Here is a 47,206-nt window from a genome sequence, read left to right as displayed (position 1 = left end):
AATACTAATATCTGTAACATCTGTATTTTACAAAATATATCTAACAATTTGGGATATTAATTCAACAGTCTTTTTAATCTTGAGAGTGAAATAGGATATTTTCTAAAAGATAAATTATTAGCTATTAAATATAATTTTAAACATACGGAAGAAGATATCTTACCAGTTTTACTATATCAACTTAAATACTCTAAAGGTGATGCTTCTTATGGGATTGAAGAAATACGAGAGTATAAGAATGGATCAATAAAATATTTAATAGGATCTTATTTTTATAAAAAGAAAGATAAAGATTCTAATAATAATACTGTTTATAAAAAATATCAGAAAAATTTTATATTATTATACAATCTTAATAGTCTACCTAATTTTAATTTTGAACTAAAAGCTAAGTATTCAATATTTAGGATTTTTGGTAATAAATCTAGCCAAATAACGGCTTCTCCAGAGTTTAATAAAAATTATAAAGTTTTATATAAAGATAATGATAGTATTTTGGCAAATAACTATTTTGATGCCGCGAGGATTGTTAGCCTTATAGATTTTTATAAGAAAAGTTTATTTGATTTTAGATTAAAGATTATAACAAATAAAAATAATATAAGATTCGTTTGTATAGATAATCATAATATAAATATAGAAAGATTTTTAAATAATGAGTTATCAAAGGAATTCCCTGATGATTTTAGAGAGCTTAAATTACGCGAGTATGATAGCTTTCTAGAATTACTCGAATTGTTGAATATTAACTAGTATATAAGGATAGAGTTTTATGCTGATAGTATTATTTGGATTGGTTATATTAGGCTTTGTATTGTTTTGGTATTTTCTTATCTATTTATTAAATAAAAAGTTTATACAAGATTTATCAGAAAAAAAATCAACAAATAAACTTCTTCTAATGGTAGCAGTTATAGCGACTGTATATATTTTTGTTTATCTTTTATTTGCTTGTTTAGGTAGTGAAAACTTAGCCGTATCTTTTAGGTTACGGAGTGTTAATGCTATGTCATTACTTGCGATGTTTCCACTTATTTTGATGCCATCAATATGGCGAAAGTATACAAATAATATAACTGTTCGGTTATTTTATTGGTTTGGGATTTTATATATTGTATTTTCGGGTTTATCTTCTGTATTTTATTCGGGTTCTAACCATGATCTAACATATATAATTGTTAGTTTACTAGCTGGTTTGCTATCATTTATATTGTTTGTATTAATCATTATGATGCTTTTATCAGATCCTAATATAGAAATAACTAATAAAATATTACAACCTAATATGCTATTAAGAATCTTATCAGCTATTGCACTTTTAGTTTTACTTGCGGGATATACAGTTAGCTTTTTCGCTAATAAATCATATAACACTAATGGTATTGATTTTGATACATATCTTATTATGACTAATTTTGCGAGTGCGTCTATTTTTGTAGCATTTACTCTAGTGTTTAGTAGTATATTAACGTGTATGGCAACAAGCTATGATAGCCTCAAGCATATATTGTATGCAATTGTTGGACTTTTAATTATAGGAGCTTACTTTTTACTAGCTTGGACATATACAATGGGTCTACAAAAAGAAACTCTCGAAAATGCATATTCAGTGCTAAATATGACTACTAATATTATTAGCTTTATCGTATGTTCATATTTACTTGTTTCTATACTAAATAAATTAAACTTAAAGATAAGTTTTATCATCATATTATTCGCTGTCTTTATAATTTTACCTTTTACTACAAAATTTATGATTGCTACATATAGTCAGGTGTACGTAATTGCATTAGCAATGTTGATTATTAGAAATGGTAGTAAATATTTTAATATAAATGCTGGTTCTATAGATTCTAATCAAGACATATCTAAAAAAGACAGTTAAGGTTTTATCGATGAAAAAAATACAAGTTATTATTAGCTCTCTGATTATTTTATTTATTTTTGCCTTAATGATTGGTACATTAATGTATTTCAAAAGCCTTGGTGACAAAACTAATAATCATAAAGAAGCCAAGAAACAAGAGAATTTACTAGCTTCAGATTCAAAAAAAAGCGCTGAAGAATCATCTGATATAAAAGCTAGTTTATTAACGGATAAAATTTCTATAGACATAAAAGAAGATGATTTAGTTGAAGGTAAAATCTTTTTAGCAACAAAATATTTTAAAATAGCTGATCCAGAAAATTTTTCTGATATTGACAAGAAAAGGGCTATAGTAGTGAACTCTATATCTACTAACTTTCAGATTATACAAGGACATCAGTGTGATCTTAATAGTATGGCTGCAGAGTGTTTAGTAATTGCCAAAAACAAGAAAACTAATAAGCTATTATATATAACACTAGGTTATCACTTTAATGATTACTATTCTGAAGTAGCGATAGATGCTATTGTGAATAATATTCCACCATTTGAATACTCTAAGAGTAATCCTAAGGTTGGTGCTATGATGAGTGATGGTAAATTGTTATATACAGATGATAGAAGTTTAATTAAAAATATAAAAATATCTGAAGATAATATATCCAATAAAAAAATAGAAAATGTTTTCTATAATGACAAAAATAAAAGTATTGTAATAAGTTACATAGACTCATCAGTTATAACTGTGATTTTTGCTGATGGTAATTATAAAAATTTTATATTACCTATAACTTATAATGGTTATTCTACTTACTCAATTAAGCCTATAAATAATGGTAATGGGTATATTATTGATTATATAAAACCTAGTTTTAATAATAGACCATCTTTACTTGGTTTATTACTACCTAATAAAAATACCTATAAGCTTATCTACAAGAAAGAATTTTACACTTTGCCCAATTTAAAACAAAGTAAAGATGGTAATTTAATATATTTCTTAGCAGATGGAAGAAATATGGACTACAACAAAGCTTATGTTTGGAGTAAATCAAATGGTCTTAAAGAAATAAAATATACAAGTTTTCGTTTTGCTGGAGAAGCTAATAGTGAAGTTTTTCTGTCAGTCAAAAATCCTGATGAAAAGCCCAATAAGCTTTATAAATCATCATTTGGTATTTTGATAAAAGCAGATGGTAGTATACAAGAATATCGAAACCTTTCTTCTATCAGTGATATAAAAGCGACAAAAACTGGTGATTTTATTGTTAAGAATCAAAATGATACTTATTTTATATCTAAAGATGGGCAAATATCAAAAGTAGCTAATTCATCAGATATTTATAGTATCGATGAGTTCGCAAAAAATAATATATTTTATATAAAAGGAAGTAAGCTTTTCATAACTTATAATGATTTATATAAGGTTATTGATAATCCAATTATAAATATTGAGAATAGTAATAATGAGTATGTAATAAAAGATACTAAAGGAAATATATATTTTATAGTTACTGATAAAAAAGATAATATCTTTGTATATAAGTTAGTAGATAACTTTTCTTTTTCTCAAGTTGCGAAGTTTCACGAAGAGGGTTTATCTGATATAAATGTATACCCACTAAATAATGGACTAGCTATATGGAGTGATAGTAATAATCCTAAAAATATATATATTTATAATAATGGTGAAGCTAGTAATTACTCTGTAGATAACGATGTTAAAGGATTAAGAAAGTTAGCATCTTTAAAAGATGCATATATTATATATCCATATAATCAAAGCTATTTTCTAAAACTTAATAAAGATACTTCTAAAGTATCTAAGATAGATCTTTCTAAAACTATTTATGATCCATTTAAAGCCGCGGGGAATAAAGCAATACCAGATTTTAGATCTGTCATAGTGAATTCCACTGAAAAGAGTTTTGGTATGTTATTTAAGGATCCAAGTAGTGGTGAAGACTATAAGTTTATTTTTTGGATGGATGAAAGTGGTGAAATAGCACCTTATCTTCTTCCTGATGATGCAGATAACTTTGATACTGAGAACTCGCCGTTAAAATCAGATACTGGTCAGTTATTTTATGTTAATACAACAGATCCTTCTCGAGGTTATAACAGAAGTGAAAATCATTTTGTATTAACTGTAATAGGTAATGATGGTAATGCAAATAAATATACAGCGACAGATGGTTCTATATATACTAATTATGAATGGCTAAGTACGTATTTCTATACTGGGAAAAACAAATCTGGAGTAATAGTATTTGTTTTTCATTCTAATGCTCAGCCTTATGAATATAACTCATCATTTTGGATTTCAAATACTGATAGTTATGATCTAACTCAATTAAAAGCGCCAGATATTTTTGGCACAGAACCTAGTACAGTATTACAAGTTGGCGGAGATTATAGTAATCATCAAGCTAATTTGTTTATATATAAAGATACAGATTTTTATGTGAATATACATAAAGATGGTAGCTATTTGTATGTTGAAAATAGAGCGATGAAACGTAGCTAAATTTTCTAAATTATTCTTGATCTTATTTTTTATATAAAAAGTCTAAAATTTTATTTGTAATTAGTGTTTTGCTGTACTACCATGTTAGTACATTGATACATTATTAATTTGACTAAAATAAATGTCTGAAATAAAAAATAATGAGGATAATCTCCAAGATCTATATAAGGTTTTTACAAATTTTGAGTCTGTAGATGAAGCAAAGCTTTTCTTAGAAGATTTATGCACACCAGTAGATTTAATGGCAATGGCTGCTCGTTGGAGAGTAGTTAAAGAATTAAAAAAAGATAAATCATATCGCCAGATCCATGCTGAAACAGGAGTTAGCCTTACAACTGTTAGTAGAGTTGCAAGATGTCTTACTTATGGAACAAATGGTTACAACACTATCTATAATAAAATAAAAAATGAGAGTTAAGATGAGAAAAAGATTAAGAGTTGCTATACAAAAGAAAGGCAGACTATATGATAATTCAATGGAATTATTTAGTAAAATAGGTGTCAAAGTAGAGTTCTCAAGTAAAAGTAATTTGTTATGTCATTCAATAAATGCTCCAATTGATTTTCTTTTTGTAAGAGATGATGATATTCCAACTTTAGTAAATGGCAATGTTTGTGATTTTGGTATAGTAGGTGAGAATGTTTTAGAAGAGTATTTACTAAGCATAAAAGATACTAATAAAAAGAACGATATTATCAAAACGAAAAAACTAGGGTTTGGTAAATGTAGGCTATCTATAGCTGTACCAAATAATGCTAGTGAAAACTTAAATGATCTTAAAAATACCCGGATAGCAACTTCCTATCCTTACTTAGTACAAGAGTTTTCAGATAAGAATGATTTAGGTCTTGATCCATTATCTATTTCTGGGTCAGTTGAGATCGCACCGAATTTACAAATGGCAAGCTCAATATGTGACTTGGTTTCTACTGGTAGAACATTAGAAGAGAATAATCTTAAAGAAATTCATACAATAATGAAAAGCCAAGCTATTTTAATTCGCTCAAATGAAAATTTTGGAGATGAATTAGAAGAATATTATCAATTATTACTTAGACGAATTGAGGGTGTAAAGCATGCTCAAGAACGTAAATATATTATGTTTCATATTGATAAAGATTCAATAGATACGATTGCTCATATTTTACCTGGACATGAAGGTCAAACTATAATGCCTTTATATGGGGATACTAAAGTTGCGATACATTTGGTTACCAAAGAGGGAGTTTTCTGGGGAACTTTAGAGAAGTTAAAAGAAGCAGGTGCTAGCTCTATATTAGTTTTACCAATTGAGAAGATGTTGGAGTAAGTAGCGACAATGATTGAAATATATAATTGGCAAGAGCTTAGCACCACTAAGCAAGTAGAGCTTCTGTCTCGCCCAGTTTCTGCTAATAAAGCTAACTTAGTTGCAGGTGTTAGAAATATTTTAAATGAAGTTAAGCAGAACGGTGATAAAGCACTTTTTGAATTTACTTCTAAATTTGATAGTGTTGATTTAGATAATATTGAAGTCTCAGTAGATGAGATTAAAGAAGCTTACTTACTAGCCTCGCCAGATGATATTAATTTAATCAAAAATTCGATAGCGCGTATATCTAACTATCATGAAGTAATGAAGCCAAAAACTACTGTTTGTGATACCAATGATGGTGTGGTTTGTAAAAAAGTTTATAGGCCTATTGAAAAAGTTGGTTTATATGTGCCTGGTGGTTCAGCTCCATTAGTTTCTACGCTAATAATGCTAGCAGCTCCAGCACAAATTGCAGGTTGTAAAGAAACCTATGTGGCTACACCTTGTGATAAAAATGGTAATGTTCATCCATTAATTTTAATAGCAGCTGATATTTGTAAGGTTTCAAAGATTTATAAACTAGGAGGAGCTCAAGCTATAGCTGCTCTAGCTTATGGTACAGAAACTGTATCTAAAGTTAATAAAATTTATGGTCCAGGAAATTCTTGGGTTACAGAGGCAAAACAGCAAGTTTCTAATGATAGCCAAGGTGCTGCTATTGATCTGCCAGCTGGACCTTCAGAAGTTTTAGTAGTTGCTGATGAGAGTGCAGATTCTAGATTTGTTGCTGCAGATTTGTTAGCTCAAGCTGAGCATGGCACAGACTCACAAGCTTTATTAATCACAACTAGTCAAATTTTAGCAGATAAGGTTAGAGATGAAGTTTCTAAGCAAACTAGTACAGCCCAAAGAAAAGCTATTATTGAGAAATCTTTAGAAAATAGTGCAATTATTGTTGTAGATACATTTAGCCAAGCAATTAATATAGCTAATGAGTATGCTTCTGAGCACCTTATTTTAAATATTGAAAATGCAGATAATTATATTGATAGTATTCAAAATTCAGGTGCTGTATTCGTAGGTCCTTGGGCGGCTGAAGCATTAGGCGACTATATTACTGGGTCAAATCATGTACTACCTACTTATGGATATGCAAAAGCCTATAGCGGTTTAGCAACTATAGATTTTATGAAAGCTATAAGTATTCAAAATGTATCTAAGCAAGGTATAAAAAATATAGGACAAACAGCGATGAGATTAGCTGATATAGAAGGTCTCAAAGCTCATGAAAATGCAATAGCTATTCGCTTGGAGAGTTTATAACATTATGCAAAATATTGTGCAAAATCAAACTACAGAAAGTCTTATTCGTAAAGATTTACAAAAATTTAGTGCATACTCATCTGCGCGCTCTTTAAAAGTGGATGGAGATATTTGGTTAAATGCTAATGAATCACCATATAATAATGAGTATTTGTATAATCGCTATCCTGAACCACAACCAAAGAAATTAGTGGAGAAGCTAGCAAAGATATATAATGTTGATGCAAGCAATCTATTAGTTACTAGAGGTAGTGATGAGGGGATTGATCTGTTATTTAGATTATATTGTGAGTATCAAAAAGATTCTGCTTTTGCAGTTGAGCCTACTTTTGGGATGTATAAAATAGCTGCTCAACTACAAGGTGTTGATTATAAAACTCTTAAGCTAAAAGAAGAAAATAACTTTGAAATTAATGTTACAGAGCTTTTAGTGAGTATTCCTGATAACTGTAAATTACTATTTTTATGTACTCCTAATAATCCTACTGGTAAATCTATACCATTAGCTGATATTGAACAAATTTTAAGTGAATTAGCTGGCAAGTGTGTAGTTGTAGTTGATGAGGCGTATATTGAATTTAGTAATGAAAGGTCTGTTTCTAGCATTATCAATAAATATGAAAATTTAGTTGTGCTAAGAACCTTGTCAAAATCTTTTGGTATGGCAGGTCTTAGGCTAGGGACGGTAATTACTAATTCAGATAGAATAGTTTGGTTGAGAAAAATATTAGCACCGTATCCAATCCCAAAAACTACAGAAAATACTATATTAGCAATGCTTGATGATGAGAGTTTAGCAAATATAGCTAGTCAAATTACTGAAGTAAAAGAGCAAAGAGAACATCTATATCAAGCATTATCACAAATGAAGATTGTTGATAAATTGTGGTCATCAGATGCTAATTTTATATTAGTTAGATTTAGAGAGAGTATCTTTAATAAACTAATCGATAATAAAATAGTAGTCCGTTCTATGGCTCATTTTTTCAATGATGAAAAAGTTCTAAGAATTAGCATAGGGACAGTATCTGAAAATAAAAAATTAATCGAAGTATTACAAAAATTAAGTAGCGAATATGAAACAAAATAAATATTTATTCATTGATAGAGATGGTACTTTAATAGTTGAACCACCTATAGATAAGCAGGTCGATAGTATTGAGAAACTAGAGTTTTTTGATGGTGTTTTTGAAGCTCTTAAAAAATTACAAAAAGCAGGCTTTAAACTTGTTATGGTATCAAACCAAGATGGTTTAGGTACTGAGTCTTTTCCTCAAGAAGATTTTGATGCACCGCATAACTTGATGATGAAGGTATTTAAGTCTCAAGGGATAGAGTTTGAGGATGTCTTAATATGTCCACATTTCGCTCATGAGAATTGTAACTGTCGTAAACCTAAAGTTGGTTTATTGATGGACTATTTAGTAGAGCAAAAGATCTCTCTAAAAGATAGCTATGTGATAGGTGATAGAGAAACTGATGTTCAATTAGCACATAATATAAAAGTCAATCCTATTCAATTTGGTGTTGGAAGTTATCAATCTTGGGATGATATTACTACAGCAATATTAAATAAGCCTAGAGTAGCTGAAATCAAGCGTGTAACTAATGAGACTGATATTATTGTAAAAGTTAATCTAGATGCTCCTGGAACTCGAGAAATAGATACGGGTCTTGGGTTTTTTGATCATATGCTTGATCAGATTGTAAAACATGCTGGTATAAGTGCCGTAATTCAGGCAAAAGGTGATCTTCATATCGATGATCATCATTGTGTTGAGGATGTTGCAATTACTCTCTCTCAAGCAATTGCTCAAGCTTTAGGCGATAAATATGGTATTAATCGTTATGGTTTCTTATTACCTATGGATGAGGCTTTAGTTGAGATTGCTCTAGATTTAAGTGGCAGAAATTACTGCTCTTTTGAGGCAAATTTTGATCGAGAAATGGTTGGGGATTTATCAGTAGAGTTGGTGAAGCATTTCTTTGTATCTTTTGCTGAAGGTCTAAAAGCAACACTACATATCAAAGTAACAGGTGAGAATACTCATCATATGATAGAAGCGTGTTTTAAAGGCTTAGGGAAAGTGCTTAAACAAGCGATTGCTAAAAATGGTATAGATGAGATTCCTAGTTCAAAGGGAGTATTATGATAGCGATAATAGATTGTTGTGGGAGTAATTTTGCTTCGATAAAATATGCCTTTGAGAAATTAGGGCAACAAATAGTCCTAACACATGATGCTGAAGTAATCAAAAAATCAGCTTGCGTAATTTTACCTGGTGTGGGACATGCTAAATCAGCCATGGATAGTTTAAGAAAAAATAATTTAGATAAGCTTATCCCTGAGCTGACACAACCAGTATTAGGAATCTGCTTAGGAATGCAAATTATGTATAGTTTTTCTGAAGAAGGAAGTACAGCTTGTTTGGGTATTTTTCCTGAAAAAGTAAAAGCTTTTAAGAAAACTCAAGGCTTTAGTATTCCACACATGGGTTGGAATAGTTTACAAAATGTAAATAAAGATCATTTTTTGTTTAAAGATATTGCAGGAGATGATTATGTATATTTTGTGCATAGTTTTTATGCTGAGCTTAATCAATTTAGTATAACTACTAATGACTATATAAATGATTTCACTGCGATGGTAAATAAAGATAATTTTTATGGCATTCAATTTCATCCTGAGAAATCTGGTAGGGTTGGCATGAAGATTTTAGAGAATTTTATACAAGGAGCTTTGTAAATGAATATATTTCCAGCAATAGATCTAATAAATGGCAAATGTGTTCGTTTAGAAAAAGGTGATTTTAATAAAACTACTACTTATGAGTTTGAGCCAAAAGATGTTGCAAAAGCATATCAACAAGCAGGTGCTGAGTTTATCCATGTCGTAGATTTAGATGGCGCTAAAAAAGGTCAAACTTGTCAGTTTGAAACTATTCAGCAGATTAGAGAGAACTGTAATATGACGCTACAAGTTGGTGGTGGTGTCAAAGATTTTGAGACTATCGAAAAGCTTCTGGAAATCGGAGTTGATAGAGTAGTTGTCGGTAGTTTAGCTGTCAAAGATATAGCATTAACAAAGAAGTTTTTTGAGAAATATGGTGCTGAGAAGATAGTTTTAGCTTTAGATGTATTTATCAAAGAAGAAGTTCCTTATATAGCAACACATGGTTGGCAAGAGTCTAGCACAACAACTTTAGATGAAATACTACAGACTTATCTTGGTGATGGTCTTGAGTATGTCTTATGTACTGATATATCTAGAGATGGTATGCTGCAAGGTCCAAATTTTGAGCTATATAGAATCTATTCATCTATATATCCAGATATTCAGTTTATGGCTTCTGGTGGAGTTGGTAGCTTAGAAGATTTAGAAATTCTAAAAGAGCAGAATACTTATGGTGTTATCATTGGTAAAGCTCTATATGAAAATAAATTTACACTACAAGAGGCTTTAGAATGTTAACAAAAAGAATAATTCCATGTCTTGATGTCAAAGATGGTGTAGTTGTCAAAGGTGTAAAATTTAGAAATCATAGAATCATTGGCGATATTATTGAACTAGCACAGAAATACTCAGATGCAGGCGCTGATGAGCTAGTATTTTATGATATTGGCGCTAGTCCAGATAATAAGCTACTTTCTATCAAGTGGATACAAGAGATAGCTAAAAAAATAAATATTCCATTTTGTGTAGCTGGAGGTATAAAGTCTGTAGAGAATGCTCGAGCTATACTAAATGAAGGGGCTGATAAAATATCTGTCAACTCTGCAGCACTTGCTAGACCTGATTTGATAGATGAGCTAGTCTATGAGTTTGGTACTCAATGTGTAGTAGTTGGCGTAGATAGTAAATTTATTGATGGTGAATTTAAAGTTTGCCAATATACAGGTAGTGATGATAAAACTGTACAGACATTATTAGATCCAGTTAGTTGGGCAAAAGAGGTAGAGTCTCGTGGTGCTGGTGAGATAGTTCTTAATTGTATGAATCATGATGGTGTCAAAGGTGGTTATGATCTAGAGCATCTTAGAGAAGTTCAATCAAATGTCTCAATCCCTGTTATTGCCTCTGGAGGAGCTGGTCAGATTCAGCATTTTATTGATGTATTTAAGCATACGGATATTGATGGTGCTTTGGCTGCTAGTGTATTTCATGATGATATTATTGCGATACCTGAATTAAAACAAGAACTTTTTAAAAACAATATACCTACAAGAATAGTAAAATAGGATACAAAATGGATAACAAAATTATAGAGTCTATAGCTTGGCAAAAAATGGATAATTTAGTTCCAGCTATTATTCAATCAGCAATTGATAATAGTGTCTTAATGCTAGGTTATATGAGTAAGGAATCTTTAGAAAAGACTTTAGAAATCGGCAAAGTTACTTTCTATAGCCGTAGTAAAAAACGCTTATGGACTAAGGGTGAAGAAAGTGGAAACTTTCTTGAGCTAAAAGATATAGCTATTGACTGTGATAATGATTCTATACTTATAAAAGCTATACCATACGGCCCAACTTGTCATACTGGTAGTAAATCATGTTTTACTCAAGATGAAGAAAATAGCTCTTTGTATATAATAGACAAATTAGAAAAGTTAATAGCTGAAAGAAAAGATTATTTACCTGAGAATAGTTATTTAACTAGTTTATTTAAAGAAGGCTTACCAAGAATAGCTCAAAAGGTTGGCGAAGAAGGTGTCGAAGTTGTAATTGCTGCAATGAAGCAAGACTCAGAAGACGAGCTAATTTCTGAGACGGCGGACTTATTATTTCATTTACTAGTTTTACTTAAAGAGAAAGGTATTTCATTAGAACAAATTTGTCAAAAGTTAGTTTCTAGGAATACTTCCAGTAGTATACTTAAAAACTTTTGATTAAAGTTTTCATCTTAATAGAGTAATTATGGTGTATACTGCTTATTTTTATATGAATAAAATTGTAGGAGTTTTGAAGTTGTGAGGGGTATAAATAAAACGTTAGCTATTTACATGCTTTTTTATATTATAATTTGGGCAGTGTTACCATTGTTTTTTTATAATAGTTTTACATTAGATGTAGATACTATAGATATTTTTCACCATGTTCAGAATCTTGATATTAAATCACTTTTTGTTGATAAACATCCAGGATTAACGTTAATTATATTTAAGATTTTATTACTTTTATCCCCTAGTCCTTTTTTTGCTAATCTTTTGGGTAGTAGCATTTTCTTATCGCTAGCTTTAGTTTATATATATAAATTATTAAGACTTGATTATAGTAAAGATGAAGCAACTTTATTAACGATTTTGTCATCTTGTAGTATTTTTTATATATTAAGATATTTTATAGAGTTTAATCATAATTTAGTATTATTACCAATTTGGATAGCTTCAGTATATTATTTTATTTCTGCTATTAGAGGTAATAATACAAAAACATGGATTATATTAGCTTTTGTTTGTGCTCTTGGTATGTATGCCAAATTTCAGATGGCACTTATTATAATTGTTGAGTTTTGCTATTTGATATTTAAATATGATAAAAAATATTTAAAGAATCTAGTTATATCTTTTTTAATCTTTATATTATTAATGACTCCAGAAATAATTGGGGTAATGATATATAGCAGAAATCTTCAATATATGTTTTTACAAATAGATGATGATAATTATGGTTTTTTTCTAGTGGCTAATAACGCTAATATTTTATTACGTATATTGGCAATGCAATTATTTAATGTAATAAATTTATTTTTTATTGCTGTACCTGTATTAATAACTCTTCTATTAGTTACTTTTAAAAAAGTAAAATTTAATGCTATTTCTTTTACTAATCCATTAGTTATATGTGGTTTTTTACCTCTAGTAGTGTTTTTTATAATTCAAACAGTAAAAGGGCAACTACCTGCGGGCTGGCTCATTGTTACAATGTCTCTTACCTTCCCTGCGTTTTGTAGTTTATTTGGACTTAAAATAATAAATAAAATAAATTTCAATAAATTAGTTGTAATACTTTTATCATTACATTTTATTGCCTTTGTTGGTTATAACATATCAACGTTTTCTAGTAAAACTATTCTCACTACAAACTATGGTGATAAAGTAGCAGTAGCAGCAAAAACTTTTTGGAAAAAGCATGCAGATAAAGAAAGTAGAGAAAGAAAAGAGATTTATGTAATAGATAATACAGGTTGGATTGATGGCGCAATGCCTGATCTTTATGCATATTCAAATAATATAAATTATAAAAAAGAAATACTGGTTGCATATAATGGATGTAATTTATCATCTCAAGCAAATGTTTTAAAGACTAATGGTTTTAATGTAATAACTAAAGAATGTATAGCTGTTCAATATGCAAATAAGTTTAAAAAGCTATCGCATAATGTTTCATTTTTTATAGTTAAAAAAGGATAGGTCTGCTGTTTAAGTAAGAAAATGACTTTAAGAGTGCAAATCTCTATCCATCAAATGACTTGGTAATACATTTGATAGAGAGTTTAGAATATTACTTGGTACTTTTGGATTCTCATGAGCTAAATCTTGGATAAGTTTTTTAACTTTTTTTCTTTTAAGGTTTTCTTGTGAGCCACATAGGTTACATGGAATTATTGGAAACTCTTGTTCTTTAGCAAATTCTATTAAATCACGCTCTTGAACTAATACCATTGGACGGATTACAGTGTTTTCACCATCTTGAGTGATAAACTTAGGTGGCATAGATTTAATTTGCCCTTGATACAGGATAGACATTAACAAAGATTCAATTAAATCATCACGGTGATGACCTAGAATAATCTTATCCATTTTATGCTCTTTTGCATATCTATAGATATTACCACGGCGAAGTCTTGAGCATAAAGAACAATAAGTTTTACCTTCCGGTACTTTATCTATAACCACACCATAGGTATTTTTTGTTTCAATCTCATAAGATACGCCTAAATCATCAAGGTATTTTCTAAGCTTGCTATCATCCCAACCAGGCTGAGACTGATCTAATGTATATACATGAAGATCTATATCATAAGTTCCATCTTTAATAAGACCATGTAGAACTTTTAGAAGTCCAAAAGAATCCTTACCTCCAGATAGGCAAAGCATAACTTTTTCGCCTTTATTAATAAGCTTATAATCTACGATAGCTTTAGTGATATAATGACGAAGTTTCTTCTCAGTCTTACTAATTTTGATCTCTGTCATTTATCTATGTGCCTTTTTAAAGATTCTATCTTTCTCACGTGCCCAGTCTTTATCTTTTTCAGCTTGGCGCTTATCATGTGTTTTCTTACCTTGAGCTAGAGCTATCTCAACTTTTACTCGAGAGCCTTTCCAATACATGGCAAGTGGCACACAAGTTAGGCCTTTTTGCTCAACTCTACCCATGATTTTGTCAATTTCGCGGCGATTAAGTAGCAATTTACGATTTGCTGAAGCATCTGCTACAACATGTGTTGATGCAGATAGTAGCGGGGTTATTAGACAGTTAAATAGCCAAGCTTCACCTTTTCTAATGTGTATATGACTATCTATCATCTGAACTTTACCGGCTCTTACACTTTTTACTTCCCATCCTTGTAATACTATTCCAGCTTCAAATTTCTCTAAAATAGTATAATCATGGAAGGCTCTTTTATTTCTAGCAATGGTTGCTGGAGAAACCTTATGTTTACTCATAACTTTATTATTTTTTGTAAAAGATATACAATGTAGGGCTATATATTATCAGCAAAACACAAAAGATTAAATAAATGAATAAAGTTAATAAATCTGCAATTGTAAATTATAGCGCTGCACAGATGTATAATCTTGTAAATGATATCAAAAGTTACCCTGAATTTTTACCAATGTGCTATGACATTGAGATTTTTGAGCATACAGAAACAGAAGCAAAAGCATCTCTAAAAATTAAGTCTGGATTTGTTAAGCTAGATTTTGCTACGCATAATACTATGGTAAAAAATAAACATATCCATTTAAATCTTATGAATGGACCTTTTAAAAGCTTAATTGGTGATTGGAGCTTTGAACCTCAAGATGAAAACTCATGTAAAGTATCACTAGATATGGAGTTTACTTTTGAGAATAAATTTGTAGAAATGGCTCTTGGCCCAGTATTTCGTGGTTTAGCAGATAAGATGTTAGGAGCTTTTTGTAAACGTGCAGAAGAGGTTTATAAATAGTGAAAGTAGAAGTTATTTATGCATTACCAAATGAGCAAAAATCTTTTTTTGTTGAGTCTGAAAGGACTCTTACAGTTAGACAAGCTATCCAGCAATCCAAAATAATTCATAAATATCCCGAGTTAGAAAATCTAGAAGAGTTAAAAATTGGTATTTATAGTGAAGTAGTTGATTTGGATCATTCTGTGAAAGATAAAGATAGGGTAGAAATATATAGGAATCTAACTATCGATCCTAAACAAGCGCGTATGTTAAGAGCTGAACAAAAGCGTAAAAAAGAAGGCATAAGAGGCTTTGGAGCATAAAAGAGCTTTTCAACGTAAAAATCATCGTCTAGAGAATTTTGATTATTCACAAAATGGCTATTACTATGTGACTATTTGTACCAAAGGTAGAATTAGTTATTTTGGTGAAATATTATCAGATGGGCAGATAATATTGAATGATTGTGGAAAGATAGTTTATGATCAATGGATGTGGTTAAGTTATCAATACGAATATGTCTTTCTAGATGAATTTGTTGTAATGCCAAATCATTTTCATGGAATATTAATTATTAATAATCCAAATGTGTGCGTAGAGGCTGGTCGTGACCAGCCAAATAAAAGGACAAGTCACGACATGTCCCTACAAAAAAATAGAAAAATTAAATCTTTATCTCAATTAATTGGTGCATTTAAGACAACATCATCTAAACAAATCAGAAATAATCTTGGATTATCAGACTTTGAATGGCAGAGATCTTTTTATGATCATATAATAAGAAATGAGCAATCCTTATTAAAGATCAGAGAATATATAAATAATAATCCAGCTAAATGGTATTTAGACAAATATAACTGTGAGAATCAAAATGAGTACTAAAAAAGTAGCTATCATTGGAGCTGGCCTAGCAGGATGTTCGTTGGCTTATGAGTTAAGTAGATCAAATAATTTTGATATAATTATATTTGATAAAAATTCTGAAATTGCAAATGAAGCATCAGGTAATTTTGCTGGAATATTAGAACCCTATTTAACTTCTGATAATAACTTTTCAGATCAATTTCATACATTAGGTTATAGTTTGTTGCTTGATTTTATAAATCAATATGTTGATGAAGTAGAGATTTGTAATAAAGGGGTATTGCAAATACTAAGTGATGAAAAAGATCTAAAAAGGTACGAAAAGATATTTCATAAGAGAGATATTGATCCAAATTTAGCTCAGATACTTTCTAATCAACAACTTTCTAGATTTCTTAATAAAGACCTTTCAAAAAAAGCTATATATTATTCAAATGCTCTATCAGTAGTACCTAAAAGTATTTGCCATCTGTGGCTTAAGTTGTCAGGTGCTAAGTTAAAGATAGATGCTGAGCTATTAGATATTAAAAATATAGGTGAAGTTTGGCAGTTAGAGTTTGCTGAATTTAGTGAAGATTTTGATATTGTAATTTTTGCTGGTGGGTATCATTTATTTAAAAATATTTCTTACTTACAAAGAATTCCAGTATATCCTTCATATGGACAACTTACTGTTATTGATAATTATTTTGATATAGACAGAACCATAGTTGATAAGGGTTATATTATTCCTGGATATCAAGGAGACTTGCAAGTAATAGGTGCTACATTTAGAGATAATTCAGATATTAGTGGAGAACTTCGAGACACTGATGATGAGTTTAATATTTCCCAAATAAAACAAATATCATTAAATAACCATGATAAAGAATTAGATGTAGTTAATTCGAGAGTTGCTATGAGATGCGTAACTTCTGATCATCTTCCTCTTATTGGAGAGTTAGTTGATTATATTAAGTTTGAAGAAACTTTTTATAAACCTTTATCAAAAGGATATCCTAAATCTAAAATGCCAAAAGTTGAATATGAAACTGGACTATATGTATCATCTGGGTTTGGCTCTAAAGGTATGTGCTCATCTTTAATTGCTGCAAAAATTATTGCTTCAAAGATATTAGATCAACAAAATATAGTCTCTAAAAATTTATTGGAAGCTTTATCACCGCAGAGGTTTTGGATTAGAAACTTTAAGAAAAGTTTAAGATTCTAATTTAGACTTTATATTTTGTAATAATACTCTATAATTCTTACTTCAAGTTCTTATAATAAATAAAGTTAATTTTAAGATGAAAATAAAAATAAATTTAATATTGCTTTGGGCTATTTTATCTATGACTCTTGCTGGATGTTCATTTAAGTGGGAAGTACCTATAAATAAAAGGGACCCTTATGAAAAGTATAACAAAAAAATATATAATTTTAATAATGATGTTTATGAGTTTTTAACACCTGTAGCAAATGCTTATGCTTTTGTTATGCCTAATGTTGTCCAAAATGGTATCTTTAATGTTTTTCAAAATCTTTTCGAGCCTAGTAGAGTAGCCAATGATATATTCCAATGGCAATGGGGATATGCCGGTGATGATACTTTAAGGTTTGTATCGAATACTACGCTCGGTGTAGCTGGAATATTTGATGTTGCAAATAGCTGGTTTGATTTACCTATACGTTATCATCAAGATTTTGCAACTACATTACATAAATGGGGAGTGTATAAAAAAGGGTATGCTTCGCCATATATCGTATGGCCATTTTTTGGACCAGGGACTGTTGAAAGTTTGTCTAATGGTGTTGATGCTGCATTTAACCCTCTTTCATATTTATTCTTAGCGCCAGGTGTTGGTACATTTACAGCATATGCTATAAACTATACTGTTTATGGATTGTACTATACAAACCAAGGGGTTTCATATTTACCAGCATATTCAAGTTTACAACAAACATCTCTAGATCCATATGTAGCTTTAAGAAATGCATATATACAAAATTATGACTATAGTATGGCGCAAATACTTAAGCAAAAGCTTCCTCAATCAGAATCATCTCAGCAAAATGATCAAGCTGTATTAAATATATTAGGTGTTAGCGATAAAAATGCTAGTTCAGAAGTTGCTTCAAGTGGAGAAAGCTTTATAACAAACTCACAGAATGTACCTGTGCTTAAGAGTAGTCTATCAACTGTAAATGATGCTGCAAAAGTTTAGATAATTTAAAACAATAAATATTCTTATAAAGGTTTCTTTCATTAGTAATTTTTTGCTATATTAAATATACTTGTCGTTCAATTATATAATTTTTAATGAAAAAAATATTCGTAGTATTTATGTCTTTGGTAATGTTATTACCAAGTGTGTCTATTATTGCAGCACCTATACCAAGTGGGTATGATTTTATTCCTATTCAGGAAGAAATGCAGATAGCTCAGCCTGTCGTACAAAAACATGGTATGGTTTCTTCACAAGAAGCTTTAGCGAGTGAAGTTGGTTTACAGATACTCAAAGAAGGTGGTAATGCAGTAGATGCTGCTGTTGCTGTTGGTTTTGCCTTAGCTGTTACTTTACCTAGAGCTGGTAATCTTGGCGGTGGTGGCTTTATGCTGATATATCTAAAAGATAAAAATAAAACAATCGCAATCAATTATCGTGAGAAAGCACCAGAGAAAGCTTCTAAAGATATGTTCCTTAATAAAAATGGAGATGTTGACTATAGTAAAGTATCTGGCTCATATAGTGCTTCAGGCGTTCCTGGGACTGTTGCAGGTTTAATTGATGCGCAACAAAAATATGGTAAGCTAAAACTCCAGCAAGTAATAGCTCCAGCTATTAAGCTAGCAGAGGATGGTATTCCAGTAAGTTATGATCTTCATCAATCATTAATAACTGCAAAACCATGGCTAGAAAAGTCTCCAGATGCTATGAGGATTTTTTATAAAAAAGATGGTTCTGCTTATAAAGTTGGTGAAATCTTAAAACAGCCAGAACTTGCTAATAGTCTAAAACTAATTGCAGAACAAGGTAAAAAGGCTTTTTACCAAGGTGAAATAGCTCATAAGATAGCTGAAAGTATGGCACAAAATGATGGTTTGATTACTTTAGAAGATCTAAAAAACTATAATATCGAAGAGATAAAACCAATTAAAGGTACGTATAGAGGCTATACAATATACTCTATGCCACCTCCAAGTTCTGGTGGGGTAGTTTTAATTGAACTTCTAAATATATTAGAGAATTTCCCATTAGCCGATTATGGTAATAACAGCGCTAAGACTATTAATCTTATGAGTAATGCTATGAGCTATGCTTATAATGATCGTAATACAGATCTTGGTGATCCTGATTTTGTAAAAATGGATTTAACTAAGTTTTTATCTAAGGAATATGCTAAACAAATAGCTAAAAAGATAGATACTGATAAACATATACCGAGTAAAGATATTAGTACCGTTGATCCTGATGATCATGAAAAATTACAGACTACACAATTTAGTGTAGTTGATAAAGGTGGTAATATGGTATCAAATACCTATACGCTAAATTATTCTTATGGTAATGGTATTATTGTGCCAGGTACTGGAATATTCTTAAATAATGAAATGGATGATTTTGCTGCTAAAGTTGGTGTAGCTAATGTGTTTGGATTGGTACAAGGTGAAGCTAATACTGTAGCACCAAATAAGCGACCTCTAAGCTCAATGACACCGACTATAGTATTAGATAAGAATGGTAATCCTTTCCTTGCTACAGGATCTCCGGGTGGTAGCCGTATTATTACAACAACTTTACAGGTGATTTTAAATCTAATTGATTACAATATGAATTTACAGTCAGCTGTTAATAACCCTCGTGTGCATAGTCAATTGTGGCCAGAAGAGTTAGGAGTAGAACAAGGTATCTCTGTAGATACAATCAATCTGCTTAAGAAAATGGGTAATAATGTTGTACCTTATGCAGCTATGGGAGCAGCTGAATCTGTAGGTTCAGATGGACAGTATGTATATGGTGCTGCAGATCCACGTAGAGCAGGTGCTTTGGCAGTAGGGTACTAATTTATATAATTATTTTTCTTTTCTAGGAGAAGCTGAGCTACCAGCGAGGATTCCTCCATCAACATTTAATTCAATACCAGTAACATACTTTGACTCATCTGAAGCTAAATATAATGTTGCATAAGCTACATCTCTTGCTTCGCCCATTCTTTTTAGAGGAATATCTTGAGAAATCATTTTTATCGCAACTTCTTTTTGAACTTCATCTTTCGGTAACATCTCATCCCACATTGGTGTCAATATAGCTCCTAGATGGATAGAGTTACAACGAATATTATATTGTATATCAGCACAGTATAAAGCAACTGATTTTGTATGGTTTCTTACAGATGCTTTACTAGAAGCGTAAGCTACAGCCTGAGGGATTCCAACAATACCAGAACGTGAAGAGATATTTAACTATACTTCCACCATTTTCTTTCATAAGCTTGATAGCATATTTGCATCCTAATGCCACACCAGTAGAGTTTATAGAATGAACCTTATGCCAAGAATTCATATCTAAATCTTCAGGGTTATGAGGTCCAGCACTTTCTATAAAACCTGTAATACCAGCATTATTAACTAAAATGTCTAATTTACCAAACTTGGATTTAATATATTTACTAACTTCTATCCAATTGCTTTCATTACTAACATCTAAATGCTTATATTCAGCATTAGCTGATTTAATGTTTTTAAGTGTTTGGTTACCTAAAGTATCATTTATGTCAGAAACAATAACAGTTGCTCCCTCACTAGCAAATAATTCTGCTATAGCTTTACCTATTCCTCTAGCAGAGCCGGTCACTAAAGTTACTTTATTTTCTAATCTTTTCATATGAGAAAGCCTTTATATTAATTAAAAGTCAGTTTTTATTTTTGAGAGTTTTAAAATTGAGAGCAACAAAAGAAGTAAGATGAATCTATGAAATTAAAGAGCTCCACGAGCCGCTTTTTTACGATCTGATTCTGTTAGATGTTTTTTTCTTAATCTAATTGACTTTGGAGTAATTTCTACTAACTCATCATCTTCGATAAATTCTAAAGCATACTCAAGAGTAAGTTTAATTGGAGTAACTAATGTAAGAGCATCATCTTTACCAGATGCACGAACGTTAGTTAACTGCTTACCTTTACAAGGGTTTACTGCTAAATCATTATCTCTACTATGAATACCAATAATCATACCTTCATAAACATCTGTACCATGAGAAATAAACATTTTACCCCTCTCTTGAAGATTCCAAAGAGCAAAAGCTACTGCTTTACCTGATACCATAGAAACTAGAGTACCATTCTGGCGAGTCTCAAGAGTTTGTTTTTTCATTGGTCCATAATGATCAAATATTTTATTTAAAATACCTGAGCCAGATGTAATAGTTAAAAATTCTGTATAAAAACCAATCAAACCACGAGAAGGAATTATAAACTCAAGTTTTACACGACCTTTTCCATCTGGTTCCATATTTTTAAGCTCACCTTGACGTAAGCCCATTCTCTCCATTACAGTACCTTGATGTTCTTCTTCGATATCTATAATTGCTTGCTCATATGGTTCATGTTTTTCACCATCTACATCTTTGAAAATTACATGTGGACGAGAAACTGCAATTTCATAACCTTCACGACGCATATTTTCAAGTAAGATTGAAAGATGAAGTTCACCACGACCAGAGACTTTAAACTTATCAGCATCATCTAATTGTTCAACTCTTAAAGCTACGTTTGTAAGTAGTTCTTTATCTAAACGATCTTTGATCTGACGAGAAGTTACAAACTTACCTTCTTTACCAGCAAATGGAGAGTTGTTGACTTGGAAAGTCATGCTGATAGTTGGCTCATCTACTGAAAGCTCAGGTAATGCTTCTACTTTATCAGGGCTACATAAAGTGTCTGATATATTCAAACCTTCCATACCTGTTACACAAACGATATCACCAGCTTGTGCTTCTGGTACTTCAACTCTTTCAAGTCCCATATAACCTAATATTTGTAATATTCTACCATTACGAGTTTTACCATCTTTACCAACAATAGTTACAGGAGTATTTGTTTTAACCTTACCTCTTTGGATACGACCAATACCAATAGTTCCTGTGAAATTAGAGTAATCTAGTGAAGATATCTGCATTTGGAATGGGCCATTTTCATCAACATTTGGATGCTCAACATTTTCAACAATAGCTTTGAAAAGATCTGTCATATCTTCTTTTTTCTCACCAAGCTCATTTGTTGCCCAGCCATTGATAGCAGAAGCATAGATAATAGGGAAATCTAACTGCTCATCTGTAGCACCTAATCTATCAAATAGATCAAATACTTGATCAACAACCCAATCAGGTCTTGCACCATCTCTATCAATTTTGTTGATAACTACGATAGGCTTTAGACCTTTTGCAAAAGCTTTTTCTGTTACGAATCTTGTCTGAGGCATAGGGCCATCAACAGCATCAACTAATAGTAATACTGAATCAACCATTGATAATACACGTTCAACTTCACCACCAAAATCAGCATGCCCTGGAGTATCTACGATATTGATTCTATAGTTATTCCACTTTAACGCAGTGTTCTTAGCAAGGATTGTAATTCCTCTTTCTTTTTCAATGTCATTTGAGTCCATGACTCTTTCAACTTCTGGACCACGAGTATTCAATGTACCAGACTGTTGTAATAATTTATCAACCAACGTAGTTTTACCATGATCAACGTGGGCGATAATTGCAATATTTCTTAAATTTTCAATCATTCAGTTTACCTATTTTTATAAAATCACCAACAATTATAGACTAATAAAGAGCAAAAGTACCTAAAAACTTAGGGCTTACTTTGAAAGAGCTTCATTATTTTTGTTATAACCATAAACAAAAATAATGAAACAGAAAATATTAAATGCTGTTGTCACTATTACATAAAATATTGAGGGGAAAAAACCAAAGCTAATACTAAAGTAAAGATTCATACATGCTATTTGAAGCGAAGAAATAGCATTTAATAGAAGTCCTAGGATATAGCCAAAGGCCAATAAGGTGCTACCAATAAATACTAGAATCCCAAAAAAATAAGAAATAATCATAATAGTATTGTAAGTAGGCGATATAGTTAGGTTTATATAGCTAAAAAATATCATAAAAATCATTGATAATATGATTATAGTACTAGCTTGGCGTAGATTTATTTTTTGTTATTTTTTGTGGAGCAATATTAATTTTATTAGTAATAGTTATAGCTAATATAGGTAAGCTTAAATCATTAAAGAATGGTTTTAAGTTTTTAATAAAATCAAAGATACTATAACTATTAAAATTATAAAAGCTAATAAAACCCATAAACGTTGCTAAAAAGTAAAAATACCATGCATCCTTTTTAAAAAAGATAATTCTAATAGCAAAGATCAAGCCAAAGATCTGAACCAAAGTTTGAAGTATATAGAAGCTAATACCACCTTGCATGATTTCTTTTAAAATCTTAACCTTATTTATCTATAGTATAGAAATATAATTATTTTAGAAAATTATTTTTCATATAATGTGGGGTTAATATATCTTTTTTGTTAGAATAAATATGTATTTAGAGTATAGAAAATAATAGGTAATGCTTAAAAAAATAAGAGCAGTATTAAAAAAAAGAAATTCGTATAATAATTCATATACAAGTGAGTTGATATCATCTATTCATAGAGCAGATATTAAGTCAACCATACTTTCAATAATATGGGCAGCTGGACCTGTTACAGTCATAGCTATTACTTTGGGGTATTATCTTAGTCATGGTTCTAGAGTACCTATGGTTACAGTTGCATACTTTTCTTTATATGTTTTTTTTTGTTGGTTTAGTTGGGTTTGTAAGTAAAATTATATTTGATTCAATCAAACATCGTAAGCAAGAACAAATGCAAGATAGATTCTTGGCAGTAATGGAAGAGTCGTACCAAAATTTATATTTATCCAAAAAAATGAATTTAGCTAATTTAACTGATCAAGCAAGAGATAATAGATTAGCGTATGAAATTCTTTCAAAATCTCATCCTACTAGTAAGGAGATATTTTATATCTTTAATCTTCATTTTAGTAAAGAAATGGCAGAATTTGCTGAAATTATCTACTTACACCAAGAAAATGGTTTTCCAATTGATAACTATGATAATAAACGTAAGTTAAGAAAGTTTTACAAGCAAATAGTTAATAATCAGAATATTCCTATAGATTTGAAGAAAAAGTTTTTAAAAGCTTTGATCGGAGAATATTCGGATTTAAAACAGGGCCTTGAGAGAAAAGCAGGTTTTTTGACAAAAATTTATAATAGTGCAGGGCAATACACTCTTTTTGATTTAGATGATGCTAGTAATGCAATTACTCTTTTTATTGAACTACTGTCAGGTAGGAAGATATATTATTTTAAAACTATTTCAAAATTTGAAGATATTAAAAAAGATTATCTATTTACATCAATAGAGAATTTGAGAAATAAAATAACTCAGAAGTATAACCATATTCTAGGAATTTATAAGCAATGTTTTTTATTGATGTCTGAAGTGGCACCAAACCTAGAATTAAGGGAGATTATTAATATAACAGAAGATGTTGGAAGTAATGTTTCTCAGCTAGATAATGCAATAAAACAACTACATGTCAAAAAACTAGCTAAAGATGTTAGAAGACAAATTCAGCAAAATAGAAATAGGTTTAATCAGAATGTTCGTATTATTAAAACTTTACTTAAGCGATTATCTGTCTTACTAAATCAATGGCGATCACTAAGTTTTGATAAAGATGAAAAATTAAATAAAAATGTTGAGCATGAGTTGGCATATGTTTATCTTGAGGAAAAAATGAGAATGTCTATAGCTTATGAAATGTTTGAATATATTAACTATGAGCATGACTTTGCAACAAGAACAGAACAAATAAAAGCATATGCAAGACAAATAGTTAAAATTTTACAAGAACCTTTAAGTCTAGAAGATGCTCCTGTATTAACAGCTATAGAAATGTCGAATAGAGCGAATTTAAGTAGTATAAAACTAACAAACTCAACAGCACAAAATTAAATACAACTTATAACTTATGTAGGTCAGTTAAGACAAATATTTCTGAAATTAGGCGTAGGATAAATAGAGTTTTGGTTGCTCAATATTTATAACATATTTTCTAATAATCTATTATATCTGTTTATCATAGTTATATTACCTGATGTGCCACCACAATGAATATATATGATTGGTTTAGGAAGTTTATTATAGTTTTCTAGAAGTACGCGCCAAGCTATTGGGTCATAAAGTAAGTCAAATTCTATATTTGTCTGTTGGAGAAGTCTTTGGAATATCCTATAGTTTTCTAAACTAAGATTACCAAATGTAGCTTCAAATTTAGGTTCTATTACTTTAGGAAATTTTAAGTTCTTATCTATATATTCAAATTGTTGCTTTAAATATTGAGAACTGCCAACGCAGGGAACTGTATAGATTTTATTTGGTAGATATTTCTCTAGATATAATGCGGTTGTACCAGTACCTGAAGCTACTATTACACTGTAGTTTTGTATAGCATTATTTTGACAGTATTTTTTAATTTCTTGAGCACATTCAGCAATACCTTCTTCTGCAAGATGATTTCTACCTCCTTGATCAAATAAGTAAACACTTTTATCAAGTTGATAATTCTTTTGTATATTTTCTAGATTTAGAGTTTTATTAGTTTCAAATAGCTGCATGCTATTTTCTAATGCTAACTTTAGATTACCATTTTTATTTTGCTTAAGAAATTTTGATAGAGGTTTTACCCAATAGTGGAAGCCCCAATTTTTAATTTTAGCTAACTGTGACAGAGCTAGCATAAAGTTAGATTGGTTACCACCAAAAGATATAATAGTTTTGATATGAGAATACTTGTTTGGATTGTTTAAAATATAGGCAAGTTTTCTTGCTTTATTTCCTGAAAAGATTGGATGGTTTAAATCATCTCTCATTATTATGAAGTCTTTATCATCAAAAGAAATCTTCTGAAATAGAGATGATGACATTTACTATTCTTCTAAAAGTTCAAACTCATCTTTGCCAACCCCACAATCTGGACATTCCCAGTCTTCTGGAACATCTTCCCATTTAGTGCCTGGCGCAATATCATCTTCTGGCCAGCCTTCAGCTTCATCATAAATTAATCCACAAACGATACAAATGTATTTTCTATATTCCATAGTTTTATAAAGATATTTAAATATAAAAGTTGAGCTATTTTATCATTATAAAAAGCTGATATCTAGCTTAGTAATACGGAGTTTTTAAAATACTATATTTTTGAATCATCAATGCCAATTTTGCGTGACTTATTTGAAAAGTAAACGATTTTTTGATCAATAAATATGTCAGAGATATCTCTTGGAATATCTTTATCCAGATGTCTTCGAATCAGACGATAGAAAGCATCCTTATCTGTTTCATTAAAGTGTTTCTTAAATGATCTATTAACTACACTATCATAACAAGATAGAAACTTTTTGATACGTACTTTAGGGTCTGTATTGCTTGTGCCAGTATCACATTGTGTTGGTGCTGTTGTAGCTATATTGAATCCTTTACGAGTATAGTAATAAGAGATACCTTTGAATATTCGATCATTGCTATATATTGTAATACTAAGGTAAGTACGAAAGTCTCGATATCTTTCGACATATTCACCTACCTTAGCACATATATAGCCATCCATATTATCTTTGTTACCTTCACCGTAGATTATAGGGACAAGTTCGAAGTTTTTGTAGATTTCAGTTTTTTTGAAGTTTGACTCTAATTCCTGGCTATTGGTAAAGATTATAACTCTATCAAAATTATTCTCAGAGATACGTGAAAAGTTATTATAGTTTTCTGAATCAACTATTGCTAATTTAAGATATTCCATGATTTTACCATTTGTGTATCTTTATATTTATTTTAACCTAAAAGCTATTTAAAGTCCGATATTTTGTTAAAATGATACTAAAACAGTAAAGTATATTTACATATATGATAAATCTTAAACATACATATACTCAGTTATCAGAAGAGTTTTTTTCAGAACAATCTGTCTATAAATATCCAAATGCAAAATTGTTACTTTTAAATGAAAACTTAATAGATGATTTAGATTTGAAAATATCTGATTATAACGAAGAAGATTTATTAAAATTTTTATTAGGATATGATAGTAAAAATCCAATTTCTCAAGCATACGCAGGTCATCAGTTTAGTAATTTTACAATGCTTGGAGATGGTAGAGCTATATTGATAGGAGAATATCAAAACTCAAAAGGAGAGTTTGTTGACTTCCATCTTAAAGGAGCAGGCTTAACTAAATTCTCAAGAGGAGGTGATGGAAAAGCTGCTTTAGGACCGATGCTTAGAGAATATGTAGTTAGTGAGGCTATGCATAATTTAGGCATACCAACTAGTCGTATTCTAGCTGTTATAAGTACTGGTGAAAATATTCAAAGAAATAGTCTTGAACAAGGAGCAATTGCAGTAAGAGTTGCAAGTAGTCATATACGGGTTGGTACATTTCAATATGCTGCAATGTTAGGAGAGACATATTCGCAAGAGTTGCTTGATTATACTATTGATAGGCATAAGATTTCTCATAATGATAATAAAGTGTTAAGCTTGCTTGATTATGTTATAGACAGACAAACTAGTTTGATTACTGAGTGGGAGAGAGTAGGTTTTATCCATGGGGTTATGAATACAGATAATATGACTATCTCAGGTGAGACTATTGATTATGGTCCTTGCGCTTTTATGGATACATATGATCCCGAAACTGTATTTAGTTCTATTGATAGAAATGGCCGTTACGCATTTGCAAATCAGGCATCTATAGCTGGGTGGAATATAGCAAGACTTGCAGAGAGTTTGTTAAAGTTGATTTCTTCAAATGAAGAAGAGGCTATTAAATTAGCTCAACAAAAACTACAAGATTATTCAGAAATCTATAAAACTAAATGGAAAAAAATATTTCTTAATAAATTAGGCTTGGATACTCAGCCTGATAATTGCGATGAAATTATTTCAAATTTACTTGTAGATATGTTTAAAAATAAACTTGATTATACAAATACATTTTATGATTTAGCATATGGTAATGTTGAGAGTTTAAAAGCAAAAGGGTTAGGTTATTGGTTAGAGTCATTGAAAAACCTAGATTTAGATTATTCGATAATGCAAAAATCTAATCCAGTTATTATTCCGAGAAATCACCAAGTCGAAAAAGCTATAAAATCAGCAGAAAATGGGAACTTTGGAAATATTTATAATTTATTAGATGCTACAAGAAAACCTTATGAGTTTAGTGAGATAAAAAGTAAATACATTGCTGAGCCAAGAGATGAGGAAAAAGTTGAATTTACTTTTTGTGGGACTTAATTATTTTTTAGTAGCTTTTGTAGTTCTATCAACAATAATAGCTGTAGTCATAGTTCCATGAATATTTAGAGGTGTTCTAAAGCTATCAATAATTGCATCAACACCTATTATTAAAGCAATCATCTGCCAAGGTAATCCAAAGTAAGAGAAAACTACACCAGCTGCAACAAAAGCTGTTCCTGGAATTCCTGAAACTCCTAATGAAGCAAGCATACAAATAACAGAGATTAGTAAAACTGTTGAAAAAGTTATATCCATACCTGTAGCATTCATTGCCATAATGGCTAATACTGCAGGAAACACACCGGCACAACCATTCATTCCTAAAGTTGTTCCCATTGTAGGAGCAAATGTTGCAATACTACTGGAAGTACCATATTTATTTAATCCATCTATAGAAAGAGGTAGAGTTCCCATACTTGATCTAGAAGTTGCGGCAACAACCATAGCTTTCCAGATACTTCTATAAAATCTAACAATATTTGTTCTAAATATAACAAGTAATATAATATGCATTACTAAGACTATTGCTAAAGCTATATAACAAGTTAATATGAAGTACAGAACTGTAGATATGCTATTTTTATCAAGCTCAATACTCATCTGAATCATTAGCCCTAACACACCATAAGGAGTAATAGCAATAATCATTCTTGCTAATTTCTTAATCACAAAAAATGCTGAGTCTATAAAATTAATAAACGGGGCTGCTAGTTTACTATCTTCACGGTGAGCTATTAGCATAGCAAAGCCAAGTAATATGGCAAATATAACAACAGCCATTACATTATTGTTAGTCATCTGATTAAAGATATTGTCAGGTAAAAATCCTAATATAGTCTGAGATATTGTTGAAGTTTGCATATCTCTACCAGCACTACCAGTAATAGAGGCTATATCAATACCATGACCTAGATTCATTATAATAGCAACTATAGCACCAATTGCAGCACTTATACCTGTTAGGACTAATAATATGGCAATTGTCTTATATGCAAATTTTATAACATAAGATCCTTCATAATTCTTAAGATTTATTATTGAATGAACTATCGATGTTAATACTATCGGAATAATTAGCATTTTAAGTAAAGATATATAACCATCAGCTAAAATATTACTGATTTGTATAAATGCAGAACTATGGTGGTTAACAAGATTGTAGATGATACCAATCACAATACCAACTACTAGAGCAAGTATTGTTCTAAAGTTAAAACTAAAACTTTTGATTTGTAAGACTACTAACATAAGTAAGGCAAGAATAAGTATAAATGTCATACGTAAACCTTCGAATTAGAAATTAATAAGAAAGAGATTTTAGCATACTTTACTAATTTAGTATATTAAGAAAAATATATATAAACTTTGAGCTGCCTAAAATTAGAATGTATTTTTTTTAAAATGAATACTATAATGAGGATATTGAAGTTTTTATGTGTAATAGATATGTCAGAAACACTTATGTATCAAGAAGCTAGCAGTAGCTTTGAGAAAGTAGCAAATCAGCTTAGTCTAAATCAAGAAATAGTCAAAAATATTGTTAGACAATTAAAAGAAAAAAAAATCAAGAGAATAATAACTATTGCTAGAGGTAGCTCAGATTGTGTTGCTAATTTTGCAAAGTATTTATTTGAGACACAATTAGGGTTTAGTGTTTCTTCTTTGCCACCATCAATTACAACAATATATGGTAAAAATATAGGCGATGAGAAAACTTTAGCAATAGGTATTTCACAATCAGGAGGTTCTCCAGATCTGAAATTAGCTTTAGAAGGGTGTAAAAAAGCAGGATGTACAACTCTCGCTATTGTAAATAAAGAAAAGTCTCCTTTAGCTGATTGTGCAGATTTAGTTTTGCCAGTTAGAGCAGATGCAGAAAATGCTGTAGCAGCTACTAAAAGTGTCATAACTTCTCTGGTAGCTTTAGTTAGTATTGTTGCAGAATATAATCAAGATAAAGCTTTAATAGATAATTTAGAAAAGTTACCTAAAGCTCTTAAAGATAGTCTAAAGTCAGATTGGTCAAGTGCTATAAAAGAGTTAAAGGTAAGTAAAAACATGTTTGTAATAGGTCGAGGTTTTGGCTTTCCTATTGCTCAAGAAATGGCCTTAAAACTTAAAGAAACTTGTGGTATACATGCCGAAGCATTTAGTTCAGCAGAAGTTTTACATGGCCCTTTTGCATTAATGACAAGAACATTTACAACATTTACTATTTTACAAAATGATGAAAGTGCTAAAGGTACTCATGAAATAGTCAAAAAAATGACAGATCTTGATGTAAAAACAATATGTGCAACTACAGAGCCAGAATCAGCAGCAAAATTTCATTTACATGTTGATGTTGAAATTCATCCAATACTTCAGACGGTTGTATTATTACAAGAGTTTTATCTTATGGTCAATCAGTTAGCAGTATCATTAGGGCTTGATCCAGATAGCCCAAGTAACTTAAAAAAGGTTACTGAAACTGTTTAATCTTTTTTTAAATAGTTTATTTTATAAAGTAGTTAATTAGAGCTAATGGAGATATTAGTATGAAAGAGCGTAGTAAGTTCAAAATTTTTATGGTTATATTTTTCTCAGCAATGGGAGGTATGCTGTATGGTTATGATATTGGTGTTATAAATAGTGCATTTTTATTTATTAAAGATGATATCCCAATGACTACATTTGAAACTTCTTTATTAGGTGGATCCGTTCTATTTGGAGGAGCATTTGCTATTTTAGTAGCGGGTGTGATGGCAGATATTATCGGTAGGAAGAAGACATTAATAATATCAGGACTTATTTTTATAATTTCGGTGATAATTATATATTTAGCTCAAAGTTATTCAGTTTTACTTTTAGCTCGTCTAATACAAGGGATATCTGTTGGATTTATAACTATAACTGTTCCTTTATATTTAACTGAGGTGGTACCTGGTGGAATAAGAGGTGTTGCAGTAACACTTTTTCAATTGTTTTTAACAGCTGGTATCTTAATATCAAACTATATAGGCTTGTTATTCTCATCAACTCATGATTGGCGTGGAATGTTTTTAACAGCATTATTTCCTGCGATTATATTTTTTACAGGAAGCTTTTTCTTAACTAAATCACCTAGGTGGTTGTTAATGATGGAAAAAGAGCAAGAAGCTAAAGATTTACTAACTCAGTCTATTGGTGCTGAGGAGGCTGCTCAACAAATTGCTGAAATTAAAGCCGTAATTTTGAAATCTAAAGAAGAGGGAAGTATTTGGCAAAAACTATCTCATAAACATTATTTAGTTCCTGTATTATTAGTTTTTTCAATAGCGGTACTACAACAGTTGACAGGTATAAATAGTATATTGCAGTTTTCATCAACTATGCTTAAGGAGTCTGGTCTTGGGTCTGATTATGCGGCTATACTTGGTGGAGTAACTATTACTGCAATAAACTTTTTAGCAACACTTATAGCGGTGTTCATAGCAGATAAGTTAGAAAGAAAGTTTATGGCATCTTTTGGAACTTTTATGGTAGCAGCTTCTTTAATTGTAACAGGGCTTTTAGCATTGTTTCTGCCAATTGGAGAATTAAAAGGTGTGATCTTGCTAATAGGGTTTTTATGTTTTATATTCTTCTACGCAATTGGCCCAGGAGCTTATATTTGGGTAATTATGTCAGAGTTGTTGCCTAATGGTATCCGCAGTAAAGCTTTAGGAATAGCATTATTTCTGAATAGCATGGCATCAGCAATATTAGCTTCTGTATTTTTACCGATATCTAATGCGTTTGGTGGAAGTAGTATGTTATTCGTATGTGGTGTATGCTCTTTGTTATATAGTTTTATAGTATTAAAGTTTGTTCCTAAGACTACGGGACGTTCATTAGAAGATATTGAAAAAGAATTTATGAAATAATATTGATTTACAGCATCTTATATTATATTCTCATCATCTAGATTACTTTGATATGTTCTTTATCAAAGCGTAAGCGTAAGCGTAAGCGTTAACGTTATCCAACGCATAGTTTTTAATTAAAAGGTAGTCCTTCACGGGATTACTGTAACTATGCATAAAAGGATAACTACAATGATTCAAAGAAAAAATATAATTTCACTTATAATAGCAATAGCTTTTTTTATGGAGATGCTTGATAGCACTATTGTTGTCACAGCGGTACCCAAAATGGCTGATTATTTTGGTATAAATTTTAGTTATATAAATTTAGCTATTACAGCTTATGCTACATCAATAGCTGTTTTTTTACTAATAGCACCATGGGTTAGTAATAGAGTTGGCGATAAAAATACATATGTTTTATCGATTGCTATTTTTAGCTTAGGCTCTTTATTGTGTGGCTTAAGTACGAATATACTAATGCTAGTGTTTGCGGAGGTTATTCAAGGAATTGGAGCTGCGCTTATGGTACCTGTTGGTAGAACCATAATATTTAAGCAGACTCCTAAAGATCAATATCTTAAAGCAATTGCATGGATGGTGTGGCCAGCATTAATAGCACCAGTTATTGGTCCAGTTTTAGGTGCATATATCGTAAAATATGCGAGCTGGAGATATATGTTTTTTATAAATATTCCGATAGGTGTTGTGTCATTTATTTTGTCTATTTTTCTGCTAAACAATACAAAAACCTCAGATATTGAAAAAAAGGCATTTGATTTTAAAGGTTTTATAATCTTATCTATATTAATTATCTCTGTGATTTTCCTACTTGAGTCCTGCTTAAAAGATTCAATCTTTAGAAGCTATAGATCTATATTCATAGTTAGTTTGATTATTACATTAATATTGAGTGTTATACATTATAAAAAATCAAAAAATCACATAGTAAATATTTCAGCTTTCAAAATACATAGTTTTAGAAGTTCTATTATAAACTCTACATTCTTTAGAATAACAACAGGAGCTATGCCTTTTGTTATACCTTTATATTTTCAACAAGCTTTAGGTTTCTCAGCTATAAAAGCAGGAAGCTTGTTGTTAATAATGTTTGTTGGTAACTTAGGAGCCAAAGTATTTGTAAATCGTTTGATTAAAATGTTTGGTAGTGAGTTAGTAATATCTGTAGGAAGTATTGTGCAGATGATAAGTGTTGCTATGATACTAACAATAATACAGACATCATCTTTATTTTATATTAGTATAGTTTTGCTTATAAATGGTGCTATAAGATCAGTTTTATTTACAGCGTATATGTCTAGAGTATTCATTGATGTACCAAAACCTAACCTTAATGATGCAAACGCAATTAATAATATATTATTCCAACTAACTTTTGGAATGGCAGTTTCACTTTCTGCAATATTATTAAACTGGTTTTTTAATGACTTTAGTATAAATACAGCATTTGATATCACAATTATTATATTTGCTATTTTGGCTTTTATCCCAGTGATATTAGGTTTTTTCTTTAAAAAGAATATAACTAAGCAGGATTATCTATATCAATAAATTTAGTTTCTAAATTAAAGTTTTCTTCTAGTAGTTTAGCTATAGCTTTTGCACCTTCTTTTTCAGTAGCATGATGGCCAGCTGCTATATAGTTTATTCCTAGTTCACGAGCTATGTGTGTAGTTCTTTCTGATATTTCACCAGATATAAAAGTATCAGCTCCAGCATTATAAGCATATTCTATAAAGTCTTGAGCCCCACCAGTGCAGATAGCAACTTTTTTATTTTGATTTTTCGCATTTATAACAGTAGGTTGTCTATTTAGTTTTTCTTCAATAAGCTTACTAAAGCTATTTAAGTCTAGATCACAGTTTGCTATTACAGAAATATCGGGTTTAGATCCTGTTTCAAAGAATTCTATATCTGTTAGACTTAGTTTCTTTGCTAAAAGAATATTGTTACCAATCTCTTTATGGCTATCTAGTGGTAGGTGGTAGCCAAAAAGGTGTATACCATTTTTTATAAGTTTTGCGATGCGTTCATATTTCATGCCAACTATAGGGTAACTTTCACCTTTCCAAAAATAACCGTGATGAACAACAATAGCATCAGCATTTTCTTGTATTGCATTATCAATAAGATCTTGACATGCTGTGACACCAGTTATAACTTTTTTAACATCTCTATCTCCTTGTACTTGAAGGCCATTAGGAGCGTAGTCTATATAGTCATTTATTTTAAAGTAATTATTTAAGAAATTTTCTAAATCTTTAAAGTACATAGGTCTGAAAAATCAACTTTATAATGGTATAATCTTACATTGTATATTTTCGTATGATTATTTGAAGTATAAATATATTTTTTTGGAACTTTTATATGAATAAAACAAATGTTGTGAAAGTCGGTGATGTTCTAATTGGAGGAGATAATCCCGTTGTAGTTCAGTCAATGACAGACACTTATACCGCAGATATTGAAAAAACAGTTAAGCAAATTTTAGCGCTTCATAAAGCTGGAAGTGAGATAGTCAGAATTACGGTTAATGATGAGCCAGCAGCAGCAGCTGTTCCAGAGATTGTCAAAGAGTTAGCAAAACATGATTGCCATGTGCCAATAGTAGGAGATTTTCACTATAATGGTCACACACTTTTAAGTAAATACCCAGAATGTGCTAAAGCATTAGCAAAATATCGTATTAACCCGGGTAACGTAGGTTTTGGTAAGAAAAAAGATACACAATTTGCTGAGATAGTAAAAATAGCTATAGAAAATGATAAACCTGTGCGTATAGGTGTAAATTGGGGTAGCTTAGATCAAGCTCTTTTAGCTAGATTGATCGATGAAAATAATGCTCAAGAGCATCCATTGAGTTTACAGCAAATTATGCATAAAGCTTTGATAACATCAGCATTAGAGAGTGCTAAATATGCTGAAGAACTTGGTCTATCTAAAGATAAAATTATAATATCTTGTAAGGTTAGTGAAGTCCAAGATTTGATAGCAGTGTATCAAAAATTATCAAAAGAGTGTGATTATGCGTTGCACCTGGGTCTTACAGAAGCTGGAATGGGTATCAAAGGTATTGTAGCTAGTGCTGTTAGTTTAGGTATATTATTACAACAAGGTATAGGTAATACGATACGTGTATCTTTAACTCCAGCTCCAAATGCTCCACGTACAGAAGAAGTTAGAGTTTGTCGCGAAATATTACAAAATTTAGGCATGAGAACATTTACTCCAAGTGTGACATCGTGTCCTGGTTGCGGTAGGACTACTAGTTCATTTTTTAGAGAGCTAACTAGTCAAGTAAAAGAGCATCTAGATGAAAAAATGCACCAATGGAAAGAGCAATACAAAGGTGTCGAAAGTATGAAAGTAGCTGTAATGGGATGTGTTGTAAATGGTCCAGGAGAGTCTAAAAATGCTGATATAGGTATTAGTCTTCCAGGTAGTGGAGAGTCACCTGTTGCACCAGTTTTCATTGATGGTAAAAAAGCTCATACATTAAGAGGAGATAATATCTCTGGAGAGTTTATTGAGATTGTTGAGAATTATGTAAAAAACCGTTATGGTTGTGAATAATCTAAAATAGGTATTTAGAACATGTCAGTAGTTTTTGTTAATACACCATTTACTAGGCTTAAATTAGGTTATACCAATAATACACAAGGCTTTAGTAAAGAAAAATATGCTAAGTTAAATCTATCAGATAATGTTGGGGATAAGCACTTAGTTGTAGAGAAAAATAGGAATCTATTTAAGTCATATGTGAATGCAGATGTTAAATGGTTAAAACAAAATCATACAAGTATTGTTAAAAGCTTTGATGAGTATGACGGTGATTTTTGTGATGCTATTTTTACGGATAAACCTAAGCAGGCATGCGTTGTTTTAACAGCAGATTGTTTACCAATAATCTTATTTGATAAAAGAATGACAAAAGTCGCAGCAGTACATGCAGGATGGAAAGGATTATCCAAAGGTATATTAGAAGAAACACTAAAAGAGTTTGTCGGTCTTGATGTGATTGCATGGCTTGGTCCTTGTATTACAGAGCCATATTATGAAGTTGGTAAAGATGTTCATGATAAGTTTATACAGCAGCATGAGAATTTTGGTCAAGCTTTTAGGCAAAAAAGTGAAGGCAAATATTTATTTGATATCAAGTTTATTGCTAAACAAATATTAAATGATAATCATTGCTTTGATATAGTTGATTCTGGGTTATGTACATATAGTAATAAAAGGTTTTATTCTTATCGTAAACAGGGCATAACAGGTAGACAAGCAACATTTGTGTGGTTTGAATAAGTTAAAAAGAGTTATTAAGGGAAGATAAATGTCTGAGAAATTGCAAGTTTTAAAAGAGATTATGAAGGAAAAGGGGTATGATTTTTATTTAGTTCCTTCTACTGATGATCATAATAATGAATATTTACCAAAATGCTGGCAGTATCGTGCTTGGATTAGCGAGTTTGATGGTTCTGCTGGTGATGTCTTAGTGACAATGGATAAGTCTTTTTTATCGACTGATGGTAGATATTTTTCTCAAGCAGAAGCTCAATTAGATGAAAAATATTTTACTTTATTAAAACAGACTGGTTATGAATCAAAAATTGAGGAATGGCTAAAAGATAATTTTAAAGATAAAACTTTAGCTATAGATCCTAAGAAAGTTGGTATTAGTAGAGCTGAAAATTTACTTGCCATGGCAGGGAAATGTGGTGGTAAGGTTGTCTTTGATACTGAAAATCTAGTTGCAAAAGCTCAACAAAAGCTAAATCAAGAAACTCCTATTCCGACAGAAAAGGTTTTTGTGCATGAAATTCAGTATGCAGGACAATCTGTTGATTCAAAACTGAAGAATATTAGAAGTTATTTAAAATCTATAAAGGCAGAATGTCTAATCGAAACAAGTTTAGATTCTATTATGTGGGCCTTGAATATAAGAGGTAGGGATGTAAAAAATACACCTTTAGCAATTTGCTATATGGCTATAACAGTTGAGAGTACTTTTTTATATATTGATGAATCTAAAATTACTGAAGAAGTACGCGATCATCTAACGCAAAATAATGTTGTAATACTGAATTACGATGCGTTCTTTAATGATTTAAAGAGATTTGCTGCAAAATTTGTAATTGATAGGAATGTTGCTAGTTATGCTGTCAAATTAGCAGTAAATGAAAATGAGCATAGCCAATTAATAGAAGGTAATAACCCTATTATTATAAGCAAAGCTCTAAAAAATTCTATAGAAATAAATGGAGCAAAAGATGCACATGTGAAAGATGCTGTTGCATTTATTAAATGGTGGTATTGGATGGAAAATAACTACCAAGGTACTACTGAATTAGATGCTATTGCAAAGCTAGTTGAATATCGCGCACAACAAAAAAATTATTTAGAAGATAGTTTTGATTATATAGCTGGATATGCTGAGCATGGTGCTTTACCACACTATAGTGCTACAGAAGCGTCAAATAAAGAAATCAAAGATGATGCACCATTTTTATGTGATTCTGGAGGGCAATATAAAGAAGGTACGACTGATGTAACAAGAGTATTACACTTTGGTAGACCATCAAAAGAGCATAGAAGATACTATACATTGGTTTTAAAAGGGCATTTAGGTCTTGGTAGAGCAGTGTTTCCTAAAGGAACAACGGGATCTCATCTTGATGTGCTTGCTCGTGAGCATCTATGGCATTTTTGTTCTGACTATAGTCATGGGACTGGTCATGGTGTTGGAAGTTTCTTGGGAGTACATGAAGGTCCTCAAAGAATAAATTCTTCTTCAAAAGTAGAGTTAATGCCTGGCATGATACTAAGTAATGAACCAGGAGCATATTTTCCAGGTGAGTTCGGTATTAGAATAGAAAACTTATGTTATGTAAAACAACGTAATCAAGAATCTCCTACAGGCCATGGACAGTTTTATTGTTTTGAAGATCTAACTTTGATTCCTTATGAGTATAAATTGATTGAAACTTGGATGTTGACATATACTGAGAAAAAAACAATTAATAATTACTATAGTCGAATCAGAAAAGAGGTTTTACCTTTAATTGAGGAACAAGAGATTAAAGATTTCTTACTGTTTAAAACAAGACATATTAAATAAGCATGAGTGAGAAGAAGAGTCCTCCTAAGAATAGCAAAAGTTCTACTTTTAAATTTATAAAGATATTTATATTTCTAGGCTTAGCTATTGCTGGTGGTTTTTCAGGAACCTTTTTTGATAAATATGACCTAAAAGAAAAATTTATAACTTTTAGACATAATGTTTATAACTATTTTTCAAGTGAGCCAGTAAGAGATAACTATACTGCAAAAGATAATGAAAATATTGTAGCTAAGTTCTTTTCTCAAAGTGATGAAGCTAAAAAACAACAAGCTAATCAATTTGATGATCTAAAACAATATCCACCAGAGAGATCTTTACCTGCTGTTACTAATTATTGTCATGATTTCTTAATTTATGGCAATCCTAGTTATAATGTAACAAGTGGCTTAGGCCAAGCTAATCTTTATCTGTGTAGAGATGGCTATGTAGTTGGTTATAATTATCAAACTAAAGAGGCAAGTTGGGTAGCTTTTAAATTAACAAAAGCAAAAATTGCCAATAAGCTTAAAAGAGATGATAAGTTTAAAGAAGATGATGATGTTCCTTTTGTTTATAGAGCTACATTAGATGATTATTCACACTCTGGCTATGATCGAGGGCATTTAGCATCTTATGCATCTATGGATTTTAGTAAGAAGTCTGCAGAAGAGTCTTTCTTACTATCAAATATGTCACCACAGAAAGCAGGACTTAATAGACAAGGTTGGGAAAGGCTTGAGACAGATGAGCGTATTTGGGCAAATATGTATGACAGCATATATGTTTATACAGGACCTATATACAAAAAACAAACAATCCATAAAACTATAGGAGATAATAAAATAGCTGTTCCTGACTACTTCTTTAAAATAATTTATGTACCATCGAAAAATAAAGCTATTGCTTTTGTAATGCCAAATGCAAGGGTTGATAAGACAAAGATTGCTAACTATAGAGTTTCTATAAAAGATATTGAGCAACGTACAGGGCTATATTTCTTAACTAATATTCCAGATAGAAATATGGTTGTTGATAATGTTTCATCGATGTGGCGAACTTCTTATTTTTAATCTTTAATTTGAAATATTATTAGCAACTATCTTAGCTGCTTGCTGAATAATTTTTTCATTACTTGAAGCTTTTTTATCTGTAGGATCTGTATACATCATTCCTAAAGCAAAAGGTTTGGCATTTTGTGGCCATATAATAGCAATATCATTAGTTGCACCATACTCTCCACAAGTACCTGTTTTATCACCGATTATCCAATTTTTAGGCATACCTACAGCTATTCTATTTTTACCAGTATAATTTTTTTGAAGATATTGAATAAATATATCTTTATGTTTTTTATCTAAAATATTCCCAGAAATTAGTTTATAAAGATCTGAAGTAATAGCTTTAGGAGTTGTTTTATTTATATTACTGTCCGGCGAAGTATAGTTAACTTTTGGTTCATCATTTCTTATGATAGTGTCATGGTCACCTAGTTTTCTGGTAAACTCATCGACTTTTTTAATCCCACCAATTTGTTTGACAAGAATATTTGCAGCGGCATTATCGCTAAGGATTGCAGCAAAACAAAGTTGTGAAATTGTAAGTGATTTATTAATATTTTTTCCAGTAACTGGAGTATACCCAAGACCTTTAACATCTTTTTCAGAAATTAATATTTTCTTATCTAAAAAGCCTTTATTGTGCATATCTTGTTCTAAAATCGCACCAACTAATAAAAATTTAAAAACACTACAAATAGGGAAGTGATAATTTTCATTATAGCTAAAAGAAGTTTTATTAGGGGTATTTATACTATAAACACCAAGCTTCCCATTATATTGTTTTTCTAGGCTTTTAAAAGAATCATCTGTTTGAGTATTTGCTAATAGTATAGTTGGTATTAATAGTGTGATAGAAGTAAGTAGTTTCATAGCATTTGACTTTAATATATCAAAGTGACAATAACTAAAGTTTACAATAGTAGATAATAATACAAGAAAATTTTATAGCAAAATTAAGTGTGAGGACTATTTTTGAGATTTATATTAATGTACAAAGAAGGATTCATTGGGAGAGTATCACATTATTTAAAATCAGCACCGTAAGGACTATAGTTAAAGTATGACTTATGATTTTCCTGAGCCGTCTCAAGTTTAGAAAGTGATTGATTGTATGTAGTCTTAGAGTTTTTTTTATGAAACTTATCCCATAAGTCTTTATTATAAAACTCATTTTCAGAAGAAGTACAGCTTGATAATATTGATATTATAAATAGTAAAAATACAGTTTTTTTAAACATAACTTTATGCGATACTAATTAGTAATAAATTATTGTCATTATTTTATCAGATTAAATGGGTAATAATTAGATTCATATTTTATTTTTCTTGATTATATTGTTTTATATGACGCATTTTGCTTAGCAATTTTTACTTAGTGCTATTAATTTTCCCCTATATGTTTTTTAAAAACATATTGCTATTCTAATGATCCAAGTGTTGTGTGGAATTAAAGTATATTTATGAGTATAAAAGAACGTACTTCTTTAACTGAATTAATAATAACAATAACTCTAACTACTCTTTTAGTAACTATAGCTGTTCCAGCATATGCTAGCCATAGAATAAGAAGTAAAGTTTTTTTTGAATTAGAAAAGTTGAAATCTATTACACAATATATATCAAATGACTTAGGAACTATTAGCTATTCTTTTAAAGACTTTGAAAATATACCAAGTAATTTCCATATAGAAGAAAATGGGGCAATAGTATTAAATACAAATGATATAGTCGCTAACTCATCGATAGCTTTAGTTCCAATATTGACATCCGGAGCTATTATTTGGAATTGTATAGGTAGAGGACTGAATCAATCTCAAATTCCAGAGCCTTGTAAAGTAGGTTCTTTATCTAAGCAGAAGCTTGTCGATTCATTGTATGATCCTACAACTGATACTGATATTTTTACATTTATTCGATTTGGTCGAGATGATTTAACAGCTAATTGTACTAAATATAGATGTACCATTACTGAAATTAATGGAAAAAGATGGTTAGCACAATATATAGACCAGCTTAATACTATCCAACTGTATAAAGAAGACTCTGATTATTTTATTAATTTACGTGAAGATAATCTAAACATAGATCCATCTATAGTTGATTCAGAATTACTACAACAGTTTGTTAATGAATCTATACAGTTATTTAGTAATTAAAAACAAGTGAAATAAATAATCATATAAAAATACGGGAATAAATATGATCAGTAAAGGATTTTCCATAGTTGAGCTAATGGTTGTAATAGCAATAATAGCAATAATAGCTGCAGTAGCGATACCTATATATTCAAACTATCAGATTAGGGCAAAACTATCTAGTGCAGATATTGTAGCTAGAGTGTATGTAAATGAAGTTACACATTATACTTACGAGACAGGTCAGTTTCCTGCTCAAGATTCTGAAGTTTGGGGATGTGCAGGAATAAATAAAGATAATGTTGTACAAGTGTGTAAAGAAAGAACAGATGATCAAAATGCAATTATTAAAGTTTATGTTGAACCAACGTTAGTACCAGATGTTACAGATCCATATTATCAATATGATTTGACTTTAGTAGCATAGATATTAGGAGATATATTATGATTGTTAGAAAATTAATAATTATTATTGGGAGCATTTTTTTTAGTTTGACATTTTTAAATGCTACAACTCTCGTAATAAATAAATCAGCTGGAAATATGCCTAGTAGTTTAGTTCCTGGATTATCAAATTCTGAATCTAGTAGTGGAGGCTCGGCAGGAAGTCTAGTAGACTCTTTATATGATGCGACTGCCGATGAAGATCCTTTTACATTTACTCAGAATGTTCTTGGTAATGAATACACAGGAGTTAGTGCTAACTGTACAGATTTTAAATGCGCCGTTGCTGAAATTAATGGTGAAAGATGGATGGTTCAGGAAATTGCTGCTACTAATGAAATTCATCTATACAAAGAAGATTCTGATGATTCAATTACTCTGTACTCTTCATATGAAGGTGGTACAACTGTAGATTCATCAAGAGAAGATGCCGAGCAGTTACAACAGCTTGTTGATGAATCTATAACGTTATTTAATGAAAATTAACTATATATCTATTTGTTTTAAATACCACTTATCAAGAGATACTACACAGTTACCATATTTAACTGATTCATAAGAGCCATCTTTGTAACTAGAGCTAATATCAGAACATATTTTATTACGATATTCTTTAAAGCTTTTAATATCATGGTTCTTTATGTCATTTAATTTATTATCATATTTTTGCATTTGTGATTTTAAACATTCATTTATTTCATAAGTATTGCCATCACATAGAGTACCTGCAAATATTAGAATTGGAGAAATTGTAAAGATAATAAATATTAGTTTTCTCATTATATTAAATCCTATGTTTATATTTCTAAAATATGGCTATCTAAATCAATAAAGCTATCTATTTTGTTTTTTTCTGTTGTTGTAATAAAGACTTGTGATTTTAGTCTTTTTAGATAGTTAAATAGTGTTTGAGTATGAGTATTATCTAATTCTGAAGTAATATCATCTATTAAATAGATACATTTATTTTCATTCTCTAGATTATGTATTTCACCTTGAGCTAATTTAATAGCACAAATAAGAAGTTTTTGTTGTCCTCTGGAGAAGATATCTTGTATAGGTTTATTATTTACAGTCAGTACAATATCAGCTTTATGAGGACTGTGATTTGTAGTTTTATATTTATTATCATAGTCGAATGATTCTTCAAGTACTAGTGATAAATCTTTATGCGGATTCCAACCACGGAAATACTCTATATCTAATTCTAAATTAGGATTAAATTGAGAGAGTATTTCATAAATTTTAGGCTTTAGTTTTGTAAAGTATATTTGCCTCTTGGCATCTAAAAGATTACCAAATTCACAAAGCTTTTTATCAATACTAGAGATATATGCATAAGGATAATTTTGTTTGAGAGCAGAGTTTCTTTGTTTGACAAGAAATTTAGTTTGTTGCCAGATCTTTAGAAAAGTTTTATCAAGATAAAAAGCTCCCCAATCTAACACTTTACAGCGTTGTTGAGCTCCAGAATTTATAATATTGAAACTTTCTGGATTAATTAGTTGTATTGGTAGAGTTCTTGTTATCTCAGTATGGTTTTTTTGGATTTCTGCATTTAACTTTGAAATATTATTACTATTTTTTTTACGCGATATAGAAATAGTTATTTCATCAGGATTATATGATTTTGTATAGATTATAAATTCATCAGCATCATGATTTATGATTCTATTTAGCTGAGAACTACGAAATGATCTACTATGGGACAAAAAATATATTGACTCAAGAATTGATGTTTTACCAGAGCCATTTTTACCAACTATAAAATTTATATTATCTTTAAAATCAAAACTTTTAAAAGGTATATTTCTAAAGTTTTGTAGGCGTAAGTTAGATATATACATTTTAGATAAATTCTAAGCTGGTATTATAAATTTGTTGTTTTAGTATATCAGGATTTGCATCATAAATATTGCTTAAGAGTTCAAAAATTTTAGGTATATTTTGAGGAGTATTAATATTATCTTCACAATTGTAGAGTTGCATATCAGGCGAGTCTGTTTCTAAAACAATATATTTAGAATCAATTCTTTGTAAGGTGTCTTTAAGTTTTGTCTTTGGGCGTGAGAGTATACCACCAATTCCTAGCTTAAAACCAAGATCTATATATTTTTGGGCAATATCATAACTGCCATTAAATGCATGAATAATACCACCATGCTTGAATTTTAGATCTTTCAGAGTTTTAATAACTTCATTATGTGATTTAACTGCATGGATAATAATTTTTTTATTAAGGTTCTTTGCAATACTAACTTGGGCTGAAAAAAAATCTAATTGCTTATCAAAATTCTCAAATCTTTTATCAAGACCTATTTCACCAACTAATTTTGTTGATATTTTTTGTGTATAGAGTTCTAAATCTTTTAAATCAAGCTTGGTATGTTTATTTATAAATACAGGATGTAACCCAAAACATATATGGATATTACTAAACTCTTGATTTAGAGCTATTAGATTATCCCAAGATGCTTTTTTAGTTGCTGGATTTATAAAGTATTTAATTGACAATTTATCGCATTTATTTATTAAATCTTTACGATTTTTATTAAAAACTTCAAAATCCAAGTGGCAATGAGTATCAATAAACATATATGTTTAGTTAAATTCTTTAGGTTATTAAGCTATAATATAGCTCAATATTTGAAAGAATAATACTTTATGAAATCTTGAATTTGCTCTAAGGTATATGCGTGAGTACTATGGTTGTTAAGTATTAAAGAAGAAAATAAACATTTATAAGGTTTGTAAATGAGTAAAGTTACAAAAGATTTTTTATTTGAATTAGGAACAGAAGAGCTACCTCCAAAAGCACTTAAGAATTTATCACAGTCATTATTGACTAGTGTTGAAAGTCAATTAAAAGAGGCTAAGATAGATTTTTCTGAGACAAAATGGTTTGCGTCACCAAGAAGATTATCCTTTGTAATTAAAGGCTTAGCAGAATCTCAGGATGATATTGTGGTTGAGAAGCAAGGACCTTTGGTAAGTATTGCTTATAAAGATGGTGAGCCAACTAAGGTTGGTTTAGGGTTTGCAAAATCTTGTGGAGTTGAGTTAGATCAATTAGATAAGTTAGAAACTCCAAAAGGAGATAAGCTATTTTATAAAACAACTCAATCCGGCCAAGCAACAGTAACGTTGCTTCAAGAAATTATTTCAAAAGCGCTAAAACAGTTACCAATTCCAAAAATGATGCGTTGGGGAAGCTCACCTATAGAGTTTGTAAGACCTGTACATTGGGTTTTAGCTTTGTATGGAAATGATATTGTTGATATGGAGATATTAGGTCATAAAGCATCTAATATTACTTATGGGCATAGGTTCCATCATCCAGAAGCTATAGTTATTCAAGATATAGCAGAATATGTTGATTTATTAGCAAAAGCAATGGTTCTGGTTGATTGGGGTCAACGTAAGCAAATGCTCGTTGAACAAGCAAAAACTATTGCTAAACAAAATAACTATCAAGTCGTATTAGATGATGATCTAGTTGAAGAAGTTTGTGCAATTGTTGAATATCCAAATGCTATGCTGTGTAACTTTAATCAAGATTTCTTAAGAGTTCCTCAGGAGGCTTTAATATCTTCAATGGAAGAGCATCAAAAATGTTTCGCTCTTTTAGACAGTAACAATGACTTAGTAGCTAGTTTTATAACAATTTCGAATATACAAAGCAAAAAGCCGGAATTAGTAACTACGGGTAATCAAAAAGTAATGAATGCTAGATTAGCAGATGCTGCTTTTTTCTATGATACAGACTTAAAACATTCTCTTGAAAGTTTATTGCCAAAACTAGAGAATGTAACATTCCAAAATAAACTTGGTAATATGTATCAAAAAGCTCAAAGAATAGCGTATATTTCGCAGAAGCTAGCAGAATTAAGTGAAGGTGTTGATGAACAGCAAACTTATAGAGCAGGCTTATTAGCAAAAGCTGATTTGATATCTGATATGGTATTCGAATTTACTGATCTGCAAGGAATTATTGGTAAATATTACGCAAAAGCACACGGTGAGTCTGATATTGTCGCTGAGGCTATTGAACAACAATATTGGCCAAAATATTCTGGTGCAGAGTTACCTAAAACAGATGTTGCAGCTTGTGTGGCTTTAGCTGAAAAGCTTGATACTTTAGTTGGTATATTTGGTATTGGTCAAAAGCCAACAGGTAATAAGGATCCATTTGCATTAAGAAGATCAGCAATTGGTATATTACGTATATTAAGAGATACGAATATCGATATTTCTCTAGAAAAAGTTATTGATATAGCTATAGCAAGTTATAAAGAGGTTAATAATTTAGAGTTTAAAGATGATGTGAAAGCAGAAATAATAGCTTTTTGTATAGATAGATTAAAAAATTTATATAAAGAAGAAGGCGTTACCGTAAATGTTTTTGAAGCTATTAATAATACTGATTACAGCTCCATAAAAGATTTTGCGGCTAGAGTTAATGCAGTAAATAATTTTAATAGCTTAGATAAAGCTCAAAGCTTAATAGCTTCTAATAAGCGTGTGGAAAATATTTTAATGAAGAATGCTAAAGAGGAATTTCAAGACTATGAGATCGATTTAGCTAAGTCAATTTGTAACGAATATGAGTTAGCTTTAGCTTATAGTATAGAAGAGATTACTCCAGATTTTGAAAAATATCTTAATAATAGAGAATATGGCTATGCTTTAGAATTATTGACATGCTTAGATAAAGTTATCAGTGAGTTTTTTGAGAATGTCATGGTAATGGATGAAGATATTAAAGTCAGACAAAATAGAATCTCATTACTTGCTAACATTCATAAGCTTTTCATAGGTATTGCTGACATATCTAAACTTTAAATTCTTTTTTTAAATACTCATTTCATCAATTTTTATTTTATTATACAAATATAGCTAGTATTGCTGTTTTATTAATGAAAGTATGTAAATTCAAAAAATGTTTTAGGAGCAACCCTAAAACCATGTTGTGTAGAGCTTAAAACTGGGTTTTATCGTGACAGCTATTGCCATACTGATGAGTATGATCCTACTCGTCATGTTGTTTGTGCAATAAAAGACTGTTGAATAAATCTTTCAATTTCTATGAATAGGAATATTTTTGCTATTTTTAGTAAAAACTTAGCCTT

Annotated in this window: 50 protein-coding genes and 1 pseudogene; 34 read left to right on the top strand and 17 right to left on the bottom strand. The window is 30.4% G+C overall.

Annotation, left to right across the window (positions count from 1 at the left end; all coding sequences use genetic code 11):
* The first annotated feature begins 495 nt into the window (after positions 1-495).
* The 13 genes from R8535_RS05140 to R8535_RS05080 all read left to right on the top strand — a co-directional run bounded on the left by R8535_RS05140 (position 496) and on the right by R8535_RS05080 (position 13,425).
* Entirely contained in the window at positions 496-753 is a 258-nt protein-coding gene (locus tag R8535_RS05140) for a hypothetical protein (protein WP_329497036.1), read from the top strand.
* 19 nt (positions 754-772) lie between these two features.
* Entirely contained in the window at positions 773-1,885 is a 1,113-nt protein-coding gene (locus tag R8535_RS05135) for a hypothetical protein (RefSeq protein WP_329497038.1), read from the top strand.
* Positions 1,886-1,895: 10 nt separating this feature from the next.
* The gene (locus R8535_RS05130; RefSeq protein ID WP_329497039.1) at positions 1,896-4,394 is read left to right on the top strand and encodes a hypothetical protein; all 2,499 of its coding nucleotides are present in this window, start codon (positions 1,896-1,898) and stop codon (positions 4,392-4,394) included.
* A 121-nt stretch (positions 4,395-4,515) separates the two neighbouring features.
* Positions 4,516-4,812, top strand: coding sequence for a YerC/YecD family TrpR-related protein (locus R8535_RS05125; RefSeq protein ID WP_329497041.1), 297 nt, complete (start codon positions 4,516-4,518; stop codon positions 4,810-4,812).
* 1 nt (position 4,813) lies between these two features.
* Positions 4,814-5,704: an ATP phosphoribosyltransferase gene (hisG, locus tag R8535_RS05120; RefSeq protein WP_329497042.1), complete on the top strand. Its 891-nt coding sequence runs from the start codon at positions 4,814-4,816 to the stop codon at positions 5,702-5,704.
* Positions 5,705-5,713: 9 nt separating this feature from the next.
* Positions 5,714-7,012: a histidinol dehydrogenase gene (hisD, locus tag R8535_RS05115; protein WP_329497044.1), complete on the top strand. Its 1,299-nt coding sequence runs from the start codon at positions 5,714-5,716 to the stop codon at positions 7,010-7,012.
* 4 nt (positions 7,013-7,016) lie between these two features.
* On the top strand, positions 7,017-8,102 hold the full coding sequence (gene hisC, locus R8535_RS05110) for a histidinol-phosphate transaminase (protein ID WP_329497046.1): 1,086 nt from the start codon (positions 7,017-7,019) through the stop codon (positions 8,100-8,102).
* A complete protein-coding gene (gene hisB / locus R8535_RS05105; RefSeq protein WP_329497048.1) occupies positions 8,089-9,165 on the top strand; it encodes a bifunctional histidinol-phosphatase/imidazoleglycerol-phosphate dehydratase HisB in 1,077 nt (358 codons plus the stop codon). Before hisC ends, hisB begins: the two co-directional genes overlap by 14 nt.
* Positions 9,162-9,758, top strand: coding sequence for an imidazole glycerol phosphate synthase subunit HisH (gene hisH / locus R8535_RS05100; protein WP_329497050.1), 597 nt, complete (start codon positions 9,162-9,164; stop codon positions 9,756-9,758). The genes hisB and hisH overlap by 4 nt, the downstream gene beginning before the upstream one ends.
* Positions 9,759-10,484: a 1-(5-phosphoribosyl)-5-[(5-phosphoribosylamino)methylideneamino]imidazole-4-carboxamide isomerase gene (hisA, locus tag R8535_RS05095; RefSeq protein WP_329497052.1), complete on the top strand. Its 726-nt coding sequence runs from the start codon at positions 9,759-9,761 to the stop codon at positions 10,482-10,484. It begins immediately after the preceding gene.
* Positions 10,478-11,251, top strand: a complete 774-nt coding sequence (hisF, locus tag R8535_RS05090; protein WP_329497054.1) for an imidazole glycerol phosphate synthase subunit HisF — start codon at positions 10,478-10,480, stop codon at positions 11,249-11,251. Before hisA ends, hisF begins: the two co-directional genes overlap by 7 nt.
* Positions 11,252-11,259: 8 nt before the next feature.
* Positions 11,260-11,901 carry a bifunctional phosphoribosyl-AMP cyclohydrolase/phosphoribosyl-ATP diphosphatase HisIE gene (gene hisIE, locus R8535_RS05085; RefSeq protein WP_329497056.1) on the top strand — a complete coding sequence of 214 codons (642 nt, stop codon included), beginning with the start codon at positions 11,260-11,262 and terminating at the stop codon, positions 11,899-11,901.
* 81 nt (positions 11,902-11,982) lie between these two features.
* A complete protein-coding gene (locus tag R8535_RS05080; RefSeq protein ID WP_329497057.1) occupies positions 11,983-13,425 on the top strand; it encodes a glycosyltransferase family 39 protein in 1,443 nt (480 codons plus the stop codon).
* A 27-nt stretch (positions 13,426-13,452) separates the two neighbouring features.
* Here the strand turns inward: R8535_RS05080 and ttcA are convergent, their stop codons facing one another.
* Positions 13,453-14,211, bottom strand: coding sequence for a tRNA 2-thiocytidine(32) synthetase TtcA (gene ttcA / locus R8535_RS05075; RefSeq protein WP_329497058.1), 759 nt, complete (start codon positions 14,209-14,211; stop codon positions 13,453-13,455).
* On the bottom strand, positions 14,212-14,685 hold the full coding sequence (gene smpB, locus R8535_RS05070) for an SsrA-binding protein SmpB (protein WP_329497059.1): 474 nt from the start codon (positions 14,683-14,685) through the stop codon (positions 14,212-14,214).
* Between the two features lie 74 nt (positions 14,686-14,759).
* On the opposite strand from smpB, the gene R8535_RS05065 reads away from it, so the two are divergent.
* From R8535_RS05065 to ggt, 6 genes are all read left to right on the top strand, one after another.
* A complete protein-coding gene (locus tag R8535_RS05065; RefSeq protein WP_329497060.1) occupies positions 14,760-15,191 on the top strand; it encodes a type II toxin-antitoxin system RatA family toxin in 432 nt (143 codons plus the stop codon).
* A complete protein-coding gene (locus R8535_RS05060) occupies positions 15,191-15,496 on the top strand; it encodes an RnfH family protein (protein ID WP_329497061.1) in 306 nt (101 codons plus the stop codon). Before R8535_RS05065 ends, R8535_RS05060 begins: the two co-directional genes overlap by 1 nt.
* Complete coding sequence (locus tag R8535_RS05055) at positions 15,486-16,055, top strand: transposase (RefSeq protein ID WP_329497063.1); 570 nt, start codon at positions 15,486-15,488, stop codon at positions 16,053-16,055. Before R8535_RS05060 ends, R8535_RS05055 begins: the two co-directional genes overlap by 11 nt.
* On the top strand, positions 16,045-17,247 hold the full coding sequence (gene mnmC, locus R8535_RS05050) for an FAD-dependent 5-carboxymethylaminomethyl-2-thiouridine(34) oxidoreductase MnmC (RefSeq protein ID WP_329497065.1): 1,203 nt from the start codon (positions 16,045-16,047) through the stop codon (positions 17,245-17,247). The genes R8535_RS05055 and mnmC overlap by 11 nt, the downstream gene beginning before the upstream one ends.
* 76 nt (positions 17,248-17,323) lie before the next feature.
* Complete coding sequence (locus R8535_RS05045; RefSeq protein ID WP_329497067.1) at positions 17,324-18,241, top strand: MlaA family lipoprotein; 918 nt, start codon at positions 17,324-17,326, stop codon at positions 18,239-18,241.
* Positions 18,242-18,336: 95 nt separating this feature from the next.
* A complete protein-coding gene (ggt, locus tag R8535_RS05040; RefSeq protein WP_329497069.1) occupies positions 18,337-20,082 on the top strand; it encodes a gamma-glutamyltransferase in 1,746 nt (581 codons plus the stop codon).
* 9 nt (positions 20,083-20,091) lie between these two features.
* Here the strand turns inward: ggt and R8535_RS05035 are convergent, their stop codons facing one another.
* The 5 genes from R8535_RS05035 to R8535_RS05015 form a co-directional block, all read right to left on the bottom strand.
* Entirely contained in the window at positions 20,092-20,448 is a 357-nt protein-coding gene (locus R8535_RS05035; protein WP_329499488.1) for an SDR family oxidoreductase, read from the bottom strand.
* A complete protein-coding gene (locus tag R8535_RS05030) occupies positions 20,420-20,902 on the bottom strand; it encodes an SDR family NAD(P)-dependent oxidoreductase (protein ID WP_329497071.1) in 483 nt (160 codons plus the stop codon). Before R8535_RS05030 ends, R8535_RS05035 begins: the two co-directional genes overlap by 29 nt.
* Positions 20,903-20,995: 93 nt before the next feature.
* Positions 20,996-22,813, bottom strand: a complete 1,818-nt coding sequence (typA, locus tag R8535_RS05025; RefSeq protein ID WP_329497073.1) for a translational GTPase TypA — start codon at positions 22,811-22,813, stop codon at positions 20,996-20,998.
* Positions 22,814-22,888: 75 nt separating this feature from the next.
* Complete coding sequence (locus tag R8535_RS05020) at positions 22,889-23,194, bottom strand: hypothetical protein (RefSeq protein ID WP_329497075.1); 306 nt, start codon at positions 23,192-23,194, stop codon at positions 22,889-22,891.
* A gap of 28 nt (positions 23,195-23,222) precedes the next feature.
* Entirely contained in the window at positions 23,223-23,516 is a 294-nt protein-coding gene (locus R8535_RS05015) for a hypothetical protein (RefSeq protein WP_329497076.1), read from the bottom strand.
* Positions 23,517-23,658: 142 nt separating this feature from the next.
* On the opposite strand from R8535_RS05015, the gene R8535_RS05010 reads away from it, so the two are divergent.
* Positions 23,659-23,916: a hypothetical protein gene (locus tag R8535_RS05010; protein ID WP_329497078.1), complete on the top strand. Its 258-nt coding sequence runs from the start codon at positions 23,659-23,661 to the stop codon at positions 23,914-23,916.
* Positions 23,879-25,114: a hypothetical protein gene (locus R8535_RS05005; protein WP_329497080.1), complete on the top strand. Its 1,236-nt coding sequence runs from the start codon at positions 23,879-23,881 to the stop codon at positions 25,112-25,114. Before R8535_RS05010 ends, R8535_RS05005 begins: the two co-directional genes overlap by 38 nt.
* Positions 25,115-25,200: 86 nt before the next feature.
* On the opposite strand, the gene R8535_RS05000 is transcribed toward R8535_RS05005, so the two are convergent.
* The 3 genes from R8535_RS05000 to R8535_RS04990 all read right to left on the bottom strand — a co-directional run bounded on the left by R8535_RS05000 (position 25,201) and on the right by R8535_RS04990 (position 26,960).
* Positions 25,201-26,085, bottom strand: coding sequence for a 1-aminocyclopropane-1-carboxylate deaminase (locus tag R8535_RS05000; protein ID WP_329497082.1), 885 nt, complete (start codon positions 26,083-26,085; stop codon positions 25,201-25,203).
* Positions 26,086-26,088: 3 nt separating this feature from the next.
* Positions 26,089-26,259, bottom strand: coding sequence for a rubredoxin (locus R8535_RS04995; protein ID WP_329497084.1), 171 nt, complete (start codon positions 26,257-26,259; stop codon positions 26,089-26,091).
* Positions 26,260-26,351: 92 nt separating this feature from the next.
* A complete protein-coding gene (locus R8535_RS04990) occupies positions 26,352-26,960 on the bottom strand; it encodes a hypothetical protein (protein WP_329497086.1) in 609 nt (202 codons plus the stop codon).
* Between the two features lie 104 nt (positions 26,961-27,064).
* On the opposite strand from R8535_RS04990, the gene R8535_RS04985 reads away from it, so the two are divergent.
* Positions 27,065-28,456 (top strand): protein adenylyltransferase SelO, encoded by a 1,392-nt coding sequence (locus tag R8535_RS04985; protein ID WP_329497088.1) that lies wholly within the window; start codon positions 27,065-27,067, stop codon positions 28,454-28,456.
* On the opposite strand, the gene R8535_RS04980 is transcribed toward R8535_RS04985, so the two are convergent.
* Entirely contained in the window at positions 28,457-29,737 is a 1,281-nt protein-coding gene (locus R8535_RS04980; RefSeq protein WP_329497090.1) for a dicarboxylate/amino acid:cation symporter, read from the bottom strand.
* Between the two features lie 168 nt (positions 29,738-29,905).
* On the opposite strand from R8535_RS04980, the gene R8535_RS04975 reads away from it, so the two are divergent.
* The 3 genes from R8535_RS04975 to R8535_RS04965 all read left to right on the top strand — a co-directional run bounded on the left by R8535_RS04975 (position 29,906) and on the right by R8535_RS04965 (position 33,894).
* Entirely contained in the window at positions 29,906-30,937 is a 1,032-nt protein-coding gene (locus R8535_RS04975) for an SIS domain-containing protein (protein ID WP_329497091.1), read from the top strand.
* Positions 30,938-30,996: 59 nt separating this feature from the next.
* Complete coding sequence (locus R8535_RS04970; protein ID WP_329497092.1) at positions 30,997-32,343, top strand: sugar porter family MFS transporter; 1,347 nt, start codon at positions 30,997-30,999, stop codon at positions 32,341-32,343.
* Between the two features lie 171 nt (positions 32,344-32,514).
* Entirely contained in the window at positions 32,515-33,894 is a 1,380-nt protein-coding gene (locus tag R8535_RS04965) for an MFS transporter (protein WP_329497094.1), read from the top strand.
* Here the strand turns inward: R8535_RS04965 and R8535_RS04960 are convergent.
* Positions 33,869-34,615 (bottom strand): Nif3-like dinuclear metal center hexameric protein, encoded by a 747-nt coding sequence (locus R8535_RS04960; RefSeq protein WP_329497096.1) that lies wholly within the window; start codon positions 34,613-34,615, stop codon positions 33,869-33,871. The genes R8535_RS04965 and R8535_RS04960 overlap by 26 nt on opposite strands.
* A gap of 95 nt (positions 34,616-34,710) precedes the next feature.
* Between R8535_RS04960 and ispG the strand changes: the two genes are divergently transcribed.
* The 4 genes from ispG to R8535_RS04940 are packed head-to-tail and all read left to right on the top strand — an operon-like array spanning position 34,711 to position 39,510.
* A complete protein-coding gene (gene ispG, locus R8535_RS04955; RefSeq protein ID WP_329497098.1) occupies positions 34,711-35,916 on the top strand; it encodes a flavodoxin-dependent (E)-4-hydroxy-3-methylbut-2-enyl-diphosphate synthase in 1,206 nt (401 codons plus the stop codon).
* Between the two features lie 21 nt (positions 35,917-35,937).
* Positions 35,938-36,645: a peptidoglycan editing factor PgeF gene (gene pgeF / locus R8535_RS04950; RefSeq protein WP_329497100.1), complete on the top strand. Its 708-nt coding sequence runs from the start codon at positions 35,938-35,940 to the stop codon at positions 36,643-36,645.
* A gap of 28 nt (positions 36,646-36,673) precedes the next feature.
* Positions 36,674-38,458 carry an aminopeptidase P family protein gene (locus tag R8535_RS04945; RefSeq protein WP_329497102.1) on the top strand — a complete coding sequence of 595 codons (1,785 nt, stop codon included), beginning with the start codon at positions 36,674-36,676 and terminating at the stop codon, positions 38,456-38,458.
* Positions 38,459-38,460: 2 nt separating this feature from the next.
* On the top strand, positions 38,461-39,510 hold the full coding sequence (locus R8535_RS04940; RefSeq protein WP_329497103.1) for a DNA/RNA non-specific endonuclease: 1,050 nt from the start codon (positions 38,461-38,463) through the stop codon (positions 39,508-39,510).
* Positions 39,511-39,513: 3 nt separating this feature from the next.
* On the opposite strand, the gene bla is transcribed toward R8535_RS04940, so the two are convergent.
* Both bla and R8535_RS04930 read right to left on the bottom strand, forming a co-directional pair.
* Positions 39,514-40,368, bottom strand: a complete 855-nt coding sequence (bla, locus tag R8535_RS04935) for a class A beta-lactamase (protein ID WP_329497105.1) — start codon at positions 40,366-40,368, stop codon at positions 39,514-39,516.
* 152 nt (positions 40,369-40,520) lie between these two features.
* Positions 40,521-40,736: a hypothetical protein gene (locus tag R8535_RS04930; RefSeq protein ID WP_329497107.1), complete on the bottom strand. Its 216-nt coding sequence runs from the start codon at positions 40,734-40,736 to the stop codon at positions 40,521-40,523.
* Between the two features lie 222 nt (positions 40,737-40,958).
* On the opposite strand from R8535_RS04930, the gene R8535_RS04925 reads away from it, so the two are divergent.
* The 3 genes from R8535_RS04925 to R8535_RS04915 are packed head-to-tail and all read left to right on the top strand — an operon-like array spanning position 40,959 to position 42,563.
* Entirely contained in the window at positions 40,959-41,654 is a 696-nt protein-coding gene (locus R8535_RS04925) for a hypothetical protein (protein WP_329497109.1), read from the top strand.
* A gap of 43 nt (positions 41,655-41,697) precedes the next feature.
* Entirely contained in the window at positions 41,698-42,060 is a 363-nt protein-coding gene (locus R8535_RS04920; protein ID WP_329497110.1) for a prepilin-type N-terminal cleavage/methylation domain-containing protein, read from the top strand.
* Positions 42,061-42,077: 17 nt separating this feature from the next.
* A complete protein-coding gene (locus R8535_RS04915; RefSeq protein WP_329497112.1) occupies positions 42,078-42,563 on the top strand; it encodes a hypothetical protein in 486 nt (161 codons plus the stop codon).
* On the opposite strand, the gene R8535_RS04910 is transcribed toward R8535_RS04915, so the two are convergent.
* From R8535_RS04910 to R8535_RS04900, 3 genes are read right to left on the bottom strand one after another with little or no spacing between them, the layout of a single operon-like run.
* Complete coding sequence (locus tag R8535_RS04910) at positions 42,564-42,857, bottom strand: DUF1311 domain-containing protein (protein WP_329497114.1); 294 nt, start codon at positions 42,855-42,857, stop codon at positions 42,564-42,566.
* A gap of 17 nt (positions 42,858-42,874) precedes the next feature.
* Positions 42,875-43,924 carry a DNA replication/repair protein RecF gene (gene recF / locus R8535_RS04905; RefSeq protein WP_329497116.1) on the bottom strand — a complete coding sequence of 350 codons (1,050 nt, stop codon included), beginning with the start codon at positions 43,922-43,924 and terminating at the stop codon, positions 42,875-42,877.
* Between the two features lies 1 nt (position 43,925).
* Complete coding sequence (locus R8535_RS04900; RefSeq protein WP_329497118.1) at positions 43,926-44,672, bottom strand: TatD family hydrolase; 747 nt, start codon at positions 44,670-44,672, stop codon at positions 43,926-43,928.
* Between the two features lie 159 nt (positions 44,673-44,831).
* Between R8535_RS04900 and glyS the strand changes: the two genes are divergently transcribed.
* Positions 44,832-46,919: a glycine--tRNA ligase subunit beta gene (gene glyS / locus R8535_RS04895; protein WP_329497120.1), complete on the top strand. Its 2,088-nt coding sequence runs from the start codon at positions 44,832-44,834 to the stop codon at positions 46,917-46,919.
* Positions 46,920-47,024: 105 nt separating this feature from the next.
* Positions 47,025-47,144: pseudogene (locus R8535_RS04890) on the top strand (DUF2237 family protein); the annotation flags it as partial.
* Between the last annotated feature and the right edge of the window lie 62 nt (positions 47,145-47,206).

This window comes from Francisella sp. 19S2-4 (genome assembly GCF_036281795.1).
Lineage (GTDB): Bacteria > Pseudomonadota > Gammaproteobacteria > Francisellales > Francisellaceae > Francisella.
The sequence above is the reverse complement of the archived record's forward strand: the minus strand, read 5'-3'. Positions and strand labels throughout refer to the sequence as shown.

Coding starts and splice junctions, on each gene's coding strand:
- R8535_RS04985 (WP_329497088.1), top strand. CDS start 27,065: ATGATAAATCTTAAACATACATATACTCAGTTATCAGAAGAGTTTTTT.
- R8535_RS04945 (WP_329497102.1), top strand. CDS start 36,674: ATGTCTGAGAAATTGCAAGTTTTAAAAGAGATTATGAAGGAAAAGGGG.
- mnmC (WP_329497065.1), top strand. CDS start 16,045: ATGAGTACTAAAAAAGTAGCTATCATTGGAGCTGGCCTAGCAGGATGT.
- ggt (WP_329497069.1), top strand. CDS start 18,337: ATGAAAAAAATATTCGTAGTATTTATGTCTTTGGTAATGTTATTACCA.
- smpB (WP_329497059.1), bottom strand. CDS start 14,685: ATGAGTAAACATAAGGTTTCTCCAGCAACCATTGCTAGAAATAAAAGA.
- R8535_RS05015 (WP_329497076.1), bottom strand. CDS start 23,516: ATGCAAGGTGGTATTAGCTTCTATATACTTCAAACTTTGGTTCAGATC.
- R8535_RS04940 (WP_329497103.1), top strand. CDS start 38,461: ATGAGTGAGAAGAAGAGTCCTCCTAAGAATAGCAAAAGTTCTACTTTT.
- ispG (WP_329497098.1), top strand. CDS start 34,711: ATGAATAAAACAAATGTTGTGAAAGTCGGTGATGTTCTAATTGGAGGA.
- R8535_RS05135 (WP_329497038.1), top strand. CDS start 773: ATGCTGATAGTATTATTTGGATTGGTTATATTAGGCTTTGTATTGTTT.
- R8535_RS04915 (WP_329497112.1), top strand. CDS start 42,078: ATGATTGTTAGAAAATTAATAATTATTATTGGGAGCATTTTTTTTAGT.
- R8535_RS05020 (WP_329497075.1), bottom strand. CDS start 23,194: ATGATATTTTTTAGCTATATAAACCTAACTATATCGCCTACTTACAAT.
- R8535_RS04965 (WP_329497094.1), top strand. CDS start 32,515: ATGATTCAAAGAAAAAATATAATTTCACTTATAATAGCAATAGCTTTT.
- R8535_RS04990 (WP_329497086.1), bottom strand. CDS start 26,960: ATGGAATATCTTAAATTAGCAATAGTTGATTCAGAAAACTATAATAAC.
- R8535_RS05130 (WP_329497039.1), top strand. CDS start 1,896: ATGAAAAAAATACAAGTTATTATTAGCTCTCTGATTATTTTATTTATT.
- hisD (WP_329497044.1), top strand. CDS start 5,714: ATGATTGAAATATATAATTGGCAAGAGCTTAGCACCACTAAGCAAGTA.
- typA (WP_329497073.1), bottom strand. CDS start 22,813: ATGATTGAAAATTTAAGAAATATTGCAATTATCGCCCACGTTGATCAT.
- hisG (WP_329497042.1), top strand. CDS start 4,814: ATGAGAAAAAGATTAAGAGTTGCTATACAAAAGAAAGGCAGACTATAT.
- R8535_RS04975 (WP_329497091.1), top strand. CDS start 29,906: ATGTCAGAAACACTTATGTATCAAGAAGCTAGCAGTAGCTTTGAGAAA.
- R8535_RS05065 (WP_329497060.1), top strand. CDS start 14,760: ATGAATAAAGTTAATAAATCTGCAATTGTAAATTATAGCGCTGCACAG.
- bla (WP_329497105.1), bottom strand. CDS start 40,368: ATGAAACTACTTACTTCTATCACACTATTAATACCAACTATACTATTA.
- R8535_RS04930 (WP_329497107.1), bottom strand. CDS start 40,736: ATGTTTAAAAAAACTGTATTTTTACTATTTATAATATCAATATTATCA.
- R8535_RS05010 (WP_329497078.1), top strand. CDS start 23,659: ATGCTTAAAAAAATAAGAGCAGTATTAAAAAAAAGAAATTCGTATAAT.
- R8535_RS05030 (WP_329497071.1), bottom strand. CDS start 20,902: ATGAAAAGATTAGAAAATAAAGTAACTTTAGTGACCGGCTCTGCTAGA.
- R8535_RS05045 (WP_329497067.1), top strand. CDS start 17,324: ATGAAAATAAAAATAAATTTAATATTGCTTTGGGCTATTTTATCTATG.
- R8535_RS05125 (WP_329497041.1), top strand. CDS start 4,516: ATGTCTGAAATAAAAAATAATGAGGATAATCTCCAAGATCTATATAAG.
- pgeF (WP_329497100.1), top strand. CDS start 35,938: ATGTCAGTAGTTTTTGTTAATACACCATTTACTAGGCTTAAATTAGGT.
- hisA (WP_329497052.1), top strand. CDS start 9,759: ATGAATATATTTCCAGCAATAGATCTAATAAATGGCAAATGTGTTCGT.
- ttcA (WP_329497058.1), bottom strand. CDS start 14,211: ATGACAGAGATCAAAATTAGTAAGACTGAGAAGAAACTTCGTCATTAT.
- hisIE (WP_329497056.1), top strand. CDS start 11,260: ATGGATAACAAAATTATAGAGTCTATAGCTTGGCAAAAAATGGATAAT.
- R8535_RS04995 (WP_329497084.1), bottom strand. CDS start 26,259: ATGGAATATAGAAAATACATTTGTATCGTTTGTGGATTAATTTATGAT.
- hisH (WP_329497050.1), top strand. CDS start 9,162: ATGATAGCGATAATAGATTGTTGTGGGAGTAATTTTGCTTCGATAAAA.
- hisB (WP_329497048.1), top strand. CDS start 8,089: ATGAAACAAAATAAATATTTATTCATTGATAGAGATGGTACTTTAATA.
- R8535_RS04910 (WP_329497114.1), bottom strand. CDS start 42,857: ATGAGAAAACTAATATTTATTATCTTTACAATTTCTCCAATTCTAATA.
- R8535_RS05005 (WP_329497080.1), top strand. CDS start 23,879: ATGTTTTTTTTTGTTGGTTTAGTTGGGTTTGTAAGTAAAATTATATTT.
- R8535_RS04925 (WP_329497109.1), top strand. CDS start 40,959: ATGAGTATAAAAGAACGTACTTCTTTAACTGAATTAATAATAACAATA.
- R8535_RS04920 (WP_329497110.1), top strand. CDS start 41,698: ATGATCAGTAAAGGATTTTCCATAGTTGAGCTAATGGTTGTAATAGCA.
- R8535_RS04900 (WP_329497118.1), bottom strand. CDS start 44,672: ATGTTTATTGATACTCATTGCCACTTGGATTTTGAAGTTTTTAATAAA.
- recF (WP_329497116.1), bottom strand. CDS start 43,924: ATGTATATATCTAACTTACGCCTACAAAACTTTAGAAATATACCTTTT.
- hisF (WP_329497054.1), top strand. CDS start 10,478: ATGTTAACAAAAAGAATAATTCCATGTCTTGATGTCAAAGATGGTGTA.
- R8535_RS05000 (WP_329497082.1), bottom strand. CDS start 26,085: ATGTCATCATCTCTATTTCAGAAGATTTCTTTTGATGATAAAGACTTC.
- R8535_RS04980 (WP_329497090.1), bottom strand. CDS start 29,737: ATGACATTTATACTTATTCTTGCCTTACTTATGTTAGTAGTCTTACAA.
- R8535_RS04960 (WP_329497096.1), bottom strand. CDS start 34,615: ATGTACTTTAAAGATTTAGAAAATTTCTTAAATAATTACTTTAAAATA.
- glyS (WP_329497120.1), top strand. CDS start 44,832: ATGAGTAAAGTTACAAAAGATTTTTTATTTGAATTAGGAACAGAAGAG.
- R8535_RS04970 (WP_329497092.1), top strand. CDS start 30,997: ATGAAAGAGCGTAGTAAGTTCAAAATTTTTATGGTTATATTTTTCTCA.
- hisC (WP_329497046.1), top strand. CDS start 7,017: ATGCAAAATATTGTGCAAAATCAAACTACAGAAAGTCTTATTCGTAAA.